This is a genomic window from Paenibacillus algorifonticola (assembly GCF_000971975.1).
Classification (GTDB): Bacteria; Bacillota; Bacilli; order Paenibacillales; family Paenibacillaceae; genus Pristimantibacillus; species Pristimantibacillus algorifonticola.
In genome coordinates this window covers 1-57671 of sequence record NZ_KQ040782.1, presented here as the reverse complement: position 1 = coordinate 57671, position 57671 = coordinate 1, and the positions used below count along the sequence as shown (strand labels likewise).

The following is a 57671-nucleotide window of genomic DNA, read 5'->3' as shown; positions in this document are numbered from 1 at the left end:
TACAGCCCGGATGTCCGGCAATTCGCATATGCGGATTATGCGCCGCTATATTTTGCCGCAGATTGCGGCGCCGATCGCTGTATTTAGTACGCTGGACATTGGCAAAATCGTGCTGCTCATCGCCGGGCTATCCTTCCTTGGGCTGGGCGTACAGCCGCCGACTCCTGAATGGGGCGTCATGCTGCATGATGCTACACGTTATTTTCAGCTGGCGCCGCATGTCATGATTTTTCCGGGGCTTGCCATCGTAAGCTTCGTGTTATCGTGCCAATTAATTGGCGACCGGTTTAAAGAGCAGAACGTTCACGTTCCGAAAGAGGTGTAATATGGCGGCGAACAGTACCAACAGCGCTAGCAATAACGATACCCCGCTGCTCTGCGTTCAAAATATAGAAATTTCCCGGCAGGAGGCTGGAAAATGGCGGCCTGTCATCCAAAATGTTTCCTTGGAGCTTCATGCTGGTGAAATGGCTGCGCTTGTTGGACCTAGCGGCTGCGGCAAAAGCATGACCGCCCATGCGCTAGTTGGTCTGCTGGAAACCGGGCTGCGCATGACAGACGGGCATATTTTTTACAAGGGCGAGGATATTTCCCGTTATGATGAGCGCCGCCTGCAGCAGCTTCGCCGCGAGGAAATCGCCTTGCTCATTCAGCATTCGCTTAGCGGCCTTGATCCGATCCGCACGGTGCGCAGGCAGATGGTCGAGACGTTGAAGCTGCAAGCGAGGCGATCACGCAAGGAAACGGAGTCGTATTTGTGCACGCTGCTAGACCAAATGGGCTTTGCGGACCCGGAGGTGATTTTGGACGCTTATCCTTTTGAGCTAAGCGGGGGCATGCGCCAAAGGGTGCTGCTTGCGATGATGCTGAGTACGGAGCCGACGTTGTTTATTGCCGATGAGCCGACGACGGCGCTGGATGCACTCAATCGCGACCGGGTATTAGCTTTGCTGAAGCAGCTGCAGGCGGATTTCGGCCTGACGGTGCTGCTCATTTCGCATGACGAGCAAAGCGTCCGCAAATTCGCGGATCGTGTTATCACGATGCAGCCCAGCGGGATGGCTCCAGTCCAAGCGAAAGGAAGCGTCATATGATCGTGTTGGAATTGCGTCAAGTGACCAAGGCGTTTCCGCTGCGGCTGCTGAGAAGGCGAAGAGGGCTCAAGGCGCAGGACGGCAAGGCGTCCGTTCAAGCCGTGAAGCAGGTTGATCTTGTGCTGCATCGCGGTGAAACGCTGGGGCTTGTTGGGGAAAGCGGCAGCGGGAAAAGCACATTAGCCAAGCTCATTATGAAGCTTGAAACGCTGAGCTCCGGGCAAATTTTGCTCGGCGGACAGTCTATTTACGGACCTCATATGAAGGATCTGCAAGTTTACAAAAGCGTGCAGCTTGTGCTTCAGGATTCCGCATCCTCCCTGCATCCCCGGATGCTTGTTAAGGAAGTGCTTGCGGAGCCGATGCGCAATTTTGAAGCGAAGCGTCCACCGGAAATTCGGGAATCAAGCGTGCAGCTAATACGCGCCGTCGGCCTGGATGAAAGCTTTCTGGAGAAGCTGCCGCATCAGCTAAGCGGCGGGCAGAAGCAGCGTGTATGCATCGCAAGAGCGCTGGCGGTACAGCCGGAATTGATTATTTTCGACGAGTCGTTGGCCAGTCTCGATCCTTTATCGCAGGCTTCTATTGTGGAGATGCTCCAGCAAATTCAGCGGCAGCAAGAGCTGTCCTACTTGTTCATTACGCATGATCTGGGGCTTGCCCGTCAGCTGTGCGACCGGGTCGCCGTCATGTATCAGGGTGAAATCGTAGAAACGTTTAGCGAGTGGGAGGAAGGGAAGCTTAAGCACCCATATACCCATGCATTATTTGCGACGCTGGATGAGCACGTGGAAATAAGCTCTGCTGAATATGCGGATAAGTAGCTATCGGATAAGCGAGTAAAAAAGCTAGCTCGCCCATGGTGTTTCTCTTACGCGCATAATAATGGAAACTCAGTGGAACCCTATGCAATAAAAAGGCACAAAGGGGTTCAATCATGATGCTAATGAGCTTATGGAAGCAGTTAAAAAGAAAGCTTCGCCGCCGTCCGCTATGGACGCTGGGCAGTATCGCCTTGCTTGTCGCCACGCTTGCGGGAGTTTCCTGGCAGCCTTCGAGTGTAGCTGCGGCTGTCCACATGACAAGCGCCGTTGCCAATTTCGCCGATTCAGCTTCTGCTGCTAATACCGTAGAAGCCGCTTCTATTGCAGGAGCTGCAAGCGGTCCCTCTCCTGAGCTGCTGCGCGAGCTGGGGGAGCAGCAGGCGCCAGTCAGCGTTATGCTGCGGCGCTACTATTTATGCGGCGAGGAGAGCAGGCCGCTGGGGCGCATGACCTCGCTCCAGCTGCTCCGGCTGCTGGAGGCAAATAGCGAGTGGCATGCCACCTTCGATAAAACCACGAACCGGGTGCTGGTTGAGCAGAAGGTGGATGAGTTTTCGAAGCATTGTCAGAATGAAGCGTATATGGGCGTGGACAAGCAGGGGCATTTATCGCTGTTTGAAGGGGCGCCTCAGCAGGAGAAGGTGCTGCGAACTTTTTTTCAACTGGATATTCGCTATTTGGAAAGCAGCCTGCCCCGCGACAAGGTAGAGCAGCTGACGCACGGGATTAAAATTAATGACATCGATGAATTTAACAGCGTCCTGTCTACCTTTAGCGACTATGAGGTGGGACATGGCAAATCCGCTAAACGATCCGCTTATTAGATGAAAATAGAAGTCAAGAGGACGTTCTTATAGAGGACGTCCTCTACTTGTTGTATAATGAATGTTGGTGTAAAGAAAAGCGACTACTCCAAATCACTTTCCTCAAACGCATGTTCTCATCCTTTCTGTCTTTTGGTATAATAGGAGAAATAAACGGCAGGATTAAGGAGTTGGCGGTTTGCGCGTTCTTGGCATAGATCCCGGTATTGCGATAGCGGGTTTTGGTTTCATTGATAAACAGGGTCATAAGCTTAAGCCCGTTCAGTATGGCTGTATTCAGACGGAGGCACATACGCCGCCTGAGGAGCGGCTCATTCAAATTTATGATTCGGCTGTTGCACTAATGGATAAGTATAAGCCCGATTCGGTTGCGGTGGAGAAGCTGTTTTTTAACCGGAATGTATCAACGGCGTTTGCGGTTGGGCAGGCGCGGGGTGTTATTATTTTGGCGGCGGCGCAGCGCGGGCTTCCGGTTGCGGAATATACGCCGCTGCAAGTCAAGCAGGCCGTTGTAGGTTATGGCAAGGCGGAGAAGCGCCAAGTGCAGGAGATGGTCAAAATGTTCCTGAATTTATCGGCCATTCCGAAGCCCGATGACGTAGCAGATGCGCTGGCAGTGGCCATTTGCCATGCCCATTCGGCGGTTTTAGTCCAAAAAATAAATGAGGCGGGACGATCATGATTGATTTTTTACGAGGTATAGTGTCCCATGTCGAGCTGGAGTATGTGGTGCTGGATGTACGGGATGTCGGTTACCGGGTATTTACACCGAATCCGTACGCGTTAGCGAAAAAGGAAGAAGCCGTTACCCTTTATATTCATCATTCCGTCCGTGAGGATGCGATTTTGTTGTACGGCTTTGCATCGCGCGAGGAACAGACGCTGTTCCGCAAGCTGCTGGAAGTATCGGGCATTGGCCCGCGTGTGGCGCTGGGCATACTGGCAGGAGGCAAGCCAGAAACCGTTATTGCTGCCATTCAGCAGGAAAATATTACATTTCTCACGAAGCTGCCCGGCATCGGCAAGAAGACGGCGCAGCGGATGATTTTGGATCTGAAGGACAAGCTCGCAGGCATCGCAAGCGATGCGGCGGTACTGTCGGCGGCGGGCGCTTATTTAGAGCCTGATTTATTCCAAAGCGGCAGCGGCCAAGGAGCGGGGACGGCTTGGGAAGAAGCGCGCGAGGCGCTCGCAGCGCTTGGTTATACAGCTGCGGAGCTTGACCGGGCTTGGCATGGCTTGCAGCAGACGGTGATTCCAGAGGAGACGGTCGATTCCCTCATGAAGCGCGCTTTGCAGCAGCTGTTTAAAGGTTGACGAAAAGGAGCTGAGCACGGATGGACGAAAGAATTATTTCCGCCAACCTTATGATGGATGATCAGGCGGTGGAGCTAAGTCTGCGTCCTCGTTATTTGGCTGAATATATCGGTCAATCGAAGGCGAAGGAAAATTTGAAAGTATACATAGACGCGGCAAAGCTTCGCAAGGAAGCGCTCGATCATGTATTGCTCTACGGGCCGCCAGGACTTGGAAAAACAACATTGTCGAACATAATCGCCAACGAGCTTGGCGTAAACCTGCGTACGACATCGGGACCAGCCATTGAGCGCCCAGGCGATCTCGCTGCCCTGCTGACGAATTTGCAGGAGGGCGACGTGCTGTTTATCGATGAAATCCATAGGCTGCACCGTACAGTAGAGGAAGTGCTCTATCCGGCAATGGAGGATTACGCGCTCGACATTATGATTGGCAAAGGCCCAAGCGCAAGGTCCGTACGACTTGATTTGCCGCCTTTTACGCTCATTGGTGCGACAACAAGGGCAGGGCTGCTCTCCGCTCCGCTGCGGGATCGCTTCGGCGTCATCAGCAGGCTGGAGTTTTATACGGTTGATGAGCTTGCTTATATTATTTCGCGCTCGGCGGAAATTTTCGATATTTCCATCGTAGGCGAAGCTTCCCAGGAAATTGCGCTGCGCTCCCGTGGAACACCGCGGATTGCCAACCGCTTGCTCAAGCGGGTAAGGGATTTTGCCCAAGTGCGAGGGGATGGCATTATTACAGACGAAATAGCTAATTCAGCGCTGGAGCTGCTGCAGGTTGATCCGATGGGGCTGGACAGCATCGACCATAAAATGCTGCATTCCATGATGACGACATTTGCTGGGCGTCCAGTAGGTTTGGATACAATTGCGGCTACAATTGGCGAGGAAAGCCAGACGATAGAAGATGTGTACGAGCCTTATTTAATGCAGATCGGCTTCCTCCAGCGTACACCACGCGGACGGATGGCGACCGAACAGGCTTATCGCCATTTAGGCATCCCTTATCCGGAGAGAAATTAGGATGGCTGGCACAGGGCAGCGTTCAGCAGAAAAGCTGTTTGTCGTCTATGATGGCGAGTGCAATCTCTGCATCGCGACGGTTGCAAGGCTCAAGGAGCTTCCGTCGCGGGCCCATTTGCAATTTGTGCAAATTCAGCAATTGGAGCAGCGGGGGACGGTGAGCGTTCCCGGCATTCAGCAGGTGAGCACGCAGCAGCTTTATGAGAAAATGCATGTTGCGGACAGCAATGGCTTGTTATATGCCGGAGCAGAAGGTGTTATTCGTGTGCTGCGCACGGTTAAAGGGCTGGGCGCGCTCTCCCTGTTATACCGGATACCAGGCATGCGGCGAATAGCGGATGCTATTTATCGCATCATTGCGGGTCGGCGTTACGAATGGTTTGGCAGAACGCAGCAAAGCTGCTCGGTGGACGGCTGCGAATGGAAGCAGCCAAGGCAGAACAATAATCACTCAGAAGGGGGAAGGTGAGATGAACGCCCGCTTTTCGATCAGACGATTGTCGCTTTTAACAATAGCTGGGTTATTGCTCGTTTCAATGTGGCATGTACAGCCTTCTCAAGGTGCCGTACCTCAGCTTGATTCGATACGAGTCGCTATATTTTTGCAATTTCCGGGGAAATATCAGGTGAATACGGCTGCGGCTACACTCAGCTCGGCGGGCGGATTGTCCATTGGCATGAAGCAGCCGTCCGGAGCGGAGGAATGGCTGCGGGAAGCAGGCAATGTACAGGCCCGCTTTGCCAAGGATGATTATAAGGTCAAGGTGCTGGAAACGGCCAGCTTCGATACGGCGCTTAGCGCCTATAAACGAGTGCAAACTGCCAAGGGCAGCGGTTTTATTACTTCCTTAACCAAGAAAAACAAGACGGTATACCAAGTAACAGAAGGTACGTACAAAACCGCTGACGAAGCGAAAACGGCGCTAAGCAAATGGAAGTCAGACAGCGAGTTAACGAAGCTTTCTGGCGGCTCCCAGCCGGAGCTGCAAGGCCCGCTTCATCTGGAAAGCACAGGCTACGCTTCGAAAACTGAGGCTGTAAAGGCGGCAGCATCATTCGAGGCAGCGGGCATTGATACGTATATCGCTGTGCGCAAGCCAGCCAGCGGACTGCGTTATTCGGTTATGGTAGGCGCTGCTGCCAGCAGCGCTGATCTGGATCTCATCCAGGTTGCATCGGGGGCATCTGGCGTCAGCCTGCTGCAAGCCGATGTCAAAACGCCGTATTTGCTGCTGAAGAGCGATCACACGCTCACAGGCAAAGCGGGAAGTCCGCTTACGTTGTACACGTTCCCTGTAACCAGCGCCAAAGTATGGGTTGAGCCGGCAGGAAAAGAAACGATCAAGCTGACGGAGCGTTACAGCCGCACGTATCGCGGCGCGTTTGAATTCAGTGATTTTAACGGCAAGCTCGCGGTAGTAAATGAACTTCCGTTTGAGCAATATTTGTATTCGGTTGTAGGTTCTGAAATGGTTGCGTCTTGGCCACAGGAAGCGTTGAAGGCTCAGGCGGTAGCAGCTAGAACGTATGCGCTCTATCAGGGCTCGGGCTTTCAAATCGCCCATGTGGTCGATAGTGTGAGCAGCCAAGCTTATGCTGGAACAAGCACGGAGAAGCAATCAACGATACAAGCGGTAGACGCTACGCAAGGCGAGGTCGTGCTGTATAAAGGCAAGCTGATTGAGGCGCTTTATTCCTCCAATGGCGGAGGGGCTACAGCGGATGCCAAGGAAGTATGGGGCAATGCAGTCCCTTATTTGACAAGTGTCAAAAGCCCGACAGACAGCTCAGCGGAAAAAGGACTGTACAGCTGGTACCGCGTCGTGCTTCCAAGCGGCTTGACGGGTTATATCCGCGAGGATTTGCTTACGGCTACAAGTGAAACGAATCCCGCAGGAATCAAGCTGATGAAGGTTAACACTGACGGCGTAAAGGTGCGGAAAATTCCGCTCATCCAGGATGATGTACCGCTGGTTGGCCAGGTCAATTCAGGTGCAAAGGTTGTCGTTTTGGAAAAATCGGTGCAATCGGGTCCGATGTCTTGGGTACGAGGCCCTTTCAGCTCAGAGGAGCTGGTCGCTTCGCTCAAGAGCGTAACGACGATAGCCGGACCGATTACTTCGCTTCAAGTGAGCAAGACAGGACAGTCCGGACGCGCTACGGAATTGCTGGCAAACGGCAAAAAGCTGGAGGTCAAATATCCGGATATGCTGCGGACGGCGCTTGGTAGCTTGCCAAGCACCTTGTTCCAAATCGATGAGACGGCACGTGTGACCGTACTTGGAGCGAATAAGAAAACGACAACAAAGCCGGAAAGCGCAGGCGCGATCTATACGGTTGGTGCTGGAGGCGAAGTGAAGCAAATGGATGCCAAGCTGTATATTATGGGCAGCAAGGGCCAAGTCCGTGAAGCAACAAAGACGCCAAGCTTCCGTTTTGTCGGTACAGGCTTCGGTCATGGCATCGGATTGTCCCAATATGGGGCGCTTGGACTTGCCGAGCAAGGGTATGACTACTCTTATATTCTGAAATACTATTATAATGATGTAACTATCGCTAAGGAATGATGACAGACAGATGAACGTAGAAATGTTTGATTTTGAACTGCCAGAGCATTTAATTGCCCAGACGCCGCTGCTGCAGCGGACCTCATCGAGGCTTTTAACGCTGGACCGCAGCAATGGCGCGGTGAACCATGAAAGCTTCACCGATCTGGCGCAGCATTTGCATGCTGGGGATGTGCTGGTGCTTAATGATACCAGAGTACTGCCTGCACGATTAATTGGCGCGAAGGCGGACACTGGGGCGAAGATCGAGCTTCTGCTGCTCAAGCAGCTGGAAGGTGACCGCTGGGAGGCACTCGCGAAGCCGGCCAAGCGCATGAAGATCGGCGCAGAGGTTTGGTTTGGCGACGATGGCAGCGGCCAGCCTCTGCTGCGTGCTTTTGTCGAAGAGGAAGGCGATATGGGCGGCCGCACGATTCGATTTGCCTATTCTGGCATTTTTCAGGAGCTGCTGGAGCGGCTTGGTGAAATGCCGCTACCGCCATACATTCGGGAACGTCTGGAGGAGCAGGAGCGCTATCAGACCGTTTATGCCAAGCATGATGGCTCGGCGGCCGCACCGACGGCTGGGTTGCATTTTACAGCAGACTTTTTGAAGCAGCTTGCGGATAAAGGTGTGCGGATTGCTTATGTGACGCTGCATGTAGGGCTCGGGACGTTTCGGCCGATGTCGGTAGATGTTGTGGAAGAGCATGTGATGCATTCGGAATATTACGAGCTTAGCGAGGAGACGGCGGCGCTGCTGGGTCAGGCGAAGGCCGAGGGCGCGCGTATCGTTGCCGTAGGTACAACCTCTGCGCGGACACTGGAAACCGTTGCGGCCCGCTTTGAGAAGGAAACGATTCAAGCATGCAGCGGCTGGACTGATATTTTTATTTTTCCGGGCTATTCCTTCAAGCTGGTTAATGCGCTGCTCACCAATTTCCATTTGCCTAAGTCGACGCTGGTCATGCTCGTCAGCGCGCTTGCTGGGCGCGATGCGGTTATGGGCGCTTATGCGGAAGCGATTCGTGAGGAATATCGCTTTTTTAGCTTCGGCGATGCGATGTTTATTTATTAATATTAGAGCAACAAAATTAAAGAGGACAGGAAGCGTGAATTGTGGCTGTAACCTATGAATTGTTAAAAGTGTGCAAGCAGTCTGGAGCGCGGCTCGGCCGCGTTCATACGCCCCATGGCGTAATCGAGACGCCGGCTTTTATGCCGGTGGGAACCCAGGCGACGGTAAAGACGATGAGCCCGGAAGAGCTGAAAACGATGGATGCTCATATTATTTTGAGCAATACGTACCATCTGTTTTTGCGCCCCGGACATGATTTGATTGGGCGCGCAGGCGGATTGCATAAGTTTATGAACTGGGACCGTCCGATTTTGACTGACAGCGGCGGCTTTCAGGTGTTCAGCCTGAGCGAAATGCGTAAAATTACCGAGGAAGGCGTCCAATTCCGCTCCCATCTGAATGGGGATAAAATGTTTTTGTCGCCCGAGAAGGCGATGGAAATTCAAAATGCGCTCGGCTCGGATATTATGATGGCGTTCGATGAATGCCCGCCATATCCGGCTGAGCATGCTTATGTGAAACAGTCGCTTGAGCGCACGACGCGCTGGGCGGAGCGCTGCCTCGAATCCCATGCACGACCACATGACCAAGGGCTGTTTGCGATCGTCCAGGGGGGCATGTATGAGGACCTGCGCATCCAGAGCGCGAAAGATTTGACTTCCATGGATTTCCCGGGGTATGCTATTGGAGGACTAAGTGTCGGTGAGCCGAAACACTTGATGTATCAAGCACTTGAGTATACGGTACCGCTGCTTCCAACCGGCAAGCCAAGGTATTTAATGGGAGTTGGTTCGCCCGACGCGCTGCTGGAAGGATCCATTCGCGGCATCGATATGTTCGACTGTGTGCTGCCTACGAGAATTGCGCGCAACGGAACAACGATGACAAGCGAGGGAAGACTCGTTATTCGCAATGCCAAGTATGCAGAGGATTTTGGTCCACTTGATCCGAAATGCTCTTGCTACACATGCACGAATTATTCACGCGCGTATATTCGCCACTTGATGAAGGCCGATGAAACATTCGGTATGAGATTGACGACTTATCATAATCTACATTTCCTGCTTCAACTCATGAGGGATGTGCGTCAGGCGATTACCGAAGATCGGCTCCTTGATTTTCGCGATGAGTTTTTTGACAGCTATGGGTTGCGGGATAACGATAAAGGATTTTAGAAAGGGGGGATTTCAATGTCACTATGGTTAGCAGATGCAGCTGGAGCGCCAACGAATAGCATTTGGGGAATGGCATGGCCGATACTACTAATGTTTGCCGTGTTCTACTTCTTGCTTATTCGTCCGCAACAGAAGAAACAGAAGCAGCGTACAGCGCTGTTGTCGCAGCTGAAAAAAGGCGATAAAATTTCAACAATCGGCGGTATGCACGGTATAATCACGGAATTGACGGATGATACAGTAGTACTTCGCGTCAATGATACGGTTAAGCTGACGTTTGAACGAAGCGCAATTAGCTCAGTCGTTAGCAGTGCGCCTACGATTTCGAAAGATTAGTAGGATAGGTCCAAAAAGCCTGCGCCTTGAAGGTTTAACCTTCAAGGCGCAGGCTTTTTTCTATATAACCATGTAGAAGCCTTCTCTTGTTAAGCTGCCGAGTTACTTTTTGAGATTGACGCCAATAACGCCGCCGAAAGCGCCCAGCAGCAAAGTAATGCCAAGCAGAATTGCCGTATGCAGGGAAAAGCCGGCATCGGCAGCAAGAAAGCCGATTAACAGTATAGTCACACCATAGAGCAGTCCAAGCAAACCGCCCTGATACCAACCTTTCATGCCCGAACGCTTGCCCGAGGTCAGTCCGCCTGCAAATGCGGACACGCCATGAATAAACGTTGCGAAGATCGGCAGGCTGCTTTCCTTCAAATTCCCAAAATGCAGCAAAAGCGAGAGCAGCAAAGCGCCTAAGGCGAGCCAAATGATGGCATACAGGAGACCCGCCAGCATAGGGGAAGCGATCTGGGGCGGCCGCGGCACATGTTTAATGGGATTCATCGATTTCCTCCTTTAAAATCCTTTTACTTAAACCATATGGCCAGGCTCTGCGGAATAGTACAGGCAAGCGGGAGGGTGGACGAAATTCTATCCGATTACGTATAATGTGAGGGATAAGAGAGGGTGAAGCGAGATGGAAACCAAGGCAGCAGGAATGCTTTACAATCCGGCGGCTTGGCAGGTTATCGCGGTAGCAGTTATTTTTTTGGTAACCTATGCCTTTGTCATTACGGATAAAATCAATCGGGCAGTGGCGGCGCTGGCAGGCGCATTTCTCATACTGGTGCTGGGCATATTGGATTTGCGTTATGCATTTACGGAGGCGGTGGGCTGGCGCGTTATTATGCTGCTCATCGGCATGATGCTGCTTGTCGGCATTTTGAACCGGGCAGGCGTCATCCCATACATAGCGATAAAACTGGCCCAGTGGGTCAAAGGAAGCTCGTGGAAAATATTTATACTGCTCATTGCCTTAACCGGCATTAGCTCAGCGTTTCTGGACAATGTAACGATTATGCTGCTCTTCATTCCGGTAACGATGTCGATTACGAAATTGCTGAAGCTGAATCCTTATCCGTTTATTTTTGCAGAAATTGCGGCGTCCAACATCGGTGGTACCGCTACTTTAATCGGTGATCCGGTTAATATGATTATTGGCTCCGCAAACAAGCAGTTAACGTTTAATGCCTTTATCGTCCATTTAGGACCTGTATCGTTGTTTATTCTGATCGTTACGATAGGTTTGTTTTTGTTCGTGTACCGAAAGCATTTTAAGCCTACGCATAAAAGCAAGGAAGCAAACGAGCTGATGAAGCTATCCGCAAGCTCCTACATTAAAAATCGCAAGCTGATGATCAAATCGGTCATCGTATTTTTGCTAACGATCGTTGCCTTTACGCTGCATTCCGCATTAGGCATAGAGCCGGCGGCTATCGCGCTTGGCAGCGCAGCGCTGCTCATGGTTATCGGACTAAAGCGCAAGGAAGCAGAAATCGCCTTCCGCATGGTGGATTGGGGTACGATTTTATTTTTTATTGGCTTATTTATTATGGTAGCGGGGCTTTCGGCGACCAATTGGACAAGCCAAATTGCTTTGGTCCTGCTGCAAATGACTTCCGGCAATGTTGATATAGCGTCATTGCTGCTATTGTGGATTTCCGGTGTAGCCTCCGCCACGATGGATAATGTGCCGTTTGTGACGGCAATGGTGCCAGTCATTCACGCGATGGGTGCGGAGCTGGGACTGAGCGCGGGTCAAATGGAGCCGCTGTGGTGGTCGCTGTCGCTTGGCGCAAATCTCGGCAGCAACGGCACGCTCATAGGCGCTTCCGCAAACGTGATTGCCGCAGGCCTTGCTCTTCGGGAAGGCAAAAGCTTTCATTTTAAAGCTTTTCTAAAGGTAGGTGCGCCGATTGCACTCATGTCGCTGCTTGTCTCCACGGCTTATGTGTATTTTATCCTGATCCCGTAATTTTATGTTTTCCCGCCTTTACCATAAATTCGTGCTTCGCCGTTTCGTATGAGGGACATGGCGGCAGGTTAGAATACGTGTACAGACCGCTCAGGCCAAAATGCAGCAGGCGCGAGCGACAGAGGAGGCGGGAACACTTGGAATTTCTGACCCTTGTGCTGCGTACCATATTGATTTATTTCATCGTATTTCTCATTATGCGGTTTATGGGGAAACGGGAAATCGGCAAGCTGTCGGTTTTTGACCTGGTTATCTCGGTTATGATTGCCGAAATAGCCGTGATCGTTATAGAGGATTTGGAGCGAACGATGTGGGAAGGCATTGTGCCGATGATTATTTTAATGCTGGTGCAGGTGGGAATGGCTTTTGTGGCGCTGAAAAATCGCAAGCTGCGGCTCTTGTTTGACGGAAAGCCAAGCATCATTATGGCGAAGGGCAAGCTGAATCGCGATGTGATGCGCAAGCAGCGCTATAATCTGGATGATTTTATGCTCCAGCTTAGAGAAAATGAAATTACAGCGATCTCGGATGTGGAGTTTGCGATTTTGGAGACGAGCGGCAAGCTGTCGATTATTCCTAAAAATACCGAAGGGTCCCCGGCAGAGATGACGGAGAAGCGTTTGAACACTGAGCATCAGCTGAGCAGCGGCGGAACCGAGCAACAACAACAGGCGGAAGAAGGCATTAAGACTGAGCAAAATCCGGCGTTGGCGAGCAAGCTTGGCACGAAGCAGAATGCTAAATTCATTCCGCCAAAATATCGTTTTGAGATTTTGCCCATTCCGCTCATTATGGATGGCAAAGTACAGGATGAAAATTTGGAGAAGCTGGAGAAAACCCGTTTTTGGTTGAAAAATGTGCTGCAGGACGAAGGTGTGACCGACTTCAAGGAAGTGTTCCTGTGCACAATAGACCATAAAGGCAAACTGTTTTTGGATAAAACGAAAAAGCCGCGAAAGTAGTTTGGGAGCCATAATGTCCCAAACTGCTCGCGGCCTTTTTTTCATGAAGCAAGTCTTATCTCACCAGCCTCTAGGTCCGTGAAAACCAATGGCCGATTTTGGGCAAGCGGGTCAGGTCGTGACGGTCAATAATGTTCGTCCAGACCATTAGTGCAAAATATACGATGGCACCGCATGCACAGGCAACAAGCAAATTTACCCATTCCGCAGCGAGCGGCTCATGGTTCATGACGAAGCGTGCTGCTGCCCCCATCACCACCATAGCAGAGAGGACCTTCATAAAATCGCGCAGCTTCATGCGGAAGCCGATCAGCTTTAGAACGCTAATGCCATGCAGCGCAGTGACGAGCACGATATTCAAATTAATTGCAATCAAAGCGCCATAGATGCCGAATTCGGGCTTGGAGGCGAGATAAATAATTAAGACCAGCTTAATAGCAGCCCCTATTAACGTGTTCATAAGCGCTTTACCCGGTTTATCCAGCGCCTGAAGAGTCGCTTGCAATGGAGCCTGCAAATAAATAAACAGGCCGACAGGAGCAAGCAGCTGCAGCATCGGAGCAATTTCGCTGTGGTTGTACAGCATTCGGCAGATTGGCTCGGCGAATAGGCCAAGAATGACGACGAAAGGTGCTCCGGCGACAAGCGCCAGCCTCATCGATTGGTGCAAACGCTTATGAATCGTAGCCATATCGCCGCGTGACGCCGCTTCAGCAAGCGACGGAATCAGCGAGGAGGCGAGGGAGTAGGTCAAAGCGGTTGGCAGCAGGATGAGCGGTATGACCATTCCTTGCAGCGCCCCGTATTGCGCCGTGGCAATGCCTGTAGCAATGCCTGCCGTAGCCAGACTGCGAGCGGTGAAAATGGATTCCAGCAAATAGGAGAGCGAGCCGACAAGGCGACTGGCTGTAACCGGTATCGACAAGCTAAGCAGCTTGCCCATAATAGGAGCCTTATCCACTGCTGTGGATGGCTTGCTTGCCTCAGGCAGCTGCGGGGGCGTTCTTTTTTCCCTCGCATATTTCCATAGCAGTACGGCCAGACCGCCGATTTCTCCCACTACGACGCCAAGCATTGCGCCAGCCGCTGCCCATTCAAGACCTTTGGGCAGGAGAAGCATCGCGAAGCCAAGTGAGAAAATAATCCGCAGCACCGTCTCCACGATTTGGGAAGCGGCGGATGGAATCATGTTTTGCTTGCCCTGGAAGTAGCCGCGAAATACAGATGAAATCCCGACGATCAGAAGCATCGGAGTCATGAACATAAACGTGCGCTGTACACGCTTGTCCGGCAGCAAATGCGCGGTAATCCAAGGCGAGAATAGAAGCAGCAGACTGGTCAGCGTGATGGCAAGAAAGATCGTAAGCAGCATCGCACTGCGAAAAATATGGCGGACCCGTTCCTCATCTCCGTTTGACTGGGCTTCGGCAATCCATTTGGCAACGGCGAGCGGAATGCCGCTGGTAATAATTGTCAGCATGACGGCCAAAAAAGGATAGCTCAGCTGATACAGCCCCACGCCTTCGGCGCCTATAATGCGCGGCAGCGCGATGCGCGGGACGAAACCGAGAATTCGATTGATGACGCCCGCCGCAAGTAAAATCATGGCCCCTTTTATAAACGTTTGCTTGGTCATACTCGCCCCTCATTCCATTAGCCATATTGTTGCAGTATCATAGTTATGCACGGCATGTCCGAATCATGATTGGATAATGAACATCGCCCGGGTGCAGGAATATGTGCTATGGACAGCGAATAGTAGCAGTCAAGGCAAAAAAGCACGGGAGGCGCGGCTATGGAGGAACAGGACCTGGTTCAGGTAATTGAGCAGCTGTGCAACAGCAAGGCAGAGGAGTTTCAGCTTATTGGCTATGAACATGCGAATGGGAAAGACATTTGGGCATGCGTAAGCGCTGGATATAAAAAGAGCGGGCAGCCGGAGCTGCACAAGCTGGTCAACGACATTTTATCACTGAAGGTGACGAGCTTTATGAACTTTTTGACGATTAGCGCCTACCGGGGAACCCATTTCTAAGGGAAGGGTTTCTTTTTTTTGACTCAAAAATTGCTCGCAAGTATAATAGGAATATTGAGATCATAAGGGGGACTTAGGAAATATGAACGGGAAAAGATTATTTGCCTTCCTTGGGATCGTTGTCATCATGTTTGGCGTGATCGCTTGGACGAGCCCATCGCTGGTAAACGGCATTCGGCTGGGCCTTGATTTGAAGGGCGGATTCGAGGTGCTTTATGAAGCAGAACCGCTTGCAGCTGGCGATAAAGTAACGCCTACTTTGCTGAAGGATACGGCGAAAAGCCTCGAGGCTCGGGCGGACAAGCTGGGTATTTCCGAGCCGGAGATAACGACAGAAGGAACAAACCGCATTCGCGTCAAGCTTGCAGGCGTTACGAATGAGGATGAGGTAAGAAACATTATCAAGAAGCCGGTTAATCTGACCTTTAGAGCACCAGATGGCACGGTTGAGCTTCAAGGTGATGATTTTGTGCAAAATGCAGCTACGGTCGAATATGATTCACTGAACAATCCGGTCGTTTCGATTAAGCTGAAAGATGCAAAGAAGTTTGAGGATGTTACGACAAGACTGACGGGCAAGACGCTTGCGATTTATCTCGACGATGAAATGCTGTCGAATCCGAACGTCAACCAGCCAATCAGCGGCGGAAGCGCGCAAATTAGCGGCAATTTCACGCTTGATGAAGCGAATGATTTGAAAGATACGATTAATTTGGGCGCATTGCCGCTTAAGCTGACCGAGAAATACACGCAAAGCGTTGGCGCAAAGCTTGGACAGCAGTCGCTTGAAGATACCGTTCGCGCCGGCGTTATCGGCTCGGCGATTATTTTGGTGTTTCTGATTATTTTGTTCCGTATACCGGGCGTTGTAGCGGGTATTACGGTCATTACATTTACATGGATGCTGGTACTCGTATTCGAGATGCTGAATGTCACGTTAACGCTGCCGGGTATTGCCGCATTTGTACTCGGGATCGGGATGGCGGTCGACGCGAATATCATTATGTACGAACGGATCAAAGAGGAAATCCGCAGCGGCAAAAGCTTGCTTTCCTCCCTTAAAGCAGGCTCCAAAAACTCGTTCCGTACGATTATGGATGCGAACATTACGAACATGATTTCCTGCGGCGTGCTTTATTACATCGGAAACGGTGCGATCAGAGGCTTTGCACTGACGATGATTTTGAGTATTTTGGTCAGTATCGTTACAAACATTTTCTTCTCACGCCTACTGATACATTTGCTGATTCGCAGCAACCTGTTTACTAAACCTAGCTATTTCGGCGTGAAGGAGGCGGACATCCGTGAACTTTAAAACAACAGTGCATTTTGACTTTATCAAGCATAGCAAAAAGTTTTTCATGGCTTCTATTATTTTGACGGTTTTAGGGGTTATCTCGCTGTTCTTATTCAACTTGAACTATGGCGTCGATTTTAAAGCGGGTACGAATATGGATATCGCAGTCGGCAAAGCTTTGACCCAAGCGGAAGCGAAGGAAGTTTTGGCAACAGCTGGCGTTACGAACGTTACACCGACTGTTGGCGGCACGAACGGTGATCGCGTTTCAGCTCGTTTTGAAGAAGTATTGGAGCAAACGAAGGTCACGGAAATTCAAAATGCGTTTAAAGCAAAATTTGGCGATCAAGTATCGGCAGAGGTTAACGTAGTATCCCCGGATATGGCGCGTGAGCTTGGCTTCAAGACGATTTATGCCGTTATTATTGCAAGTATTGCGATTATGATTTATGTCATGATCCGTTTTGAATGGCGTTTTGCCTTAGCGGCGAACATTGCGATTTTGTATGATGCTTTTGTCGTAGTCGCTGTGTTTTCGATTTTCCGTCTGGAAGTCGATCTGCCATTTATTGCGGCTGTTTTGACGACAATCGGTTATTCGATTAATGATAAAATCGTTATTTTCGACCGGATTCGTGAAAATCTTCGGTTTGGCAAGCTGAAAACGCGTGATCAGCTCGCGGACATGGTCAATCAGAGCCTTTGGCAGACGATGGCGCGGAACATTTATACGGTGCTAGCCGTTCTCGTTATCGCGGTTTGTTTGTTCCTTTTCGGAAGCGAGTCGATCAAGCTGTTCGCCTTGGCAAAAATTATCGGTCTGACAAGCGGCGCATACTCGTCGATCTGTATCGCGAGCCCGCTCTGGCTTCTTCTTAAAAGCAAGCAAAAGCCTAAAGCAAAGCAGCCTGCCAAGACTGCGGTCTAACAGCGTAGGAGGAGGCAGTCATGACAATGAACCAACGATATACAAAAGCAGAGCCGGCCAGCTGGTCAGGAATTTGGGGTAATGCGGCGTTGGCGTTGTTGAAAGGGGCAGCTGGCTGGCTGTCCGGCAGCAAAGCATTGCTTGCAGATGGTTGCCGATCTGCTGCTGAGGCGGCGGCTATTTTCGCGGAAAAGGTCGTTTCGCAGCGCAGTGGCAGTGGCGGCGAAGCACCTTACGGCAGCGCTGCTGCCATAAAGCACAAGGAAACACGGAAGACAGAAACCGTCATGAATGTCGTTTTATCGGCGGCTTTGCTCCTTATTGGTCTGGAGATTGGCATTTCGGCTGTTCGGGACATTGCTGAGGGCATTAGCAAGCCGCCTCATTGGAGCGCACTTGCTGTGCTTGTTGGTGGTCTGCTCGTAAAGGAGCTCATCTGGAAGCAGAGGGAGCATGGCAGCAGCTTGTATGCGACACTGGCTGTGTTCATTGGTGCAGGAGCCGCGTGGCTGGGCAAGCTGATTTCGCTTCCGGTGCTTTATTATTTTGATTCGGCAGCAGCTATCGTCATTTCGGTTATCGTTATTAACGGCGGCTATCGCATTATTGTGCCCTCCCCCCGCAAGGAGGAAGCCTCAGCAGAAGTATATAACGAAAATACCGAGGAGCTCATGCAGCTCGTTCAACGGGTGGAAGGCGTCGTCACGGTACAGTCGCTGCATGCTCGCGAGCAGGGCCATTACGTCGTTGCAGAGGCGGTCATTAGCGTTAATCCGCGCGTGACTGTGCTTGAGGGCCATGAAGTGGCGAAAAGGGTGAAACGTCTGCTGCTGACACGCTTTACCCATTTAACGGACGCAACGATTCATGTTGAGCCTTATGATCCAGGTTATCCTTATAAATCCAATCACGATCCGAATCAGGAACATATGCCTACGCTGCTGCAATAGCGCAGCGCGGCAGAAAGGAGTTGAAGTCGGCGTGATTCAAGCAAAAACACGTTGGAATCTAGCACCTTGGGACGAGCAGGCAAACGCGGCAGCTATAGAGCTTTCGACAGCTCTTCGCCTGTCGCCACTTGCCGCCAAGCTTTTGGTGCAGCGCGGCTACAGAGAGGTCGCACAGGCGGAGCAGTTTTTAAGAGGCGGCTCTGAGCATTTGCATGACCCGTATTTGCTGAAAGATATGAGGGAGGCTGTCACCCGTATTCGGGAGGCGGCCTCAGCTGGCGAAAAAGTGCGAATTTATGGCGATTATGATGCCGATGGCGTATCCAGCACCTCATTGCTCGTACATGTGTTTCGCGAGCTCGGGCTTCATTTTGATTATTATATTCCCCATCGGGCACTTGAAGGCTATGGATTAAACAAGGCAGCGCTAGAAAAGGCGGCCGCTGAGGGCGTTGGCTTAATCGTGACGGTCGATACGGGTATTAGCGCCTACGATGAAATTGCATACGCCAAGGAGCTTGGGCTTGATGTCGTTGTCACCGACCATCATGAACCGCCAGCACGTATTCCGGATGCCTGCGCCGTTGTTAACCCAAAGCGGCATGATTGCACTTATCCTTTCGAAGGGCTGGCAGGAGTGGGCGTCGCATTCAAGCTAGCACAAGCGCTGCTGGAACGTCCGCCTATGGAGCTGACGGACATTGTATGTCTGGGAACGATTGCGGATTTGATGCCATTAACTGGCGAAAATCGGATTTTGGTCAAAAGCGGGCTGGAACGGCTTCGTCAGACGACGAATACCGGATTTCTTGCGCTTGCCGAGTCGACGGGCATTGAGCTGCCGTCGGTTACTTCTACGACCGTCGCTTTCGGCATGGCGCCGCGTATTAATGCGGCTGGCAGGCTTGATCATGCGAGGCGCGCCGTTGAGCTGCTCATAAGCGACAACTACGATGAGGCTATATTGGCGGCGACTTCGCTTGATATGCTGAACCGCGAGCGGCAGCGCATCGTGGAAGGCATCGTCAAAGAGGCGGAGGAGCAGTGGGCGCAGAAGCAAGTGCAGGCTGCGGAAGCGGGCGAGGCAGAGCCGGCAGTTATTGTGCTGGCGGGGGAAGGCTGGAATGTTGGCGTTATCGGCATTGTGGCCTCCAAGCTGCTGGAACGCCATTACAAGCCAGTGATCATTCTAGGTATCGATGGAGAGAGCGGCATGTGTAAGGGATCTGCGCGCTCCATTGACGGCTACGACCTGCATGCAGCACTTACCGCCTGCGATGAGCTGCTGGACCATTACGGCGGCCATCAGGCAGCGGCAGGCATGAGCCTGCATCGTGACCAGCTGGCTGATTTTGAACGCCAGCTTGGGAAGCTTGCTTTGGAATGGCTCAGCGAGCAGGACTGGATTCCGAAAACAGGCATTGATCTAGAGTGCAAGGTTGAAGAAGCTAATTTGCAAACGATCAATGAGCTTGCGCAGCTGGAGCCGTTCGGGGCGGGCAATCCGTCACCGCGCTTGCTCTTCCAGGGCGCGGCGCTTGCGGACAAGCGAACGATGGGCAAGGAAGCGAAGCATCTCAAGCTGACGGTGAAGAGTGGGCAAGCTGTGCTGGAAGCGGTAGGCTTCAGCATGGGAGCTATTGCTGACCGGCTGCTTGCGAGCAGCCCTGTCGATTTGGTAGGCGAGCTGTCGATTAATGAATGGAACGGCCAGCGCAAGCCGCAGCTGCACATTCATGACCTGTTCAGCGGAGGCGCGTATGCAAGGTTTCCTGAGCGTGAGCATTTCGGTCAAGTTTATCAACTGCTGCGGAGAATGAAGCGGGCACCGCTTGAAGGGCTTGCGAAGCGTCTGGCGGAGATGAGCGGCTGGCCGCAGGAAATGACGGAGGTTATGCTGCGCGTGTTTACCGAGCTAGCGTTTATCCGCATTGAGGATGGTTTTGCGATCGTCGCTGAAGCGCCGGAGAAGCGGGAGTTAAGCACAGCGCCTTCCTATCAGGAGGCAAAAAGTAAAGCAGAACAATTGCAATCTCCGCTCTTTGCAGCTACAATATTGGTTTGACAGCACCGCAATGGCGATAGACAGAAGGGACGAATATTACATGAGCGAGTCACAAATTAATTTTAAAGATTACATTCGGGTCATTCCCGATTTCCCACAGCCAGGCATTCGATTCAAGGATATTACTACTTTGCTGAAGGACGGCCCGGCTTACCGTGCTGCCATTGAAGAAATGCGCAAAGCGGTTGAGCATTTGAAAATCGATGTCGTTGCAGGACCGGAAGCGCGCGGCTTTGTTATTGGCGCTCCGCTTGCACTAGCATTAGGAGTAGGCTTTGCGCCAATTCGCAAAAGCGGCAAGCTGCCAGGCGAAACGATTGAAGCAAGCTATGACCTAGAGTATGGAAAAGATGTGCTTGCTATGCACAAGGACTCCATCCAGCCAGGACAGCGCGTACTGATTGCCGATGACCTGCTTGCAACAGGCGGCACAATCGCGACTTCCATTAATTTGATCCGTCAGCTTGGCGGGGAAATTGTCGGTTCGGCTTTTCTCATTGAGCTCTCGTATTTGACAGGCCGCGAGAAGCTTGGCGATATTGACGTCGTTTCTCTCGTTACTTACTAATTTTTCATTCTGCCACCTTAATCACCACACTTCTAGTTATCCCTTCATAAACGGGGATGAAATAAAATCGTTTGAACGTTTAAGCCAACCAGCTGCTGCTGGTTGGCTTTCGCAATATAAAGTCCGCTATACCGGATGGGAAATTTAAATTTCCATGACTTAAATCGACACTTCAATCGACAGCGTAGTTGACGTCATGCTATGCTTACAGGCATAATATTAGAAAACTCGGAAAATGCGCGAAGGGGAGTCCCGCAGGGCTCATTTCGGAAAGGGATGTTCATGGGCATAGAGCAGTTAATTGAAAAGGCATCGGCCTATATGAAGGAACAGGACTTATTACGCATAAGGGAAGCCTATCATTTTGCAGATCAGGCTCATCATGGACAAGTGCGGAAATCAGGCGAACCTTACATTTTACATCCGATTGCCGTAGCAGATATATTGGTGGATATGCAGATGGATGTGCTGTCCATTATTACAGCTTTACTGCATGATGTGGTTGAGGATACGACAGTCGATTTGGAGACGGTACGGGCGAAATTCGGCGAAACCTGCGCGATGCTGGTTGACGGACTGACGAAGCTGGAGAAAATCCGTTTTCGTTCCAAGGAAGAGCAGCAAAACGAAAATTATCGAAAAATGTTTGTAGCGATGGCGCAGGATATTCGCGTTATTTTGATTAAGCTCGCCGATCGCCTGCACAATATGCGGACGCTGAAATTCCAGTCGGAGGAGGCGCAGCGGCGCATTGCGTATGAGACGCTGGAAATTTTTTGCCCCATTGCGCATCGGCTCGGTATTTCCGCGATTAAGTGGGAGATGGAGGATATTGCGCTTCGGTATTTGAATCCGCAGCAATATTATCGCATCGCCAACTTGATGAAGAAAAAACGGGCGGAGCGCGAGCAGTTTATTGCCGACGTTATTGACCGCATTGAAGAGAAGCTTGGTGAGATGGGCATTGAAGGCGATATTTCCGGTCGCCCGAAGCATTTGTACAGCATTTACAAAAAGATGACCGACCGCAACAAGCAGTTTAATGAGATTTATGATCTCATGGCGATTCGGATTATTGTCGAAAACATTAAAGATTGTTATGCGACTTTAGGCATTATCCACACGCTGTGGAAGCCGATGCCAGGGCGGTTCAAAGATTATATCGCGATGCCGAAGGCGAATATGTACCAGTCGCTGCATACGACGGTTGTAGGGCCGAATGGCGAGCCGACCGAAGTGCAAATTCGGACATGGGATATGCATCGTACATCAGAATATGGGATTGCGGCGCATTGGGCGTACAAGGAAGGCACGGTCGTGCCAAACCGCAATTTTGAAGATAAAATGTCTTGGTTCCGCGAAATATTGGAGCTGCAAAATGACGCTCGCGACGCATCGGAGTTTATGGAATCGCTGAAAATGGATTTCTTCTCCGATCTCGTATTTGTATTTACGCCGAGCGGTGAAGTGATTGAGCTGCCGGCCGGCTCTGTGCCGCTGGATTTTGCTTACCGCATTCACACCGAGGTCGGCAACCGCACGATTGGCGCCAAGGTGAACGGCCGTATTGTGCCGCTGGACCATAAGCTCAAAACCGGTGATATTATTGAAATTCTCACCTCCAAGCATTCGTATGGACCGAGCCAGGATTGGGTGAAAATCGCACAATCGTCGCATGCCCGCAGCAAAATCAGGCAGTGGTTCAAGAAGGAGCAGCGCGAGGAAAATGTGGCGAAGGGCCGCGAGGCTGTCGAGCGCGAGCTCAAGCGCCTTGGACTAGAGCCTTCGGCTTGGCTGACTGAGGACAAGCTGCAGGAGGTTGCGTCGAAGTTCTCGTTTAACGATGTGGAGGACATGCTGTCGGGCGTTAACTTTGGCGGCGTTACCGCTGCGCAGATTTGCACCCGTCTAACGGAGAAGCTGCGTAAGGAAGCTGAGAAGAACAACACAATTGAAATCGGTACAGATAAAGATGCCAAATCGGGTGGCAGTCGCAAAATTCGGCAAAACCATGGCGTTACGGTACGAGGCATCGATAATTTGCTCGTTCGCTTCGCCCGCTGCTGCAACCCGGTGCCTGGCGACGCCATCATTGGCTATATTACGCGTGGCCGCGGCGTCTCGGTGCATCGTATGGATTGCCAGAACATTCCGTTCGGCATGGACGGAGAGGAAGCTGATCGCGTCATTGAGGTAGAGTGGGAAGAATCTGTCGAGGCCAATTACAGCGTCGATATTGAAATTACCGGCCATGACCGCAACGGTCTGCTCAATGAAGTGCTGCAGGCCGTATCCGGCAGCAAGACGAATATATCAGCAGTGACCGGACGTTCCGTGAAAAATAAAATGGTCATGATTCATATGACCGTGCTGATCAAGAACATTGAGCATCTCTCTTCTGTCGTGGAGAAGATTAAGCGGGTTCAGGATATTTATTCCGTCCAGAGGATTATGAATAGCTGAGTTTGCGTTAAAAGCCTGAGTGTGGGGAAGGTCGGGGGGACGCTGCGTGAAAGGTTTGGGTTTCGGTCGCTATTGCTCCTGAATTTCATCGAATTTACCGCTGCACGGTAGAAATTCAGGAGCAAAAGCGAACGCTGCGCTCCTCTATCCCAAACCTTTCACTCCGCTCTCCCCCTCCTTTTCCCTGAAAAGGTTTTAAAAGCAAGATTAGCTATTACCCGTAGGCAGCAGCTAAAGATAAAAAACCATGACTACACCTGATTAAACAATTATGGTGCAGTTAAACTGGTAAACATTTAATACGCTCGCTTCTTAAATAAGTATGAAGCATGAGCATAGGGATGGCGGCGTACGTAGCCGCCTTCTTCTTTTTTGAGGGAGGATGGGAAAGTATGAAGGTTGTCATTCAGAGAAGCAAGCAGGCGAGCGTGACCGTCGAAGGGGAAGTAACAGGGGCGATCAACTTCGGATATGTGCTGCTCGTTGGCATTACCCATGAGGATACAGAAGCAGATATCAAATGGATGGCCGATAAAGTTGCGGGCCTGCGTATTTTTGAGGATGAGGACGGCAAAATGAATTTGTCCATCGTCGATACGGGAGGCGCGATTTTGTCCGTATCGCAATTCACATTGTATGGTGACAGCCGTAAGGGAAGGCGGCCGAACTTTATGGCTGCTGCGCGCCCAGAGCAGGCAGAGCCGCTATATGAGCAGTTCAATGCGTATCTTCGTCAGCAGCATGGACTGCAAGTGGAGACGGGGCGTTTTGGCGCTATGATGGACGTGTCGCTCGTCAATTGGGGCCCTGTCACATTGATTTTGGACAGTAAGGATTAGAGCGGGAGGCAAGGCTTGCATTCGTAAAGGTATATCATTTCGGACTAAAAAAACCATTAGCTGATTCATTCATTAAGCAAACGGGGAGTCGATATGTGGTACTTTTTAGCGTAACCAAGTTAAAGTTCGTATGTTATAATGAAAAAAAACATGCCAGAATTCATAAAATGAATCCACTGGTGAAGGAGGATAAAAATGTATAATTTTATTGCCCCTCCAGTAGAACCACAACAGTAGAATCTACTGTCGAGGTATCGACATGAAGTTTGATCGTACTTTTCCATAGATTCTACTGTATGCAAGGGCAGACTATATCTTGTCGGTCTTACCATCATATTAGTAGAAAGCGGGAAAAAAATTGAAAGAAAAAATATATTTTGTTTTGTCTATGGTGATTTTCGGTGCAGTTGGCGTTTTTGCAAAGTATATCGATTTGAGTTCAATTGAAATAGCATTATTCATGAGTCTGATTGGCGGATTGTTATGGTTAGGAATCTCCACCATAACCAAGAATAAAGTATCTTGGCCTAACATAAAAAAGAATACTCTTGTATTATTACTTGCAAGCATCGCCTTGAGCGGAAATTGGGTCTTTCTCTTTCAGTCTTATAAGGAAACAACAATCGCTAATGCCGCTTTAAGTTACTATTTCGCTCCTGTTTTGGTAATAGCGATGTCACCTATTGTGCTTAAAGAAAAGCTCTCTCTAAAAAAATGTTTATGTGCCTTTGCTGCCCTTTTCGGGTTGATTTTAATTTTACAGAGCGCGAGAAACGGTGCAGACGGCAATCATTTAATGGGTATCGTATATGGACTTATAGCGGCAACTTTTTATGCCATCCTGACTTTGGCCAACAAATTTATTAGGAATCTGAATGGAATGGAAATCACGATTACACAACTATTATTATCATCGATATTGTTGATTCCTTCCCTTTTTATTACTCAAGAGAAATCAGGATTATATCAGTTATCAGGCCATACCGTTATCCTTATTTTGATACTGGGTATCCTGCATGCAGGTGTGGGGTTCTACTTATTCTTTTCCGGAATGAAAGGGCTAAGTGGTCAAAGCATCGCTATATTAAGTTATGTAGATCCCCTAGCATCATTATTGATTTCAGCACTTGTGATAGGCGAAAGTATGACGTTATTTCAAATATTCGGCGCTATCCTGCTACTGGGATCAACATTTATTAGTGAAGTAAGCATAAAAATAAAATATCCTTATAGAACTAAAAATGAATAACCTCTCATTTTATTGAAGTCAATAGGGATCGTTGCAAAAATGTTCCTTTTTGTATACCTATACAAACTAAAATCAGCCTTGCTCACTCGTTAATACGAGTAAGCAAGGCTTTCATGATGACCTCAACCCTTACTTGTTTTCCACATTCGCGGCGACTTGCCTTTTAATTTCACCAAATAATTCCTCTTTAGTTAAATCGTTTATCTTATCAATTGGAGCTAATTCGATCTGTTCAGTCTGAAAGTGGATCGTATCGTTATCTTCAGTAGTTAAAGCCAGCTCCTTGTTTTCTGTATTTACTTTCAATGCAGCGTTACCAGTAGAATCCACTTCTACTTGAAAAGGTACTGAAGAGGGGCCGAATACATCCTTCGTCTGTGCTTTTTTCAAAAACAGTACATACGTTTTATCAAAATAGGGTTTGCTGTAGTTGGGCGAATTGAGCGACGCTTCATATTCGACGTCGTCTACCATATGTTTTAATAGAAGGGTATGGGGAATGGATACATTAATCGTCCCTTCAACATCACCTTACAAAGATTCATCCACTGCAAACGAAGAGACTTCGCTAAGATGGTTTTCCCCCATGTCCCAATTCTCAATAAACTTCTCGTTGAGAACCAATAGTATTAAGGCTGTGCCGTTCAGTAAAGATTTTTTTCTCATATTCTAATTCTCCCTTTTTTGATTTTTATTATAAATAACTCAACTTCATAGCATTTTCTTTAAAAGTCTGAGCACTTTAAGGACACGGTTACATACGGATAGGTCGTAGCATTATGACGATCAAAAAACAGAATATGTTTCATTTTTTGGATTTAAATTCAAAAAAATGAGATGTGAAAAGTTCAAGGTGTATTTTCGCAGCAGCATGGACAACAAGGAATGGAGCGGAAAGCAAGGTGAGGAACAGGGGAAGCAATAGTACTAATAATGAAGATTAGTGCGGATGCCTTCTGGATACAATAGGGGAGAGAATGGGCGCGCTTAGAGCTTTCGGCAGCGATTGGCCGCGGCTGGGTGCCTGTTTATTTTGTACCGGAGGCGAATGAATGCATGCATCAATCCCGCAAGGAGCAAGGGCTGGAGCGGATTAGCCGCAAGCTGCTTCATGCCGATCGGCATGAAGCCATCAGGCTGTCACAGCTGGAGGAAGACATGGAAGCGGCAGAGGAATGGGCAGGCTTTCCGTCTGCTGCTGGCAAGCGAAGCAACTTAAAGGACGCGTAGTAAGGAGCACAGTGGAAGTAGGAAGTCCGCGCAGCAAGGAGATGGAAGCAGGGACAATTCAGCGCTAGAAGCCATAAGCTGAAAGCTTGTCCGCACATGCTGGCGCAAAAGCAGGGGAAAGGTCGAAATAGCACAAAATAAAACGCTTTCTAAACTGTAATGTTTCTGTAATCAAACGATAACGCTATTTTAACATCGCAAGCTTATAATAAACTTCGACCCCCTTTTTTAAAATATAATTTACTTTTGGACCTGCAATGTGATTGCAGGTTTTTTTCTGTCTTCTGGCGACCATAGGGAGGCAAGGGGCAACGAGGCAGCTGACAAGGCGAATCGCATCTTGACTTTCTGATCAGCGCCAAGTAAAATGAAGCATCAGCACCATTCACTATAATGATTTCATGATGGAACAAAGTAATCCATGCGCATATATGCAGAGAGGAATGCCTTAGGCTGCAAGCATTCTTATAATGGCGGGATGAACAGACTTTCCGGAGAACAGACGGTGAACGTCAGCTAGCTTGGGCCTAGCCCTTGGCAAGCGATTGTTTCAGTAGCCGTATGCGGGTGACGGGCGTTAACCGTCTTCAAGCGAGCTTCTGCCTTCCGGCAGCTGCCTCGGAATGTGGGTGGTACCACGGGAGCTATACTCTCGTCCCTGACAGCAATATTTGCTGTTCAGGGGCGGGAGTTTTTTTGCTTTAAATATAAGGCTTTAATAAGTTACATACTTACCACTGGCTTATATTTCACCGCAAAATGAGCCCTGCCGTCATCACACGGCGAGTGCTGTTTTGCTTGTTTTTATGTTTTTAAGCAGCAGGTCAGGAGGAAAATGACATGGCATTTCAAAAATTACCGGGAACGCAGGACATGCTGCCGGGCTCAATCGACAGCTGGCAGTTCGTCGAGCAGAAGGCGCGCGAAATATGCCGCCGCTTTAATTTTCGCGAAATTCGCACGCCAATCTTCGAAGCGACCGAGCTGTTTCAGCGCGGTGTAGGCGAAACAACGGACGTTGTGGAGAAAGAGATGTATACGTTCACGGATCGCGGCAATCGCAGCGTAACGCTGCGTCCAGAGGGCACAGCCGGTGTCGTTCGGGCGTTCGTTGAAAATAAACTGTATGGCGAGCCTGATCTGACGAAACTGTATTACATCGGCCCTATGTTCCGCTATGAGCGCCAGCAAGCGGGGCGTTACCGCCAGTTTCACCAGTTCGGCGTTGAGGCGATGGGCTCGGTGAATCCGGCGCTTGATGCCGAGGTTATCGCTTTGGGCTATACGTTTTATACCGAGGTTGGCCTTAAAGGGGTACGCGTCGAAATCAATTCCGTCGGAACGCCGGAAGTAAGGCTTGCCTTCCGCGAGCGCCTGCTTGCTTTCCTTGAACCGAAGCGGGAGCTGCTGTGCAAAGATTGCCAGTCGCGTATGGACCGCAACCCGCTTCGCGTGCTGGACTGCAAAGTCGACCAGAAGCATTTTGAAGGCGCTCCGTCGATTTTGGACAGTCTGGATGAAGAATGCACAACGCATTTTGAAAAGGTTAAAGCTTACTTGACGGCCATGAATATTCCGTTCGAAGTGAATTCGAAGCTGGTGCGCGGACTGGATTATTACACGCATACCGCTTTTGAATATAAAGCGGAAGGCATCGGTGCCATCGATACGATTGGCGGCGGCGGCCGCTACAATGGGCTCGTTGCTGAAATTGGCGGCCCGGATCAGCCGGGCGTTGGTCTTGGCCTCGGTCTGGAGCGGACGATTTTGCTGCTTGAGCATCAGAAGACGGAAGGCATCAAGGAAGCGAGCCAGGTCGACGTTTACGTCATCAGCCTTGGCGAGGCAGCAGAGCGTGAGGCGACTAAGATCGTACATGAGCTGCGTGCAGCAGGCTTGCGCGCTGACCGTGACTACACGGACCGCAAGATGAAGGCGCAGATGAAGTCAGCGGATCGCTTCAAAGCACGTTTTACCGCCATTCTCGGCGATGACGAGCTGGAGCGCGGCGAAATTGCCCTGAAAAATATGGAAAGCGGCGAGCAGCGCACCGTAGCCATCCGCGAGCTGGCAGCAGCGATTCAAGCTTAGAGACTGCGACGAAATAAAGTACCGCACCGGGTACTAATTTCCTCGCAGCTCCTTAGTTCACTAAATTTTTTAAATAAAAGGAGCACATCCATTATGTTGAAAACACATCCATGCGGAAAATTAACAAAAAGCGATATTGGACAAACGGTCATTTTGAACGGCTGGGTACAGCGTCGTCGTGACCTAGGCGGCGTATTGTTTATTGATCTTCGCGACCGTACAGGTATCGTTCAAACGGTATTTAACCCAGATTTTTCCGGCGATGCGCTGGCGATCGCTGACCGTGCCCGCAACGAGTTCGTACTTGCTGTTCAAGGCACAGTCGTTGAGCGTGATCCCGAGACCGTTAACGCGAACCTGGAAACAGGCGAAATAGAAGTGCGCGTTGAAAAAATCGAAATTATGAACGCGGCAAAAACACCGCCATTCCCAATCGAAGACGGTGTCGAAGTTGACGAGTCGCTGCGTTTGAAATACCGCTACCTCGATTTGCGCCGTCCGGAAATGCAAAAAACATTGCTGCTCCGTTCGAAAGCAGCGAAAATTTTCCGCGACTTCCTCGACGGAGAAGGCTTTATTGACGTAGAAACGCCAATTTTGACAAAAAGCTCACCGGAAGGCGCCCGCGATTATTTGGTGCCGAGCCGCGTGCATGAAGGCGAATTTTTTGCCCTGCCGCAATCGCCGCAAATTTTCAAGCAATTGCTAATGGTCGGCGGCATTGAGCGTTATTATCAAATCGCTCGCTGCTTCCGCGATGAGGATCTTCGTGCAGACCGTCAGCCTGAGTTCACGCAAGTCGATATCGAAACATCCTTCCTGTCGCAGGATCAATTGCTGAACATGATGGAGCAGCTTGCTGCGAAATTGTTCCGTGAGACGGTAGGCGTGGAGCTTGCGCTTCCGTTCCAGCGCATTACGTATGAAGATGCAATCAACAAATATGGCTCCGATAAGCCAGACCTGCGCTTCGGCATGGAAATTCAGGATATTACCGATATTGTAGCGACAAGCGAAGTGAAGGTATTCGCAAGTGTAGCAGCATCCGGCGGCGTCGTGAAGGCGTTCAACGCTAAAGGCTGTGGCGGCTGGAGCCGTAAAGAGCTTGATGATCTGCAGCCGTTCGCTGCTCGCTATGGCGGTAAAGGCTTGGCTTGGATTACGGTGAAGGATGGCGAATGGCGCGGCCCAATCGTGAAGTTCCTCAAACCGGAGGAAATAGCGGCATTGACTGAGCGTTTGCAAGTAGAAGATGGCGACTTGCTCACATTCTCTGCTGACAAGAAAAAAGTCGTTGTAGATGTAATGGGCAACCTGCGCCTGAAAGTGGGCCGCGAGCTTGGCCTGATCGACGACACTAAATTTAAGTTTGTATGGGTCGTAGACTTCCCGCTGCTGGGCTGGGATGAGGATGCGCAGCGTTATGTTGCCGAGCATCATCCGTTCACACGTCCACATGAGGATGATCTGCACCTGTTTGATACAGATCCAGGCAAAATCCGGGCACAAGCTTATGATATCGTCCTGAACGGCTATGAAGTAGGCGGCGGCTCGATGCGTATTTACAAGCGTGAAGTACAGGAGAAAATGTTCAATGCGCTCGGTTTGTCCTCAGAAACAGCACAACAGAACTTCGGATACCTGCTCGATGCTTTTGAATTCGGTACGCCTCCACATGGCGGAATCGCCTTCGGCTTCGACCGTCTCATTATGCTGCTGGCGGGCCGCACGAACCTGCGTGAAACGATTGCATTCCCGAAAACAGCGAACGCAACCGACCTGCTGTGCAATGCGCCGTCCGAGGTCGAGCTGTCGCAATTAGAGCAGCTTCATATCCGCACAGTGCCTAAGCCTGCGAAACAGCCTGCGCCAGTGGGAGCAGCACCAGAAGCACCTCAAGCTTAATGGAGTGGGCGGGTGTAACAGCCCGCCTTCCCATCATCTTGATGCATGGAATAGATAACGGAAGGGACGGCGATTTTAGATGCTGCACCAATTTTCACGCACGGAGCTGGCGATTGGGCCGGAAGGCCTTGAGCTGATGAAAGGAAGTACGGTAGCGGTGCTCGGTATCGGCGGCGTAGGCGGCATTGCTGCTGAGGCGCTGGCCCGTACGGGTATTGGCCGTATTATTTTGGTCGATAAAGACGTTGTTGATATTACGAACGTCAATCGCCAAATCCATGCGCTTACGACGACCGTTGGCGAGCCGAAGGCAGACTTGATGCGCGACCGCATTAAGCTCATTAACCCGGAGTGCGATGCGGTATCGCTTCGTATGTTTTATACGGAAGAGACGTATGAGAAGTTTTTTGAATACCCGATTGATTATGTGATCGATGCTTCAGATACGATTTCGTACAAAATCCATTTGATCAAGCAGTGTCTGGAGCGCAAAATTCCGATTATTTCGAGCATGGGCGCCGCTAACAAAATGGACCCAACGAAATTTGAAGTGGTGGATATTTCCAAAACCCACACCGATCCCATTGCCCGCGTCGTGCGCCAGAAGCTGCGCAAGGAAGGCATTAATAAAGGCGTGAAGGTCGTGTTTTCCTCGGAGACGCCGAAGAAGCCGCGTCAAGATGTGACGCAGCGCATCGTGCCCGAGAACGTGCCGGAAATCCGCAAAGCACAGCAGCCGCCAGCGAGCAACGCATTTGTTCCTCCAGTAGCGGGGCTGATTATGGTCAGCGTCGTCGTGCAGGATCTGCTGGCGAAGGCAGATATTACGGTATAAATAATCTTGGCTTACAAGCCAAAGACAATAAACCAGAGCTGATGTGCATAGGCATATCATCGGCTCTGGTTTTTTTCTTGGACGCGCATGCTTATTTCTGAAACTCCTTTGGCGTAAAGCCCGTCATTTGCTTGAAGATGCGGCTGAAATAAAATTGGTCGCTGTAGCCGACCTGCTCACCAACCTCCTTGACGGAGAGATGAGAATGATTGCGAAGCAAATATTTCGCTTCGTTGATACGCAGCGACATTAAGTAGCGGGAAGGGGGCTCCTCCGTATGCTTAATAAAAATTTTGCTCAAGTAGGAGGCGGTAAAATTGAAGCTGCGGGCAATTTGCTCCAGGCTGAGATCCTCGCTGTAATGCTCGCGCATGAAGCCTTGTACCATTTGCACCAATTCCTCCGTATCTGCTCCGCTTGGCTGAAGGCTTTTCATCTGGGTTTTAAAATCAGTCCGTTCCGCCTCGATTAGCGTCTTTACGCGATTGTATACCCGCGCAAGCTCAGTGGTTGCAATCGGCTTCAGCAAATATTCAATGACATTGAATTGAATCGCCTGCCGTGCATATTCAAAGTCGGCAAAGCCGCTTGTTATGATTTTGCGCATGCGCGGATAATAGCGGTGGATGGACTGGATGAGCTCAATGCCATCCATGACGGGCATCCGAATATCGGTAATGAGCAAATCCGGCTGCTCCCGGTTCACAAGCTCGAGCGCTTCTTTGCCATCCTGGGCGGAGCCGACAATTTGAATGGCCTGATCCAGACCTTCGAGCTTGCGCACCAGCGTACCTCGGATGATGTCCTCGTCTTCGGCAATAACGACTTTAATGACGTTTGCTTGGGCCATAAGCGAATGCCTCCTTTTGCCTGGCTATAGTTTGCCGCCGATCATAATAGCTGCCCCTCCTTCGGGACGATTGTGAATCTGAAATACGGCTGCATCTCCGTATGTGAGCTTCATCCGAATATAAATGTTCAGCAGCCCCATGCCGCCTAGCTTGAGCACGGGAACGACATGCGTCGCATCAACCTCGCGAATGCGCGCAAATAAATGCGCCAGGCTTTCCTCGGAAAAGCCGGGGCCGTTATCCGCCACCTCCAGCCGCCACTCGCCTCCTTCTATTTTGCCGGATAGGTGAATATGCCATGGCGGCTCGTGCTGCGTCCCGAACTTCAGCGCATTTTCCACAAGCGGCTGCACGACCAGCTTGGGGATGCGCAGCTCCAGCATGCGCTCGTCCACCTCCATTTCATAATGGAGCTTCTGACCGAAGCGAATCTGGTTAATATCCAGAAACTTACCTGTATGCAGCAGCTCATCCTGCAAGCTCACAATGGCTGCGTCCGTGGAGAAATATCGCAGGAAGTCGGACATATTTTCAGTCATCGCAACAATTTGCTCATTCATATTTTCTTCGGCCATCGCATGAATGGTAGCGAGTGTGTTATACAGGAAATGCGGGTTCATCTGGGATTGCAGCGCAACCAGCTTCGCCTGCATTTCCTGCGACTGGGACAGCAGCAAATCGTCCATCGATTCCTTCAGCCGCGAGCTCATGCGAACAAAGGAGACGTGCAGCTGATCCAGCTCATTGAGCCCGCTGCCGAGGGTCTGGGCAGCCACTCTGCCAGTTCCGAGATCCTCCAGCCGCATGCTGCGGATGGAACGGTGGATTTTCAAAATGGGATACGTAATCCGTTTGGATGCTGCATAGGAAAGCATGATCGCAAACAACAAAATGAAAAAGGCGACAAGGACAGTCTGCTTGGCGAAGGCGAATACAGGTGCGAGCAGCTTGCTCTCGGACACGATAATGAGCGTATTCCAGCCAGTCAGCTCGGAGCGGTGCAGCGACAATAGCTCCTTTGCCCGCGTATTTGGATTAACGAAGGACAAATAGCTGCCCTTGCCTTGCGTCTGCGGCAGGCTTTGGCCAGCCGTCAAGCTGGCGTAAGCCGCATAGTGCTGCTTATCCGCCTGCAGGGGATAAATCATATCGCCATTGTCATTGTATACGAGCACCTGTGCACCATAAGGATTATCACCCGTAAAAGCAAGCATGCTGCTGAAAATTCGATTGTAATATTGCTTCACTTCAACAATGCCTGTCGGATCATTATAATTGTCATAAAACTGGCGGAACAACGACACCGAATATTGCATGTCACTAGATGAAATATAACGGGACATTTCCTCGTCGGGAACGGGCAGCGAAATGATTTTGCCATTTTGCATCGCTAATACCGCTTTAAACCAAGGCTTGGACGCTGGATCGTAAGTGCGCTCGCCATTGTCAAAGCCATTGCCATACATTTTGTTTTTAAAATCATACAAATACAGCTGCTCCACCGGGCGCGAAGGGCCAATAGCCGCGGTCAAAATTTCAGCCAGCGCTTTGGCATTTTCAACCGAGTGGGCTTCCGGAACGCTCTGAACCGAGCCATTGCCGATGCTGCCCGAAAGGCCTATATTTTGTTTATTGCTTTCACTATCGCTATCATCTCCCGTCTGAGTTTGATCGGGCAGCTCCGAGGTGTAACGTTTGAAATGATTTTTGACCAAATTAGAGTACATGACATTGAGCGAAACATCATTCATTTTTTGAATTTCCGAATCGATATGCTCTTGCATCGAGCGGCCCATGCTGGCTAGCGAATCTGTTGCATTTTGCTTGAGCAGGTCAGAGGACCAAAGGCAAAGCCATACGACTAGTACGGTAAACACGATGAAAATAATAAGAGAGTAAGTGGAGAAGAGAACGGCTTGAATCGTTTTGAATTTAGTAAGCATCGCTACCTCCAGCAGTTCACGCGCACCGTTGTTGCTTTTATTCTGCTGCTAGGCGTGCATTTTGTCAAAGACTTTTTGTAAGCGCTTAATAATCATTTGACGAGTGGTAAAATAAGTGCATAAAACGCCCCCGTTTTATCCATGGCACATCAAAAAGCGGAAATCTATAATGGGGAAGCAGGGAATGAAAACGCATACATCTGGTCATTCAACATTAAAGGGGAGCGATATTATGAAAAAATCGATGTGGATGTTAACGGTTATTGCTTTGGTTGCCATTATAGCTGCAGGCTGTGGAGGCGGCAATACGGGCTCTAGTGGAAATTCAGCATCCCCGGCAGGCAGCACAAACAGCGGCACAGGCAGTACGAGTGGCACAAAGCAAAATATTACGCTTACCTATTTGGCCAGCCAAGGCTGGATAAAGGATGCTGAAATGCAGCTTGCGAAAAAATTTGAAGCCGAGACCGGCATTCGGATCGACTATCAAATTGTTCCTTCTGATCAATATTTCAATGTGCTCAAAACAAAGCTGAATGCTGGCGAGGCTACCGACCTGTTTGGCGGACAAAGCGGCAAAAGCGAAATCAGCCTCAACTATAACGTCGAGAAAAATGCCGTTGATTTAAGCGCGGAAGAATGGGTGAAGCGCGAGGACCCGCTCAGCATTGAGCAGTTGACGCTGAACGGCAAAGTATATGCCCAGACGATCTGGGATACGGGAAGCAGCTTCGTTATTGCTTACAATAAAAAGATTTTTGAAGAGCATGGCCTCTCCATTCCAAAAACGTATGAGGAGTTCAAGGCGCTGTCCCAAAAGCTGCTGGATGCCGGTATTACACCGCTGTATGAACCGATTGCCGACGGCTGGCATCATGTCCTTTGGTTTGCCGAGCCGGGACCGCGCTACGATGAAGTAACGCCGGGCTTGTACGACGATTTGAATGCCAATAAGAAAAAGTTTGTGGACGATCCTACGATGAAGCTGGCCCTTGATCAGCTAAAGGAAATGTATGATCTTGGTTTTATGGGCGACAATGCGTTTTCTGATACGGGAGCGGATTCCGCGGTTAAAATGGCAAGTGGGAAATATGCGATGACCCTTGCAGCACAAAGCATCGTTAATGATATCGAGAAGGCAGACCCTAATGTCAAAGCGGATCAATTCGGCTATTTTGTCATTCCGCTGGCGGACAATCAAATTTATTACATCAATCCAGGCGGTCCAAGCAAATTTATTTATTCCGGCTCGAAGCATATTGACGAAGCAAAGCAGTATCTTGCGTATTTGGCGCAGCCTGAAAACCTGCAGTATATGCTCGACAATGACCCGACGATCTCTAACCTGAACTTCCCAGGACTCAAGGATAAATACAATGAAGAGCAGAAGAAGCTGATGGCAACGTATACGAAAAAAGGGACTGACATTCAGGACTACGTGAACTATGTCAATCCGCAGTGGATGGATATGGGCAAAGATCTTGTGGCCATGATGGGTAACGCTATGACATCGGAAGATGTGCTGAAAAGCATCGATAAGCGCCGCGCCGATATGGCAAATGTGGCCAAAGACCCGGCATGGGCGAAATAGGAGGCGGCTGCCGCCGCTATAGCCGACAAACGAGTGAGTGGGGATGACTGCCGCATGAGAAATAAAATTTATCCGTTTTACTTTGCTTTAGGCACAGTCGGCGTTTATTTTATCTTTTTCGTCGTGCCGGGGCTAATGGGCTTCTATTATTCGCTGACGGATTGGAACAGCTACTCGGATACGATTACCTTCATCGGATTGGATAATTTCAAGACGCTGTTTTCATCGGGTGAAAATTATGTCAGCTACATTATCAATACGTTGAATTTTACGGCATCGACCGTTATTTTAAAAACGGCTATTGGCCTCCTGTTCGCACTCATCCTGAATGAAGGCATCAAGCTCAAGGGGTTTCACCGCGTTATGATTTTTATGCCATCCATCGTGCCGATGCTCGTCGTCGGCCTGATTTTTAAATCGATTTTGAATCCGGCGACGGGGCTGTTGAATGAAGCGCTCAGATGGCTGGGGCTGGATTTTATGGCGCAAAAATGGCTCGTCGATGCGAACTGGGCTTTCAAATCGATTATCGGCGTCGATACGTGGAAGGGTGCAGGCTACATTATGATTATTTTGCTAGCTGGCTTGCAGTCGATATCCCGAAGCTATTATGAAGCAGCCGAAATCGACGGAGCGAACAGCTGGCATAAGTTCAAGTACGTGACGCTCCCGCTGCTCATGCCGGCGCTTGTCGTGACGACGGTGCTGAATCTGCTGCATGGTCTGAAAGTGTTCGAGGCGGTCTACGTTTTGACGAACGGCGGGCCGGGCTATGCGACAGATGTGCTTTATACAGCGATTTTCAAAGAATTTTCGATGGGCCGTTACGGGGTTGGAACCGCTCTGTCCTCGTTGCTCTTTCTGTTCATGACGATCGTCGGTTATTTTGTCATCCGCTTGATGGCGAGAGAGGAGGGGCGTGACCAATGACCCCTAAATTTGTCCAAAAGCTGGCGCGCAACGGCATCGCTTGGCTGCTCAGCCTGTTTACTTTTTTACCGCTGTATTTGATTATTGTTAACTCGCTGAAAGATCAGATGGGTGCAAGCTCCATGAGCATTGCGCTGCCGAAGGAGCTGCATTGGAGCAATTATTCCATCGTTGTGGAGCAGGGCAAGCTGCTGCAATCTTTTTTGAACAGCCTGCTGTATGCGGTCGGTTCAACGGTGCTGGGCATAGCGCTCGCTGCGATTGCCGCTTATATTTTTGCCCGCAATCAGTCACGGCTTAACCGGTTTATGTATTTCTTCGTCATTTTGGGCATTGCGATGCCGATTAATTTTGTTACCTTGACGAAGGTAATGCAGTTCACCCATTTGATTAATACGCAGCTCGGCATGGTCATTTTGCTTGCCGTCATGTCGATTCCCTTCAGCGTCTTTCTCATTTATGGCTTCGTTGGCTCGGTGCCAAGGGAGTTGGATGAAGCGGGCATTGTCGATGGCTGTTCACCGCTGCGCCTGTTTTATTCAATCGTGGCGCCGCTGCTCACGCCCGTTATTGTAACGGTCGGCATATTGAATTTTATGGGCGCGTGGAATGATTTTGTGCTGCCGCTCTATTATTTGAATGACTCGAATATGTGGCCGATGACGCTTGCCGTTTATAATTTCTTCGGCCGTTTCTCGGTGAACTGGAATCTCGTCTCCGCCGATATTGTGCTGACAACTTTGCCGGTCATCATCATTTATTTGCTCGGTCAAAAATATATCATTTCTGGCATGACCTCCGGCTCGGTGAAAGGCTGATGAAAATGATGTAAACGCTTGCCCAGCAGGGGGGAAGGAGGATCGCTATGTTTTTCCATGATCTGAAGCTTGAGACGGAGCTGATCATTGAGCACCGCATCGATAATCTCGTGGAACATGAGCTGCATATGCATGATTTTCTGGAAATTAATGTGCTGCTGCAAAATGAGTCCCGCTTCCAGCTATTGGATCGCGAATATACAGGAGATGCAGGAGACGTTTTTTTGTTCCGGCCTTATGCCCCGCACTATAATTTGGCCAAAGACGCAGAGAAGCCGATCGAATGGATTATGGTGCTGTTCTCGCCGTCGATCGTCCGGTTGATTCCGAATGGCTATCGACTGCTGTTTCCTTTTTATACCGAGGAAGCTTGTCCACATATTCCGGCTAGCTCTGAATATGCAAAAGGCATTCAAGCTGCTGCCAGAGCTGCCTATGAGGAACAGGAAAAAAAGGAGCCGGGCTGGGAATCCGTACAATTTATGCGGTTTATTGATATTTTGGTCCATGTGTTTCGTTACGCGGTTTCCTGTTCCGCTGGGCAAGGCGAGAGGGCACAAGAGGTGGACGAGGGTGTCGCGCCTGTGGTGGAGCATATTTTGCGTCACATTACCGAGGACATCGATGTCCGAGAATTAATTGAAATGTATGGGAGAGGGAAAACGTATTTTTATACCCATTTCAAGCAGGCGGTTGGTGTCACGCCTAATCAATTTATTCACCGGCTGCGCCTGCAAATCGCGATGCATCTACTGAAGACGACGAGCAAGTCGATTACGGATATTGCCTTTGAGTGCGGCTACAATTCCATTCATTACTTCAACAAACATTTTAAGCAATATAGTGAAGTTTCGCCGCGGGAATTTCGCAAAGTAGCGAAGCAGGCGATGTAGCGGCAGAGAGTAAAAGCGAATGAAGGAGGGCTACCATTAGATGGAGAAGGAAAAAGAGGGCTTAGAAGCTTTACAATTGAACAGGAAAGCGCAGGAGCAGGAAAGGTTGGACAGCGCCCAGCGTGCAAAGTGGTTTACCCATGACCGCTTTGGCATGTACATTCATTGGGGGCTGTATGCGCTTGGCGCTAGGCATGAGTGGATGCGGTCCAGAGAGTTTCTCAGCAATGAGCAATATGATAAATATTTCAAGCATTTTGATCCCGATTTATATGATCCTGAGCTTTGGGCCGATCTTGCCGCCGAAGCGGGCATGAAATATATGGTCGTTACTGCCAAGCATCACGAGGGCTTCTGTCTGTGGGACACGAAGCTGACGGCCTATAATGCGATGAATAGTCCGGCAAAGCGGGATTTGCTGCGGCCAATGCTGTCTGCTTTTCGCGATCGCGATATTCGCACGGGCTTGTATTATTCGCTGCTCGATTGGCATCATCCGCATTATACGGTAGATGTGAAGCATCCGCTGCGCTACAATGAGGCGTTTCTGGCACAAAGCAAGGAGCGGGATTTTGCCCAATATGTGGAGTTTCTGTTTGGCCAGACGAAGGAGCTGCTCAGCGAATATGGCAAGGTTGATGTGCTGTTCTATGACTTCTCGATTGCGGCTGAGGCGGGCTTCGAGGGCAAGGGCAAGGAGGCGTGGCAAAGCGAGCGGCTTGTCCGCATGATTCGTGAGCTGCAGCCGAACATTATGCTGAATGACCGCCTGCAAATTGCTGGGGATATTACGACGCCGGAGCAATATCAGCCGCGGGAGTGGATTAAAGTGAACGGGGAACGTGTCGTCTGGGAAGCCTGCCATACGTTCAGCGGCTCATGGGGCTATTACCGCGACGAGGAATCGTGGAAAAGCATCGATATGCTCGTGCAAATGATGATTGATACCGTAAGCAAAGGCGGCAATTTGCTGCTGAACGTCGGGCCGACGGGACGAGGCGAGTTCGATGAGCGCGCGGTAGACCGTCTGAAGGGAATTGGCGTTTGGATGCGGCGGCACAACCGTTCCATCTATGGCTGTACGGCAGCGCCGGAGGAATACGCCTGTCCCCAGGATTGCCGTTTTACGTATAATCCGTCAACAAACAGGTTGTACTTGCATGTGTTCAGCTGGCCGTTTAAGCATTTGCACCTATACGGCTTCTCCGGCAAAATCGCCTATGCCCAGCTGCTGCATGATGCTTCGGAAATTCGCATGGTGCAGGGAGAGCAGGAAATGACGATGGAGGCGGGCGCCTTTAACGAAGGGCGGGCCGCCGATACGCTGACGCTTGAGCTTCCAGTGAAAAAACCGAATGTCACCGTTCCCGTTATTGAACTGTTTCTAGCATAATCCCGGCGGGCTTCGCAATGAGCCCGTTGTCGTTGTCAAAGCACTAATGGATAGGGAGTAGAGTTAAGGCAATGCGACAATAGCATCCACTTCAATTAGCCATTCTGGCAAGCCAAGTGATTGGACGCCCAGATAAGTGCTGGCCGTGATAGGCCATTCTGGACCGAACACCAAGGCACCCGCCTTGAACACGTCTTCAATCAGCTCGGGGCGATGATTGACGACATGTATTTTCATTTGCACCATATGCTCCGGCCCTGCTCCTGCCGCTACCATGGCGAGCTTGATATTTTTGAATACCTGAACGGCTTGCAAGCCCAGGTCTCCTTGTCAAACTAGATTCCCATCGCTGTCGACGGCGACCTGACCGGATATAAATCCGAGTTTGGAGGGCGAAGCGACGACGACCTGGGCGATTAAATTGCTGAACGTGCTTGTCAGTGTTTCCGGGTTAAGCTTGTGCAGGTGCATTTGTTTCACTCCTTTGAATGATCGTTCCTTTGGATTATTGTTTCCAATGAAACAATAATATGCAGGCGCGTTTCAAATGACATTCGAACAGCCCAGCTTATAGTAGTGCAGGTCATCAAGCTCCAACCGACCACCGACCAATTGAAAAAGCGCGTACCGATTGAGTATCGGCACGCGCTTCGAAACCTTTTATATAGCCGGATAACGCTCCTATAATGTTCGGTTCAAATAACGCAGCACAACTACGCCTACTTATCCCATTACCGCATCGATGAATTTTTCCAGTGCGGTCGTATCCGTAATATTTTTATTGCAATCATGGCTTTTGGCGCACATGTAATTTCCGACGGCTTTGTAGTAGTCGGGGGATGTGCCCGCTGGCCTTTTTTTCGTTATGGCGGAAAATAAAGCAAGCTCCTCGAACCGATTGCACACAAAGCAATAGTTTTTCTTGTTCGTCGGGTTGTAGCGGCCTTCGACGCCAACAAACTGCCCGTTTACCGGATAAACGATAAACAGCTTGTTGCTCGCGATATCGATCCAGCTTAAATAAGTGACATAGCGATAGTCGATAGCGGCTAGATCGGGCAGCTTAAGCTTCTTATTTTTGGGAAAAAGCTTCTGGATTTGCTTGGCTGTAATGGCTGGAAACTCCGTCAAATAGGCCTCCAGATCACGCAAATACTTGGCAAAATCCTCTTTCGTCCGCAGTGTCGAAACGGTCTCAAGCATTTGCTTCTGCTCAGCGGTTGCGCCTGGGAACATCTCCATAATTTTGGATTCTGTCGTATATTTAACGGACTCCAAAATTTTCAGATCGGCAACCGTGCCAAGCGCATGCTGCAAAATGCCGGCTTGTTTTTTTATCACATTATATTGATGGTTTCTAATAAATGGTTCACGCATTTAGGTTCAGCCCCTTATTTGTTTAGATCATGCAAAAAATAAGGTGCAAAGCCAAGTATTAGAAACGACATAAGCGTGGCTGGGCGATGACGTATCAGCTATGAGTACGCCCATGCAAAGTATCGCTTCTAAAACAAGCTCTGCAGTGGGCTGTGCCAATCCGGCAATCTCGTATTGCCATCCATACCGACCCCCTTTTCATTGAATTACCGTTTATTATAATCAAAAAAATCTCCTTTCTCAACAGCAAATCCCACGCGCAGCTTCAGCTAAAACAGGCACTGCTAGCCATAAAGCTCTATATTTAGTGTAAACCCGCCCTGATCCCCTTTGTGAAAATGAACCTCCTTATCCCCGAAGCGCTGGGCCCAGCAATCGGGCTGACCGAGAAACGGGCGGGCAAGCTCCGCTGTTTCTTCGCTGAGAAAGTCGCAGGTTGGCTGCCAAACACCGCCGCCATCAAAGGTGCAGCGCTGCTTCCATGCTTCCGGAAGCAGCCACTGCGCAATGAGAACGACCGCGCCGGCAACCTCGGCGCGCCGCCGAATGGCTCGGAGCGTACCGGAGGACAGCGAGGTGCCTGCCGCGATAATCAGCTTGGCCCCAGCAAGATGCGGCTCGGTCACAAACTCATCGTAAACGAGTACATGGTGCAGCGGGAAAAATAACGGGTGAACCGCGGCAGCAGCATCTGCCGGCGGCAGCTGCGCTCCATCCCATAGCGGAAAACGCTCGGCGGCGATGCTGGCTTTCAAGCGATGGCGTGGGAAGGAATAGCCGGGAATGTGCATGCAGCTGCCATGCGCTGGAATGCTGCCATGGCTGAGCAAATACCAAACGTGAAAGATGCTCTGGCTCTCCTGCGGCATCGCAGCCGTCAAGCTGCCGAAGGGACGCTCATTTTGACCATAGTTGCTGTCGTCCGAGTGGATGAAGGCAATGTCGGCAGTGGCATCCATGTGGCTGTAGGAAAGCGGATGCGCAGGAACAAATTCCTGCCTGAACTGCTGCCATACTTCTCCAAACGCGGTTTGATGAAAGCGGCGGCCGTCGAAGCGCAGCAGCGCATCAACATTTTCAACAAATAAATGCGTAGGACTCATGAAATAGCCCATTTGGAGAGCGGATGCGAACTCCTCCGGCGAATGGCCGGGAAATCCTGGCGTACGAATCGGCCATTCGCCGGCATCCGGTCCCCATAAATCGGCGCACAGCCATAACGGGCGATGATATTGCTTGGCTGCGCCGAGCGCAGTGGCGAGCTGGAGCGACTGAAACGACTCCTTCATTATTTTTGGACAAAGCGCCATTCCTCCCCGCGCCTGGGCGTGGAACAAGACGGGAAATACCTGCTCGGAAATGAGCGGAATGTGTGGAGTGGGGGCTGGCTGATGGCTTTGCGGCAGCGGCGGCAGGTGAAGCGTCTGCTCGCTTAGGAGCGAGCGGACATGGGCTTCGCGCTTCGCTACCGCGGCAGTCAAGCCCTCGCGCAAAGCGACGAGAGAGCTTGGCCGCACCTGGGCTGTTTCGGAGCTTCCCCAATGCGGGAACCAGCCATCCTTGCGATACTGCCCTGCGTTGATTTGCAAATGCTCAGGCTCATCATAAAGAAGCCCAATGAGCAGCCCTGTTTGTGCTGCGAGCCGGATTTGCTCGTCTGGCACATCGTAGCGATTCGTGCCCTCCACCCAAGGGCCATTAATGTTGCCATACTCATTGCCGAGGCAAAGCTCCATTCCATAGGCCAGCATATCCGCCAGCAGCTCCTCATGGCCCTCTAGGCCGGGGAACACATGATGCACATAAAAATCGGCCTGCAGCTGCTTGAGCTGTTCCATAAAAGCTTTCCTTCCGGGTGCCGGATCCTGTGAAGGATAGATTTGTCCTGTCCCCGTGCGCATATAATGCTCTGAAGCCGTCTGCGCCCAAGGGTCCTGCCAGCCGATGACCGTTCCTTGTATGCCGAATTTCATAAGCCGCATTCTCCTTTATCTGTCATCCAATTTTTAGCTGGCTCTATTTTAACATGATGGAGTAAACGCTTTCTTTTCTAAATAGGCGGGCTGGTTTGCAATCTTGTTCATTTCGATTGGTGAGCAGGAGCGCTGGCTTTTTGAACAAAATCGCAAATAAACGCCCTTGTCCAGACAAGCGGGGCGCGAGGCGCTTCGCTATACTTGAAGAGAAGCGGGAGCTGCAGCGTGCACGCAATCAGCAGCCTTTTACAATTCGACAATGAGCAAAGGATGCGTGATTCAGATGACAAAACAGCGGTATCGGTTGGGCGTAATTGGGCTTGGGGAAGGGCGCAGCATTATGTCGGCGGCATTGGCGAGCGAGCGGTATGAGCTGACAGCGGTTTGCGATCTAAATGTGGAGCTTTGCCAGCAGCGGGCGGAGGAATTCGGCTTTTATGGCTGGACAACGAAATATAGCGACTTATTGGAAAATCCACATATTGATGTGATTGCGATATATACGCCGGACCAGCTGCATTTGACTCATATCCGCCAGGCACTGGAGGCAGGCAAGCATGTCATTTGCACGAAGCCGCTGCTGCCTTCCTTGGAGGGCGCTCAGGAGCTGCTGGACATCATGAAAGGGACAGACAAACGTTTATTTGTGGGGCAAAGCTCGCGGTTTTTCGAGCCGATGCTCCATCAGCGCAGCGATTACGATCAGGAGCGGCATGGTGCTCTCCAAATGGTGGAGGCGCAATATATAACCGATGGACGCTGGTTTCTTGAAAAAGATTGGAGCCGCCAAAAAGGCTTTAGCTGGATGTACGGCTTCATGATCCACGCTGTTGATCTCGTTCGCTGGTATTTGCCCGGCGTTACGGAGGTTGTGGGCTTCGGCCGCAGCATAGATGAGAATGCCACTGGCAATGGCACAGTAGACGCTTGGGATTCGCTGCGTTTTCTGCTGCGCGATGAACAGGGGCGAATAGCGCAAATTTCCGGCAATTATACGATGCCTACATTAGGGCAGGAGATCGAGCCATCCATTAGCTGCGTGCTGCGTGGCACGAAAGGCATCTCGCGTGCGGAATATCCGAATTTGAGCTACCATACGCATTTTGCCGAGCAAGGGAAGGCTTCTTATTCCTATGACGACAGGCATGATTACTATTTCCGCTTTGAAGGCAAGAGCCACCATGCAGGCGAATATCAGAACTACATTGAATATTTCGCTGATTGCTTAGATAGCGGCGAGCTTCCGCTTCCTGATTCTTCAGAGGCTATACACACACTTGCACTGATGGCTGCAATGGAGCGCAGTGCAAGCGGCGGAGGCAAGCTTGTGCGCATTCAGGACATCAAAGACGAATTCGGCCTTGCGTAGCAATCCGAAGATGGAAGGAAGTAAGGAGACTGAAAGAAGTGTGGGTGGGCGATACAGCATGACACATGGAGGGGGAAGCATGAAGCTAACATATGACAAGCCGGCCTGTAAATGGACGGAAGCGCTTCCTATTGGCAATGGTCGGCTTGGCGGCATGGTTTTTGGCGGCGTTGATTTGGAGCGTATTCAGCTTAATGAGGATACGCTTTGGTCGGGAAGTCCGCAGGATTGGAATAATCCGCAAGCGTTGGCGGCTTGGGCAGACATACGTCGCTGTATTAAAGAAGGCGATTACGAAGAGGCCGAGCGAATAAGCAAAGCTTCGACAATGGGGCCTTATACGCAAAGCTATATGCCGCTTGGCGATGTTCAGCTCCGCTTTTATCATGGACAGCTGACGGAAGAATATAGGCGCGAGCTGGATATGGCAAACGGCATCGCGAGAACGGTGTATCGCATTGGGAAGGTCGTCTATACACGGGAAGTGTTTGCTTCGCATCCCGATCAGGTGATCGTCATCCACCTGACCGCAAGCGAGCCGGGGAAGCTGAGCTTCAAGGCAGGTCTCAGTAGCCCGCTGCGCAGCCGCACCGCTCCTGTACGTGACGGTTTGCTGCTTTCCGGCTATTGTCCGGAGCAGGTTTATCCGAATTATTATGAGACGGATGAGCCGATTAGGTACGGGTTTGCAGATACGACGACCGCTATGCGTTTTGCGGCGCTCCTAGGCATCCGGATCAATGGGGGCTCGTGGTCGGCGGATGCAGATGGGCTTCATGTGGAAGGGGCTACTACGGCGACACTTTATGTCTCGGCCTCGACCAGCTTTAATGGCTATGACCGCTGTCCAGGGACAGATGGCAAAGATGCTGTGCTGGCGGCGGGCGCCTATTTGACAGCGGCCGCGGCGAAGCCATTCGAAGCGCTGCTTCGTGCGCATGGTGACGATCATCGTACGTTATTTGGCAGAGTTGCTTTTCAGCTTGCAGGCTCCAGCTTGCCCGAAGGCTATCCGACGGATCAAAGAATCGCCGAATATGGCGCAACTGATCCCCATCTCGTGGAGCTGCTGTTTCATTACGGACGTTATTTAATGATCGCAAGCTCCAGGTCAGGCACGCAGCCGACGAATTTGCAAGGCATATGGAATCAGGATGCGAGGCCGATCTGGAGCAGCAATTATACGCTTAATATTAATACGCAAATGAATTATTGGCCTGCGGAGCTCTGCCATTTGGCCGAATGCCATGAGCCGCTGCTTGATTTTATTGCCGATTTGTCCGTAACGGGGCAGGCAACCGCGGAGATTAATTATGGCTGCCGGGGCTGGACCGCCCACCATAATTCCGATATATGGCGGCAATCGGCGCCACCAGGCGATTACGGGCATGGCAATCCGCTATGGGCGAATTGGCCGATGAGTGCCGCTTGGCTCTGCCAGCATTTATGGGAGCATTATCGCTTTGGCGGGAATATCGGCTATTTAGCGCAGCGGGCTTATCCGGTTATGAAAGGCGCGGCGCTGTTTTATTTGGATTGGTTGGTCGAAAACGAGCTGGGCATGCTCGTGACCTCACCCTCCACCTCGCCGGAGCACCGCTTCAAGCTGAAGGACGGGCGAATGCCCGCGCTGAGTGTTGCTTCGACGATGGATATGAGCCTCATTCGCGAGCTGTTCGAGCATTGCTTGGCGGCATATGAGCAAATTTGTGCTTATGTAGCTGCCAAAGGGGAAAGCTGCTTGGAATCGGAATGGGAATGGGAATCGGAAGAGGAAAGGTTGTTTTTGCAGCAATTGGAAGCTGCTCTTCCTAAGCTGCTCCCGGCAAGCATTGGACAGCATGGCGGGTTGCAAGAATGGTCGGAGGATTATGAAGACGAGGATCGTTTCCATCGTCATGTATCCCATCTATACGCGGTCTATCCGGGCGATGGCTGGTCAGCGGAAAGCACGCCGGAGCTGTACAACGCAGCCCGCATCGCCTTGGATCGGCGCGGTGACGGAGGAACAGGCTGGAGCCTCAGCTGGAAGGTCAATCTATGGGCGAGGTTCGGAGATGGCAATCGTGCTTATGCGCTAATCAAGCGGATGCTCACGCTCATTCCGGATGACGGGGTTATGGATTTTGAGCGGGGCGGCGTTTACGCTAATTTGTTCGATGCGCATCCGCCCTTTCAGATTGATGGCAACTTTGGCGTAACGGCCGGAATAGCTGAGCTGCTGGTGCAATCGCATGCTGGCAGACTGCATCTGCTTCCCGCGCTGCCAGATGCTTGGCCGGAGGGCAGCGTCAGCGGCTTGCGCGCCCGCGATGGCTTTGAGGTGGCCATCGCCTGGCATGCTGGCAGGCTGCAAGCGGCGGAGCTGCTCGCGCACAGCAGCGGGCCCTGCTTGCTGTATGCCGGGGCCGCGCTGCGAATCCAGATGCAGGGCGAAGAAGGCACACTGGAGGCAGAGGAGCATATGCCGCTGCATTATTATTTTCAGGCGGAGCAGGGTAAAACGTACGTTATTCATCCGATATGAGCTGGTGAATGAGCGGCTTGAAGATTTGAAGGAGTTGATGGGAGTATCCATATATAAGAATAGCAATGACGTACAAGCGATGAACCGCTTTGTGCGTCTTTTTTTGTAAAAAGCTCAGAAGGCAGCTTCGTTTTTTGCATATTTGCTTGGCGCGGTTTTCACCCCATTCCTTAGCTGCACAGCGATCCAGCCAGTGGCGCAGTAAAAAGCGAATATGCTATGATCGATAGGAATAGGGAAGAAGGTTGTGAGCATATGGATTTATTTTCTTATCAGGATGCGGAGACACCGCGGGCGAGGCTGCTTGCCGATCGGATGCGGCCGGAGACGTTGGATGAATATATCGGGCAAGAGCATATCGTTGGAGAGGACAAGCTGCTGCGCCGGGCGATTGAAGGCGACCAAGTGTCGTCCATTTTGCTGTACGGCCCACCGGGCTGCGGCAAGACGACGCTTGCCAATATTATTTCCAAGCGGACAGCGGGCGAGTTCGTTAAGCTGAACGCCGTTGACGCTTCGGTGAAGGATGTGCGTGAGGTCATTGAGCAAGCGCGTCTGAGCAAGACGATGTATGGCAAAAAAACGATTTTGTTTCTCGACGAGGTGCATCGCTTCAACACGGCAAGACAAGATGCGCTGCTGCCAGCGGTTGAGCAGGGCATCATTATTTTTATTGGCGCGACGACGGAAAATCCGTTCCACCATGTAAATGGGGCGCTTCTGTCACGCTCGACGCTGTTTCAATTGGAGCCGCTCGGTCCGCAGCATGCGCTGGAGTCCATGAAGCGGGCGCTAGCGGATAAAGGCCGCGGGCTGGGCTTTATGGAGCTGCACTGCGACGAGGAGGCGCTGGCGCATATCGCGAATATGGCAGGCGGCGACATTCGCCGCGCTTTAAATGCGCTGGAGCTGGCCGCAGTGACGACGCCTTCTGAGCCGGACGGCTCGGTACATATTACGCTGGAGGTCGCGCAGGAATCGATACGCAACCGCTCGGTCAAAGCGGATCAATCGACGCAATACGATGTGCTGTCTGCGTTTCATAAAAGCGTTCGCGGCTCCAGCGACGCGGCGCTGTTCTGGTTTTTGTACGCGGTGGAGAAGCTTGGCATGGACCCGATGACGTTCATCCGCCGGCTGATTGTCGCCTGCAGCGAGGACATTGGACTTGCGAATCCGCAAGCAATGGTGCAGGCGGTGACGGCGATGGACGCCTACCACAAAATCGGCTGGCCGGAGGCGAAATACAATGTGTCGCAAGCGATATTGTTCGCGGTCGAAAGCCCGAAATCGAATGCGACGGCGATGGCAATCGGCAAGGCGATGACGATAATGGAGGGGCTTGGCGCAGCCGAAGTGCCGCTGCATTTGCGCGATACCCATTATAAAGGCTCGGCGCAGCTTGGTCATGAAGGCTACAAATACCCGCATGATTATCCGGGGCACTATGTGCAGCAGCAATATTTGCCGGACAAGCTGCGGGATATGAGCTTTTACCAAGCAACCGAGCAGGGCATGGAGGATAAAATCCGGCAAAACCAAGAGCTGCGGAAACGTGCGAAGGGGAAGAAATAGGGGAGCGGCAACAAGGAAAAACTTAATTTTGCGATTTAATTTGAGTAAACAAAGTAGATTATTACAGGGAGTACAAGTTGAAAGCATAATTATTTAAATTAGAAAAAAGATTCTACATAAACAGTAGAATCTTCAGATTGTCGAGAAACCCTGCGTCTTGTCTCAAGGCGATGGGGTTTCTCTTTGTTTTGGGGATCTAAATGAAGATTAAAGGAAGGGGAACTCCCTATGTAGCCCTCCTTTCCAAGTGGAGGGCGATCTTCTTCATGTTCTGCACGACCGTGGTCATCAGCGCTTGCTCCGTTGCATTGCGCAGCCCCCGCAACCGGCAATAGCGAAACCCATGGAACTGTTTAGCATCCGCGAAGCTTCGCTCAATCGTCTCTTTTCGTTTTCGGTACAATCTTTTGCCTGACTTGCTGAGGCGGTTTAAGCGCACTTGCTCCTTACTGTCTTCCCAGATGTGGCGGGTGACGATCTTTTTCTTATTGCGAGATCGCGTACACTTTTCCAGCACGGGGCAAGCGGCACACTGCTTTGGATCCGAAGCATAATGTCGGTACCCGTGACGATCCGTCGTGCGGTACACCAGTTCCTGCTGCTCGGGACATCGGTACACGTTTCGCTCTGCCTCATACGTGAATTTCCATTTCGGGTACAACCCTTGCGTGGGATGAAATCTGCGATGGGCGATGACACCAAAGATTTTACGTTCTTCCCGTCCTTTGCAAATCGGTGTTGTCAGGTAGCCTGAATCTAAAGCCACCGCTTCTACTGCAAAACCAAAACGTTTACGCTGACGATCTAATCGAGAGAGGTACGGGACAGAATCATGGACATTCCCTGCGGTTACGAAAACATCGGTAATGAGGTTGTACTTTACATCGACGGTACGATGATCCAGATAAAAGAAGCCTTCTGGCTTGCCTTCGCGATACATATATCCGCTGTCTAGATCCGTTGTGCTCACCTTCACTTCCTTGTCCTCGTTCACCTCCTCTCGTGGTTTTAGCGCTTTTTTCCTTGTGTTTTGCGATCGGTTTCAACGGCAGCATTTAACTCATCCAGATAATCTCTTGTGTTTTGCTGCACTTGTACTTTCGTGTATTTGTTTTTGCTCGCATTCGCTTTGACGTGGGTCGAATCCGAAACCAGTACACGGCCGCCGACCATGCGATGCGTTATGGCTTGCAGCACAATCTCATCAAAGATGTCTTGAAAAACGGAAGTATCTTTAAATCGTGTACGCCGGTTCCAACTGATCGTCGTGTGGTCCGGCACGCGATCCGTTAATCCCAGACCTAGAAACCAGCGATACGCGAGATTCGTTTGCACTTCGCGTTCAAGCTGACGTTCGGAACGAATGCCGTAGAAATAGCCCAGAAAGATCATCTTGAAAAGAACAAGCGGATCAATGGCTGGACGCCCATTGTCTTGTGCATACAGATGCCGAACCTTTTCATCAATAAAGGTAAAATCGATGTATTTGTCGATCTTGCGAAGCATATGATCAGCAGGCACTAGATCTTCAATGGAAACGAACTCGTAACTTTGTTGTTTTTCTTGATTAGAACGCAGCATGGGACGACACCTTCCGTTCGTATAAGTTACTATGATTATATTATAGTAACGCGGTGTCGTGTTAAACCAAATACTTATAAAGAGGGCTGTCGAGACTTTCTCGACAGCCTGGACAGTCTTATTTGACTGTTCTTTTTTCTTTAGTTTATTATTATTTTGAGGTGATTAAAATTTATTATATTTGGTTGTTTGTTTCTTTTTTAGTATCTGTATGGATGGTATCTTATTACCCGAATTACAATGAAAATGAGTTTGTGCTTTTTACTGATATTACAACCATATTGTTTTTTTTACCTGGTTTTTTTCTTATGTTTCATTCTATACTCGTACAACTATTGCTATTAATAGTGAAAAAAGCAGGGGCAATAGCTCCATTAGCGATTATACTTTATATCCTGAATATAGTGGTCATATCTTTTATTACTAGTTATTCGAGTATCTTTTTGAATATAGCCATTTCTATTGTGTGCTCATCACTATCCATCATTCATTTTTTTATTTCACTGTATTTAAAAAAGCGTTTAGGCAGTGGGAAAGCAAAGTTATGATTTAGCCCACGGCGAATTCATGAACCCATATTTTCCTATGTAAATAGATTTCGCGAATCACAGCACTTCAATTGAGTCACTGCTCTCACTTAATGCGGCAACCGCTAATGATGAAGAAACATTTGGACCTAAAACATTCAAGATGCGTTAGATGCAGTAATTGAGTTGGTGGTTTACGTATGGTTACATTTCATCTTGTATGAGTTAATGTCGTTAGAACCATTATAGCTATGTAGTCATAGTAAAGATAAGCTATACGGTGATATTGATTTCGTAAACTGTGACCATGGAAAATATTTAATAAAGCCACGCAATGCAGACGGTATAACGGTTGATTTCTCACAAGAGAATTAGGGATATATGATTTGTATCGAAAATGTCTGTAAGTACGCTTGAAAGAACCAAAATTTGAAGAGCCAATGTTCCGTAAAATGTGGAATGTTGGTTTTTTTATTGAGCTAAAATGATTATGAGTGTACTTATTATTGTAAACAGAATTAGACAGGTGCATCGCTTCAACACCGCAAGGCAGGATGCGCTGCTGCCAGCGGTTGAGCAGGGGATCATTATTTTTATTGGCGCGACGACGGAAAATCCGTTCCACCATGTAAATGGGGCGCTTCTGTCGCGCTCGACGCTGTTTCAATTGGAGCCGCTTGGCCCGCAGCATGCGCTGGAGTCCATGAAGCGGGCGCTAGCGGATAAAGGCCGCGGGCTGGGCTCTATGGAGCTGCACTGCGACGAGGAGGCGCTGGCGCATATCGCGAATATGGCAGGCGGCGACATTCGCCGCGCTTTAAACGCGCTGGAGCTGGCCGCGGTGACGACGCCTTCTGAGCCAGACGGCTCGGTACATATTACGCTGGAGGTCGCGCAGGAATCGATTCGCAATCGCTCGGTCAAAGCGGATCAATCGACGCAATACGATGTGCTGTCTGCGTTTCATAAAAGCGTTCGCGGCTCCAGCGATGCGGCGCTGTTCTGGTTTTTGTACGCGGTGGAGAAGCTTGGCATGGACCCGATGACGTTTATCCGCCGGCTGATCGTCGCCTGCAGCGAGGACATTGGACTTGCGAATCCGCAAGCAATGGTGCAGGCGGTGACGGCGATGGACGCCTACCACAAAATCGGCTGGCCGGAGGCGAAATACAATGTGTCTCAAGCGATTTTGTTCGCGGTAGAAAGCCCAAAATCAAATGCGACGGCGCTGGCCATCGGCAAGGCGATGATGATAATGGAGGGGCTTGGCGCAGCCGAAGTGCCGCTGCATTTGCGCGATACCCATTATAAAGGCTCGGCGCAGCTTGGTCATGAAGGCTACAAATACCCGCATGATTATCCGGGGCACTATGTGCAGCAGCAATATTTGCCGGACAAGCTGCGGGATATGAGCTTTTACCAAGCAACCGAGCAGGGCATGGAGGATAAAATCCGGCAAAACCAAGAGCTGCGGAAACGTGCGAAAGGGAAGAAATAGCCGTTTGAGGGACAGGATGGCAACCTTCTTATGCAAGCCTTCGTCTGAAGGGCAGGAGGTGGGCCTGATGTTGAAATACGCAAGTTTAGTTTTGCTTGCAGGCTGCAGCAGCAACAATCAGGTTCAATCAGGGCACTCGCCAGTTTCGGAACCTGCACCAATCGTAAAGGAAGCGGACCCAGCAGCTATAACGGAAACGACCGGAGCTTTGGAAAGTGTGTTTCCAAAGGTCGAAGAGCCTTATCTAGCGGAGCAGGCGGCTGACAATGGAGACGTTGTAAATGTTCATGGACGTTATTACAATTTGGACAAATGGGACGCTTTTATAGAAAATATAGCGCTTAAGCAGTCGGGCAAGGTTCGGCTTACGGAGTATACGATAGAAGGCGATCCTATTTTTTATGAGTTAGTTTATAATGGGGATGCGATCCTATATACCTTTGACAATGGAATGGATGCGTTTGGCTCCGATTTAGGCAGGCCAAGCACGATCTGCGCGAAGGAATAGGAACGAAGCAGACGGATCGTGGGGATGAGGTCTACACTTTACACGGGTGCGACCAAGCTGACACGGCAGAAACCTTTTTCTGGGCCGCCGACCCGGATCCCGCAAAATAACACCAAACAAAGGAGCTGTATAAACCTATGAAGCTGTTAACATTTACGGAGCAAGGTGCAGAGCGTTTGGGAGTAAAGACGGAGCAAGGCATTCTCGATGTGGCGGCAGCCAGCGTAGCTTGTAAAGGCAGTGCATCCGTACCTCAAAATATTCATCAGGTCATTGAAGGCGGGGAGGAGGCCGTTGAAGCCCTTCACCGTCTGGCGGACGAAGCGATAAGCCGTGCGGCTGAGCTGGGCCCGGTGTTTCTCGATGAAGCGGAGCTGACGTTTGCTCCCTGTGTGACAAGCCCTGGGAAAATCCTTTGCATAGGCCTGAATTACCGCAAGCATGCGGAGGAGTCCAATGCGGCTATTCCCGAGGTGCCGATTTTGTTCAGCAAATTCAGCAATACGCTGGCTGCCCATGGAGAAGCGGTGCCGCTTCCCATTGCCTCCGAGAAGGTAGATTACGAGGCTGAGCTAGCGATTGTCATCGGCAAAGAAGCGAAGCATGTGACGGAGGAGGAAGCGCTCAGCTACGTATTCGGCTATTGCGCTGCCAATGATTTGTCGGCTCGCGATTTGCAAATGCGGACAGGCCAGTGGCTGCTTGGCAAAACCTGCGACAAATTTGCGCCGCTCGGTCCTTATCTCGTAACAGCGGACGAGGTCGGAAATCCGAATGAGCTGGACATGAAATGTATCGTAAACGGCGAGGTGCGCCAGCACTCGAACACGAGCGATATGATTTTCAGCTGCAAGGAAATCGTCAGCTATGTTTCGCACCATATGACGCTGTCGCCGGGCGATGTCATCTTGACGGGTACGCCTGAAGGCGTCATGCTCGGTTATCCGGTGGACAAGCAAAGCTTCCTCAAGGCAGGCGACCGCGTTACAATCGAAATTGAAAAGCTCGGCAGCTTGACGAGTCTTATGGTTCGGGAACAATAATTGCAGCATGGCACTCCATATATTCATAAATTCAATCCTGATTTCAATAAAGCAATAATGAATGCAATAAAAAAGCAAGGAAGCCTAGGCTAATGCCGCCAGCGTCCTTGCTTTTTTTGCTATAAAAATGATAAGTGCTTCTCCAATCCAATGCTTCAGGCAATCGCAAACATGAGTGCGCCGTAGCTAAAAGCAGCAGCCAGCAGCCCCATCGCAAAAGCAGGCAGCAGCTGTTCGCTGCGGTACATCCGGAAAAAGCCGACAATCATAACAACAGCTGATGCAAGCAGCAGCCAGCTATCAAGCCCAAGTGAAAAATGAAGCGTAATATCAGGGCTGAAGCTGCCTTTATAAATCGTTGTGAACAGAGAAGAAGGTGCTGTTGTTTGCAGCGTCTCCTTCACCTCATGCGGCGGAGCCTGCTGGCCTAGCACGCTTGTGGCGATAAAAATCAGCAATGCGACGATGCTTTCTGCCTTAAACCAAGGGAGCGGACGGAAAGCAGCATTTTGCTTGAGCTTGTTTTTGTAGCCAAAGCCGTTCGTATACGCAAGCAGCAGCAGCGGCAGCAGCAGTAAATGCTTGATCAACAGCATTTGCCCGTAAGGCAGCATCCAGGCGTTAACGTATTCTGGCGTCGTAAAGGTCATCAGCGTAATGCCCGCTGTAATGGTTACGAAAAAACAGCCGAAGGCAAGCGTTGAAAACCATGATAAAAACGGCTCCCAATGGCTCTCGTCCTTCGAGAACCAACTGGTCGTAATGACAATGCCGAGCCAAATGGTGACGGCTATAAAGTGGGCGCTATGAATAACGGTCCCTTTCAACCCATACAGCGACGAGGCGTGGCTGGCATAACCGAGCCATACGGCAAGCAGCAAGGTTATGAACAGCCCAACCTTCGGCATATGGCGGTCCTGCCGGAAGGACTTCATTCCGAGCAGGACGGACAAGCCGAGGGCGCTAAGCAGCGTCCAAATGAAGGCTTTGCCTGCTACGGCATCGAGCAGCAGGCTTTTCATCATTTGCCCATAGCTTAGTTCGAAATCGGCGGCGAAAGTACGTGCCGTTTGATCAAGCGGAACAAACGAAAGCACAGGGATAGCGAGCGCGCAGGCAAGCAGTAAGCGATCAGGGACAACAACCTGTGGACGCTTGCCCTCCGGCACGAGACGCAAAGTAAATGCGCCCATTAACAACGCAAAGCATACATACAGAAGCGTCTCGCTCAAATAAATCATTTTTTACGTTTTCTCGCAGCGGCAGCGATAACGGCAATGAGCAGAATGACGACGACAATAATGATAACGCTCGTTGTTGAGCTGCTGTCTTTTCCCTCCGTTTGGGTGGCAGTGTCTGCTGTTGGCGAAGCGCTTGCCGCAGGGCTTGCTGTTTCTAGTGCGGGTGACTCGGTAGCCGTCGCATCAGGTGTTGAAGAGCTTTCAAGTGAAGGGGATGCTGATGCAGGCTGTTCGGTTGCAGCAGTTTCCGGCGCATTGACAGTGAAGCTGTAGTCGCCTTCAATCGCATGACCGTCAGCGCCGATAATCGCCCATTTTAACGTGTATATCCCGTTCTCCAGCGCCGTTGGAACCGCACCGCTCATCGTTTTTCCGTCTACAGTGACCTCATCGGTGGCGATTTGCTCGCCAGCGGCGTTCAAAAGCTTAAACGTGCTGAGCTTCTCAATGTCAGTATTGAAGGAAAGGGTAATTTGAGAAGGTGATGCGGTTACCGTCTCGTCTACGGCAGGTGTGGATTGCTCGATTTTGGAATGGGCAAAAGCTGCACCGGGAACCAGCCAAATAACAGCCAGCATAATTAGAATGATACGTTTCATGTTGTTCCTCCTTATAAGCTAAAGCTTAAGTGTGTTGAAGCAAGATGTTAGCATTATATCAGATATTGGGGTGTGACAAACGGCCTGCCTTGCGGCAAATTATAGGCGACTTTATGAACTTTTGCAAAAAAACGCTAGGTCTATGCTGAATAATGTACGGACTACGTCGAATACACATAATTACCGTCACTGAAAACGGCGAGAGATGGACGAGGGGGTGCGCCTACCGTCACCGGAGCACTTTCTGGGGCAGGGCAGGCGAAGCCGCATTGGGTGAAACGATTCAGTTTGTGTTGTTTGTAGGGTTATTGTTGGCTAACGGTTTTTTCGCGGCGGCGGAGGCGGCCATGCTGCGTTTACGGTCCGATCAGCTGCAAAAGCTGTATGGCGGGCGCCGTTCATCAAAAAGAGCAGTTGTTTCTGCTGCGATGCTTCGCGAGCCTCGTACTTATTTAACCGCCTGCCAGCTTGGAATAACAGTCGCCTCGCTTGGGATAGGCTGGATGGGTATTCCGGCATTCCGCCTGTTCTTCGGTTCATGGCTGGATGGAATGAGTGGGCGAGTCCCCATCGCTCCAGTTGTGGTGGAAGTGTGCGCTGTAGCAGCCGCTTTGCTGCTGGCAGCCGTGCTGCACAGCGTTTGCGGCGGACTCGTTCCGAAGGCCATAGCGGGGCGCCGCGCGGAGCTGGTCGTTGCGGCCGCGGCTGCACCCTTGTTTTATTTTCATAAAATGATGTATCCGGTAGCGCGGCTGCTAGACGTACTGTCCAACTGGATGGTTAAGGATGGTGATGTCCGGGTGGGCGCAGGCTCAGTCCATGCGTACTCCAGTCAGGACATTCGACTGCTGCTCAAGGAAAGCAAGCGTTGCGGACTCATTCATCATACGGAGCTGCTGCTTGTTGATAATATTTTCAAATTTACAGAAACCCATGCGAGAGAAATTATGATTCCCCGCCGGGAGGTCATCTGCTTGTACGCCCAGCTATCGCTTGTGGAAAATAAACAGATGGCGCTTGCGGAAATGCATACGCGTTATCCCGTCTGTGAAAGTGACAAGGACGATATTATTGGCTTTGTCCATATTAAAGATTTATGGAAGGATGCGCAGCATACGCTGACCGATATCCGCCAAATTTTACGCCCGATTCTGACGGTGCCGGAGTCGATTTTTATTCGGGAGCTGCTTGGACAAATGCAGGAGAGCAAATCGCAAATTGCGATTTTAATAGATGAATATGGCGGGACCTCAGGTATCGTGACGCTTGAAGACATTATGGAGGAAATCGTCGGTGAAATTCAGGATGAGTTTGACGAGGAACGGGCGATGATTGAGCAGCTCGGCGAAGGGAGCCACTCGATTAGCGGCATGATGCTGATTGAGGAGGTAAACAGCTGCCTCGGCACGAATATTAGCTGTGACAACTTTGATACGATTGGCGGCTGGATGTATGCCCAGCTGGAAAACCTGCCTCGCAAAGGCAACAGTGTAAAAGAAGCAGGCCATTTCGAGTTCGTCATCGAGGAGACGGATCATTACCGCATTTCCCGCATTCGCGTGAGCCGGCTTGCTGCGTATCCTTCACACAAGGAGAAAGAGGGTTTGAAGGGCGACGCTGGAGACGTTGATGGCAAAGGAACGGGGACATAAGGGCGCTGCGTGTATAAAGCGACGAGTGGAGTGGAAAACATCAGCAACATGGAACGGTCCAATAAAAAAAGGAACCTTCTCCTCTAAAATGTACCCTATAAGATGGATACTTTAAAAAAGGTCATCTTGTAGGGTCTTTTTTTGTGTACAATAAATAAAAAAACGAGCGGCGGTCGA

The 57671-nt window shown here is 50.5% G+C and carries 52 protein-coding genes and 1 pseudogene (1 of these 53 running past the window's edge); 40 read left to right on the top strand and 13 right to left on the bottom strand.

The window, feature by feature from the left end:
• The 12 genes from nikC to yajC all read left to right on the top strand — a co-directional run.
• On the top strand, positions 1–325 hold the final stretch of the coding sequence (nikC, locus tag WH37_RS04425) for a nickel transporter permease (RefSeq protein WP_046229360.1). Its footprint begins 503 nt before the window's first position; only the last 325 of its 828 coding nucleotides appear in the window; the start codon falls outside the window, past its left edge; it ends in the stop codon at positions 323–325.
• Position 326: 1 nt separating this feature from the next.
• Positions 327–1094, top strand: coding sequence for an ATP-binding cassette domain-containing protein (locus WH37_RS04420; RefSeq protein WP_046229359.1), 768 nt, complete (start codon positions 327–329; stop codon positions 1092–1094).
• Positions 1091–1918, top strand: coding sequence for an ABC transporter ATP-binding protein (locus WH37_RS04415; protein ID WP_331458018.1), 828 nt, complete (start codon positions 1091–1093; stop codon positions 1916–1918). Before WH37_RS04420 ends, WH37_RS04415 begins: the two co-directional genes overlap by 4 nt.
• Positions 1919–2031: 113 nt before the next feature.
• A complete protein-coding gene (locus WH37_RS04410; RefSeq protein WP_052736804.1) occupies positions 2032–2742 on the top strand; it encodes a BofC C-terminal domain-containing protein in 711 nt (236 codons plus the stop codon).
• A 178-nt stretch (positions 2743–2920) separates the two neighbouring features.
• On the top strand, positions 2921–3424 hold the full coding sequence (gene ruvC / locus WH37_RS04405) for a crossover junction endodeoxyribonuclease RuvC (RefSeq protein WP_046229358.1): 504 nt from the start codon (positions 2921–2923) through the stop codon (positions 3422–3424).
• A complete protein-coding gene (gene ruvA / locus WH37_RS04400; protein ID WP_046229357.1) occupies positions 3421–4059 on the top strand; it encodes a Holliday junction branch migration protein RuvA in 639 nt (212 codons plus the stop codon). Before ruvC ends, ruvA begins: the two co-directional genes overlap by 4 nt.
• Before the next feature lie 20 nt (positions 4060–4079).
• Positions 4080–5084 (top strand): Holliday junction branch migration DNA helicase RuvB, encoded by a 1005-nt coding sequence (gene ruvB, locus WH37_RS04395; RefSeq protein WP_046229356.1) that lies wholly within the window; start codon positions 4080–4082, stop codon positions 5082–5084.
• 1 nt (position 5085) lies between these two features.
• Positions 5086–5553 carry a thiol-disulfide oxidoreductase DCC family protein gene (locus tag WH37_RS33345; RefSeq protein ID WP_052736803.1) on the top strand — a complete coding sequence of 156 codons (468 nt, stop codon included), beginning with the start codon at positions 5086–5088 and terminating at the stop codon, positions 5551–5553.
• Between the two features lies 1 nt (position 5554).
• Complete coding sequence (locus WH37_RS04385) at positions 5555–7651, top strand: SpoIID/LytB domain-containing protein (protein WP_046229355.1); 2097 nt, start codon at positions 5555–5557, stop codon at positions 7649–7651.
• A gap of 10 nt (positions 7652–7661) precedes the next feature.
• Positions 7662–8708 (top strand): tRNA preQ1(34) S-adenosylmethionine ribosyltransferase-isomerase QueA, encoded by a 1047-nt coding sequence (gene queA / locus WH37_RS04380; protein ID WP_046229354.1) that lies wholly within the window; start codon positions 7662–7664, stop codon positions 8706–8708.
• A gap of 38 nt (positions 8709–8746) precedes the next feature.
• A complete protein-coding gene (gene tgt / locus WH37_RS04375; RefSeq protein ID WP_046229353.1) occupies positions 8747–9883 on the top strand; it encodes a tRNA guanosine(34) transglycosylase Tgt in 1137 nt (378 codons plus the stop codon).
• A gap of 15 nt (positions 9884–9898) precedes the next feature.
• Positions 9899–10219 carry a preprotein translocase subunit YajC gene (gene yajC / locus WH37_RS04370; protein WP_046229352.1) on the top strand — a complete coding sequence of 107 codons (321 nt, stop codon included), beginning with the start codon at positions 9899–9901 and terminating at the stop codon, positions 10217–10219.
• 102 nt (positions 10220–10321) lie between these two features.
• Here yajC and WH37_RS04365 read toward each other — a convergent pair whose 3' ends face one another.
• Positions 10322–10714: a TIGR04086 family membrane protein gene (locus tag WH37_RS04365; RefSeq protein WP_046229351.1), complete on the bottom strand. Its 393-nt coding sequence runs from the start codon at positions 10712–10714 to the stop codon at positions 10322–10324.
• 133 nt (positions 10715–10847) lie between these two features.
• Between WH37_RS04365 and WH37_RS04360 the strand changes: the two genes are divergently transcribed.
• The gene (locus tag WH37_RS04360) at positions 10848–12185 is read left to right on the top strand and encodes an ArsB/NhaD family transporter (protein ID WP_414811810.1); all 1338 of its coding nucleotides are present in this window, start codon (positions 10848–10850) and stop codon (positions 12183–12185) included.
• 197 nt (positions 12186–12382) lie between these two features.
• Entirely contained in the window at positions 12383–13147 is a 765-nt protein-coding gene (locus tag WH37_RS04355; RefSeq protein ID WP_046229450.1) for a YetF domain-containing protein, read from the top strand.
• 70 nt (positions 13148–13217) lie between these two features.
• Here WH37_RS04355 and spoVB read toward each other — a convergent pair whose 3' ends face one another.
• Positions 13218–14783: a stage V sporulation protein B gene (gene spoVB, locus WH37_RS04350; RefSeq protein WP_046229350.1), complete on the bottom strand. Its 1566-nt coding sequence runs from the start codon at positions 14781–14783 to the stop codon at positions 13218–13220.
• Between the two features lie 159 nt (positions 14784–14942).
• Here spoVB and WH37_RS04345 point away from each other — a divergent pair, with 159 nt between their 5' ends.
• The 9 genes from WH37_RS04345 to WH37_RS04305 all read left to right on the top strand — a co-directional run bounded on the left by WH37_RS04345 (position 14943) and on the right by WH37_RS04305 (position 25541).
• Entirely contained in the window at positions 14943–15182 is a 240-nt protein-coding gene (locus WH37_RS04345; RefSeq protein ID WP_046229349.1) for a post-transcriptional regulator, read from the top strand.
• 82 nt (positions 15183–15264) lie between these two features.
• Positions 15265–16497 (top strand): protein translocase subunit SecD, encoded by a 1233-nt coding sequence (gene secD / locus WH37_RS34425; RefSeq protein ID WP_046229348.1) that lies wholly within the window; start codon positions 15265–15267, stop codon positions 16495–16497.
• Positions 16487–17407, top strand: coding sequence for a protein translocase subunit SecF (secF, locus tag WH37_RS34420; protein ID WP_074904695.1), 921 nt, complete (start codon positions 16487–16489; stop codon positions 17405–17407). Before secD ends, secF begins: the two co-directional genes overlap by 11 nt.
• 20 nt (positions 17408–17427) lie before the next feature.
• Positions 17428–18357 (top strand): cation diffusion facilitator family transporter, encoded by a 930-nt coding sequence (locus tag WH37_RS04330; protein WP_046229347.1) that lies wholly within the window; start codon positions 17428–17430, stop codon positions 18355–18357.
• Between the two features lie 31 nt (positions 18358–18388).
• Positions 18389–20422, top strand: coding sequence for a single-stranded-DNA-specific exonuclease RecJ (gene recJ, locus WH37_RS04325; protein ID WP_046229346.1), 2034 nt, complete (start codon positions 18389–18391; stop codon positions 20420–20422).
• A 55-nt stretch (positions 20423–20477) separates the two neighbouring features.
• Complete coding sequence (locus tag WH37_RS04320) at positions 20478–20990, top strand: adenine phosphoribosyltransferase (RefSeq protein ID WP_046229448.1); 513 nt, start codon at positions 20478–20480, stop codon at positions 20988–20990.
• A gap of 282 nt (positions 20991–21272) precedes the next feature.
• Positions 21273–23453 (top strand): RelA/SpoT family protein, encoded by a 2181-nt coding sequence (locus WH37_RS04315; RefSeq protein ID WP_046229345.1) that lies wholly within the window; start codon positions 21273–21275, stop codon positions 23451–23453.
• Between the two features lie 392 nt (positions 23454–23845).
• Positions 23846–24292: a D-aminoacyl-tRNA deacylase gene (gene dtd / locus WH37_RS04310; protein WP_046229344.1), complete on the top strand. Its 447-nt coding sequence runs from the start codon at positions 23846–23848 to the stop codon at positions 24290–24292.
• A gap of 358 nt (positions 24293–24650) precedes the next feature.
• Entirely contained in the window at positions 24651–25541 is an 891-nt protein-coding gene (locus tag WH37_RS04305; protein ID WP_046229343.1) for a DMT family transporter, read from the top strand.
• Between the two features lie 129 nt (positions 25542–25670).
• Here WH37_RS04305 and WH37_RS04300 read toward each other — a convergent pair whose 3' ends face one another.
• Both WH37_RS04300 and WH37_RS36980 read right to left on the bottom strand, forming a co-directional pair.
• Entirely contained in the window at positions 25671–25931 is a 261-nt protein-coding gene (locus tag WH37_RS04300; protein WP_143088442.1) for a hypothetical protein, read from the bottom strand.
• 141 nt (positions 25932–26072) lie between these two features.
• Positions 26073–26207: a hypothetical protein gene (locus tag WH37_RS36980; protein WP_269431269.1), complete on the bottom strand. Its 135-nt coding sequence runs from the start codon at positions 26205–26207 to the stop codon at positions 26073–26075.
• A gap of 390 nt (positions 26208–26597) precedes the next feature.
• Here WH37_RS36980 and WH37_RS35930 point away from each other — a divergent pair, with 390 nt between their 5' ends.
• The 4 genes from WH37_RS35930 to WH37_RS04285 all read left to right on the top strand — a co-directional run bounded on the left by WH37_RS35930 (position 26598) and on the right by WH37_RS04285 (position 31602).
• Entirely contained in the window at positions 26598–26771 is a 174-nt protein-coding gene (locus WH37_RS35930; RefSeq protein ID WP_177217926.1) for a hypothetical protein, read from the top strand.
• A gap of 840 nt (positions 26772–27611) precedes the next feature.
• On the top strand, positions 27612–28862 hold the full coding sequence (gene hisS / locus WH37_RS04295) for a histidine--tRNA ligase (protein WP_046229341.1): 1251 nt from the start codon (positions 27612–27614) through the stop codon (positions 28860–28862).
• Positions 28863–28955: 93 nt separating this feature from the next.
• Positions 28956–30767 (top strand): aspartate--tRNA ligase, encoded by a 1812-nt coding sequence (aspS, locus tag WH37_RS04290; protein WP_177217925.1) that lies wholly within the window; start codon positions 28956–28958, stop codon positions 30765–30767.
• A 79-nt stretch (positions 30768–30846) separates the two neighbouring features.
• Positions 30847–31602 (top strand): tRNA threonylcarbamoyladenosine dehydratase, encoded by a 756-nt coding sequence (locus WH37_RS04285; RefSeq protein ID WP_046229339.1) that lies wholly within the window; start codon positions 30847–30849, stop codon positions 31600–31602.
• A gap of 91 nt (positions 31603–31693) precedes the next feature.
• On the opposite strand, the gene WH37_RS04280 is transcribed toward WH37_RS04285, so the two are convergent.
• Positions 31694–32452 carry a response regulator transcription factor gene (locus WH37_RS04280; RefSeq protein WP_046229338.1) on the bottom strand — a complete coding sequence of 253 codons (759 nt, stop codon included), beginning with the start codon at positions 32450–32452 and terminating at the stop codon, positions 31694–31696.
• Between the two features lie 24 nt (positions 32453–32476).
• Positions 32477–34396: a cache domain-containing sensor histidine kinase gene (locus tag WH37_RS04275; protein ID WP_046229337.1), complete on the bottom strand. Its 1920-nt coding sequence runs from the start codon at positions 34394–34396 to the stop codon at positions 32477–32479.
• A gap of 232 nt (positions 34397–34628) precedes the next feature.
• Between WH37_RS04275 and WH37_RS04270 the strand changes: the two genes are divergently transcribed.
• The 5 genes from WH37_RS04270 to WH37_RS04250 are packed head-to-tail and all read left to right on the top strand — an operon-like array spanning position 34629 to position 40021.
• A complete protein-coding gene (locus WH37_RS04270) occupies positions 34629–35987 on the top strand; it encodes an ABC transporter substrate-binding protein (protein WP_046229447.1) in 1359 nt (452 codons plus the stop codon).
• 54 nt (positions 35988–36041) lie between these two features.
• Positions 36042–36917: a carbohydrate ABC transporter permease gene (locus tag WH37_RS04265; protein ID WP_046229336.1), complete on the top strand. Its 876-nt coding sequence runs from the start codon at positions 36042–36044 to the stop codon at positions 36915–36917.
• Positions 36914–37735, top strand: a complete 822-nt coding sequence (locus WH37_RS04260) for a carbohydrate ABC transporter permease (protein ID WP_046229335.1) — start codon at positions 36914–36916, stop codon at positions 37733–37735. The genes WH37_RS04265 and WH37_RS04260 overlap by 4 nt, the downstream gene beginning before the upstream one ends.
• Before the next feature lie 47 nt (positions 37736–37782).
• Positions 37783–38628, top strand: coding sequence for an AraC family transcriptional regulator (locus WH37_RS04255; protein ID WP_046229334.1), 846 nt, complete (start codon positions 37783–37785; stop codon positions 38626–38628).
• A gap of 40 nt (positions 38629–38668) precedes the next feature.
• Positions 38669–40021 (top strand): alpha-L-fucosidase, encoded by a 1353-nt coding sequence (locus WH37_RS04250; protein ID WP_082110653.1) that lies wholly within the window; start codon positions 38669–38671, stop codon positions 40019–40021.
• Between the two features lie 63 nt (positions 40022–40084).
• On the opposite strand, the gene WH37_RS36300 is transcribed toward WH37_RS04250, so the two are convergent.
• The 4 genes from WH37_RS36300 to WH37_RS04235 form a co-directional block, all read right to left on the bottom strand.
• Entirely contained in the window at positions 40085–40336 is a 252-nt protein-coding gene (locus WH37_RS36300; RefSeq protein ID WP_231594119.1) for a RidA family protein, read from the bottom strand.
• 15 nt (positions 40337–40351) lie between these two features.
• Entirely contained in the window at positions 40352–40492 is a 141-nt protein-coding gene (locus WH37_RS36295; protein ID WP_231594118.1) for a hypothetical protein, read from the bottom strand.
• 252 nt (positions 40493–40744) lie between these two features.
• A complete protein-coding gene (locus tag WH37_RS04240) occupies positions 40745–41398 on the bottom strand; it encodes a FusB/FusC family EF-G-binding protein (RefSeq protein WP_046229333.1) in 654 nt (217 codons plus the stop codon).
• Between the two features lie 284 nt (positions 41399–41682).
• A complete protein-coding gene (locus WH37_RS04235) occupies positions 41683–43371 on the bottom strand; it encodes a hypothetical protein (RefSeq protein WP_231594117.1) in 1689 nt (562 codons plus the stop codon).
• A 140-nt stretch (positions 43372–43511) separates the two neighbouring features.
• Between WH37_RS04235 and WH37_RS36975 the strand changes: the two genes are divergently transcribed.
• The 4 genes from WH37_RS36975 (at position 43512) to WH37_RS04220 (ending at position 48845) form a co-directional block, all read left to right on the top strand.
• On the top strand, positions 43512–43637 hold the full coding sequence (locus tag WH37_RS36975; RefSeq protein WP_269431268.1) for a hypothetical protein: 126 nt from the start codon (positions 43512–43514) through the stop codon (positions 43635–43637).
• A 20-nt stretch (positions 43638–43657) separates the two neighbouring features.
• Positions 43658–44743 (top strand): Gfo/Idh/MocA family protein, encoded by a 1086-nt coding sequence (locus WH37_RS04230; RefSeq protein ID WP_046229331.1) that lies wholly within the window; start codon positions 43658–43660, stop codon positions 44741–44743.
• A gap of 79 nt (positions 44744–44822) precedes the next feature.
• On the top strand, positions 44823–47270 hold the full coding sequence (locus WH37_RS04225) for a glycoside hydrolase family 95 protein (protein WP_046229330.1): 2448 nt from the start codon (positions 44823–44825) through the stop codon (positions 47268–47270).
• A gap of 255 nt (positions 47271–47525) precedes the next feature.
• Positions 47526–48845: a replication-associated recombination protein A gene (locus WH37_RS04220; RefSeq protein WP_046229329.1), complete on the top strand. Its 1320-nt coding sequence runs from the start codon at positions 47526–47528 to the stop codon at positions 48843–48845.
• A 226-nt stretch (positions 48846–49071) separates the two neighbouring features.
• Here WH37_RS04220 and WH37_RS34415 read toward each other — a convergent pair.
• Positions 49072–50426 (bottom strand): IS1182 family transposase gene (locus WH37_RS34415; RefSeq protein ID WP_156182221.1). Its coding sequence is split into 2 segments (ribosomal slippage): positions 49072–49859 and positions 49859–50426, totalling 1356 coding nucleotides; the frame shifts between segments, so codons are not numbered across the junction.
• A gap of 1050 nt (positions 50427–51476) precedes the next feature.
• Here WH37_RS34415 and WH37_RS04205 point away from each other — a divergent pair.
• The 3 genes and pseudogenes from WH37_RS04205 to WH37_RS04195 form a co-directional block, all read left to right on the top strand.
• A pseudogene (locus WH37_RS04205) lies at positions 51477–52451 on the top strand (AAA family ATPase); the annotation flags it as partial.
• Positions 52452–52518: 67 nt separating this feature from the next.
• Positions 52519–52959, top strand: a complete 441-nt coding sequence (locus tag WH37_RS33335; RefSeq protein WP_052736801.1) for a DUF4362 domain-containing protein — start codon at positions 52519–52521, stop codon at positions 52957–52959.
• A gap of 137 nt (positions 52960–53096) precedes the next feature.
• The gene (locus WH37_RS04195) at positions 53097–54002 is read left to right on the top strand and encodes a fumarylacetoacetate hydrolase family protein (protein ID WP_046229327.1); all 906 of its coding nucleotides are present in this window, start codon (positions 53097–53099) and stop codon (positions 54000–54002) included.
• A gap of 155 nt (positions 54003–54157) precedes the next feature.
• Here the strand turns inward: WH37_RS04195 and WH37_RS04190 are convergent, their stop codons facing one another.
• Complete coding sequence (locus WH37_RS04190) at positions 54158–55243, bottom strand: copper resistance D family protein (protein WP_046229326.1); 1086 nt, start codon at positions 55241–55243, stop codon at positions 54158–54160.
• Positions 55240–55842, bottom strand: a complete 603-nt coding sequence (locus tag WH37_RS04185; protein ID WP_046229325.1) for a copper resistance CopC family protein — start codon at positions 55840–55842, stop codon at positions 55240–55242. Before WH37_RS04185 ends, WH37_RS04190 begins: the two co-directional genes overlap by 4 nt.
• Before the next feature lie 269 nt (positions 55843–56111).
• Between WH37_RS04185 and WH37_RS04180 the strand changes: the two genes are divergently transcribed.
• Positions 56112–57494, top strand: a complete 1383-nt coding sequence (locus WH37_RS04180) for a hemolysin family protein (protein ID WP_063838001.1) — start codon at positions 56112–56114, stop codon at positions 57492–57494.
• The last annotated feature ends 177 nt before the right edge of the window (positions 57495–57671 follow it).

Excerpts from the sequence above, each read along its gene's own strand:
- queA (WP_046229354.1), top strand. The coding sequence starts at position 7,662 with ATGAACGTAGAAATGTTTGATTTTGAACTGCCAGAGCATTTAATTGCC.
- WH37_RS04365 (WP_046229351.1), bottom strand. The coding sequence starts at position 10,714 with ATGAATCCCATTAAACATGTGCCGCGGCCGCCCCAGATCGCTTCCCCT.
- WH37_RS04280 (WP_046229338.1), bottom strand. The coding sequence starts at position 32,452 with ATGGCCCAAGCAAACGTCATTAAAGTCGTTATTGCCGAAGACGAGGAC.
- WH37_RS04195 (WP_046229327.1), top strand. The coding sequence starts at position 53,097 with ATGAAGCTGTTAACATTTACGGAGCAAGGTGCAGAGCGTTTGGGAGTA.
- WH37_RS04355 (WP_046229450.1), top strand. The coding sequence starts at position 12,383 with ATGCGGTTTATGGGGAAACGGGAAATCGGCAAGCTGTCGGTTTTTGAC.
- ruvB (WP_046229356.1), top strand. The coding sequence starts at position 4,080 with ATGGACGAAAGAATTATTTCCGCCAACCTTATGATGGATGATCAGGCG.
- yajC (WP_046229352.1), top strand. The coding sequence starts at position 9,899 with ATGTCACTATGGTTAGCAGATGCAGCTGGAGCGCCAACGAATAGCATT.
- WH37_RS04415 (WP_331458018.1), top strand. The coding sequence starts at position 1,091 with ATGATCGTGTTGGAATTGCGTCAAGTGACCAAGGCGTTTCCGCTGCGG.
- WH37_RS04345 (WP_046229349.1), top strand. The coding sequence starts at position 14,943 with ATGGAGGAACAGGACCTGGTTCAGGTAATTGAGCAGCTGTGCAACAGC.
- WH37_RS04410 (WP_052736804.1), top strand. The coding sequence starts at position 2,032 with ATGATGCTAATGAGCTTATGGAAGCAGTTAAAAAGAAAGCTTCGCCGC.
- WH37_RS04225 (WP_046229330.1), top strand. The coding sequence starts at position 44,823 with ATGAAGCTAACATATGACAAGCCGGCCTGTAAATGGACGGAAGCGCTT.
- WH37_RS36980 (WP_269431269.1), bottom strand. The coding sequence starts at position 26,207 with ATGAGAAAAAAATCTTTACTGAACGGCACAGCCTTAATACTATTGGTT.
- WH37_RS04190 (WP_046229326.1), bottom strand. The coding sequence starts at position 55,243 with ATGATTTATTTGAGCGAGACGCTTCTGTATGTATGCTTTGCGTTGTTA.
- WH37_RS04230 (WP_046229331.1), top strand. The coding sequence starts at position 43,658 with ATGACAAAACAGCGGTATCGGTTGGGCGTAATTGGGCTTGGGGAAGGG.
- aspS (WP_177217925.1), top strand. The coding sequence starts at position 28,956 with ATGTTGAAAACACATCCATGCGGAAAATTAACAAAAAGCGATATTGGA.
- spoVB (WP_046229350.1), bottom strand. The coding sequence starts at position 14,783 with ATGACCAAGCAAACGTTTATAAAAGGGGCCATGATTTTACTTGCGGCG.
- WH37_RS36295 (WP_231594118.1), bottom strand. The coding sequence starts at position 40,492 with ATGCACCTGCACAAGCTTAACCCGGAAACACTGACAAGCACGTTCAGC.
- WH37_RS04250 (WP_082110653.1), top strand. The coding sequence starts at position 38,669 with ATGGAGAAGGAAAAAGAGGGCTTAGAAGCTTTACAATTGAACAGGAAA.
- WH37_RS04235 (WP_231594117.1), bottom strand. The coding sequence starts at position 43,371 with ATGAAATTCGGCATACAAGGAACGGTCATCGGCTGGCAGGACCCTTGG.
- WH37_RS04330 (WP_046229347.1), top strand. The coding sequence starts at position 17,428 with ATGACAATGAACCAACGATATACAAAAGCAGAGCCGGCCAGCTGGTCA.
- WH37_RS04275 (WP_046229337.1), bottom strand. The coding sequence starts at position 34,396 with ATGCTTACTAAATTCAAAACGATTCAAGCCGTTCTCTTCTCCACTTAC.
- WH37_RS04285 (WP_046229339.1), top strand. The coding sequence starts at position 30,847 with ATGCTGCACCAATTTTCACGCACGGAGCTGGCGATTGGGCCGGAAGGC.
- hisS (WP_046229341.1), top strand. The coding sequence starts at position 27,612 with ATGGCATTTCAAAAATTACCGGGAACGCAGGACATGCTGCCGGGCTCA.
- secD (WP_046229348.1), top strand. The coding sequence starts at position 15,265 with ATGAACGGGAAAAGATTATTTGCCTTCCTTGGGATCGTTGTCATCATG.
- WH37_RS04255 (WP_046229334.1), top strand. The coding sequence starts at position 37,783 with ATGTTTTTCCATGATCTGAAGCTTGAGACGGAGCTGATCATTGAGCAC.
- WH37_RS04260 (WP_046229335.1), top strand. The coding sequence starts at position 36,914 with ATGACCCCTAAATTTGTCCAAAAGCTGGCGCGCAACGGCATCGCTTGG.
- WH37_RS33335 (WP_052736801.1), top strand. The coding sequence starts at position 52,519 with ATGTTGAAATACGCAAGTTTAGTTTTGCTTGCAGGCTGCAGCAGCAAC.
- ruvA (WP_046229357.1), top strand. The coding sequence starts at position 3,421 with ATGATTGATTTTTTACGAGGTATAGTGTCCCATGTCGAGCTGGAGTAT.
- WH37_RS04420 (WP_046229359.1), top strand. The coding sequence starts at position 327 with ATGGCGGCGAACAGTACCAACAGCGCTAGCAATAACGATACCCCGCTG.
- WH37_RS04220 (WP_046229329.1), top strand. The coding sequence starts at position 47,526 with ATGGATTTATTTTCTTATCAGGATGCGGAGACACCGCGGGCGAGGCTG.
- WH37_RS04240 (WP_046229333.1), bottom strand. The coding sequence starts at position 41,398 with ATGCGTGAACCATTTATTAGAAACCATCAATATAATGTGATAAAAAAA.
- WH37_RS35930 (WP_177217926.1), top strand. The coding sequence starts at position 26,598 with ATGCATCAATCCCGCAAGGAGCAAGGGCTGGAGCGGATTAGCCGCAAG.
- WH37_RS04265 (WP_046229336.1), top strand. The coding sequence starts at position 36,042 with ATGAGAAATAAAATTTATCCGTTTTACTTTGCTTTAGGCACAGTCGGC.
- WH37_RS04185 (WP_046229325.1), bottom strand. The coding sequence starts at position 55,842 with ATGAAACGTATCATTCTAATTATGCTGGCTGTTATTTGGCTGGTTCCC.
- WH37_RS04385 (WP_046229355.1), top strand. The coding sequence starts at position 5,555 with ATGAACGCCCGCTTTTCGATCAGACGATTGTCGCTTTTAACAATAGCT.
- WH37_RS04315 (WP_046229345.1), top strand. The coding sequence starts at position 21,273 with ATGGGCATAGAGCAGTTAATTGAAAAGGCATCGGCCTATATGAAGGAA.
- dtd (WP_046229344.1), top strand. The coding sequence starts at position 23,846 with ATGAAGGTTGTCATTCAGAGAAGCAAGCAGGCGAGCGTGACCGTCGAA.
- WH37_RS33345 (WP_052736803.1), top strand. The coding sequence starts at position 5,086 with ATGGCTGGCACAGGGCAGCGTTCAGCAGAAAAGCTGTTTGTCGTCTAT.
- WH37_RS04270 (WP_046229447.1), top strand. The coding sequence starts at position 34,629 with ATGAAAAAATCGATGTGGATGTTAACGGTTATTGCTTTGGTTGCCATT.
- WH37_RS04360 (WP_414811810.1), top strand. The coding sequence starts at position 10,848 with ATGGAAACCAAGGCAGCAGGAATGCTTTACAATCCGGCGGCTTGGCAG.